Here is a 55,004-nt window from a genome sequence, read left to right on the forward strand (position 1 = left end):
TGGCTCGCGGGCATCACCGGGCGGCTCGTCGAGCTGTTCACCGACGGTGTACCGACGGTCGCCATGTCGTTGTACTTGTCGCCGCACTCGCTCGCGATCGCCGACGCCGTGCGCGTCGCCCGCAGCACCGGCCTGCCCGTCAACGTCGTCACCGTCGCCGAGGCGGTCGGCTCCGACGTCACCAACGTGGTCCGCGCCTGTGTCGAGAACGACCAGTTCGGCGCCGCCGCCCACGTGCTCTCGTCGTACCTGGAGCACGACATCTGCCTGGCCGTCTCCGACTACACGCGTGAGCTGATCATCAGCGAAGCCGCCGCGATCGACGCCAAGCACGGCACGACGTTCGCCGCCCAGTGCCGTGAGCGCGTCACCGTCTCCTACCCCGCGGTCGACGTCGGCTCCTACCTGAACCTCCCGCCCTCGGACGTGCTGACGTCTCGAGGCCTCACCGCCGACGGCTACGTCCTGTTCCTCTCCCGGCTCGCGCACGCCAAGGGGGTCGACGACCTCATCGAGGGCTTCGCCTCCAGCACTGCAGCCGCCTCGCTGCGCCTGGTGATCGCCGGCAACGGTCCGGACGCGGGACGGTTGCGCTCTCTGGCCGCCGCGTCGTCCGCCGCCTCGCGGATCACGTTCCTCGACGACGTCGACGACGCCGAGAAGTCCTATCTCATGGCCGGCGCCGCCGCCTACGTCCTGCCCAGCAAGCCGCGCCCGGAGTTCGTCGAGACGTTCGGCATCGCGCTCGTCGAGAAGATGCTCTCCGGCGGCGGCCCCGTCATCACCACCGACACCGGCGGCATCGGCGAGGCCGTCGGCGACACCGCCCTGATCGTGCCCGTCGAGTCCCCGCCGGCCATCGCCGCCGCCCTCGACCGCGTCCTGACGATGTCCCCGGCCGAACGGTCCGACTGGGAGCAGCGCGCCCGCGCGCACGCCCTCCAGTTCGACCGCGTCGCCGTCCTCGACGGCATCCTCGCCCGCGTCTCGCAGGTCCAGATCCCCTGGGTGCCGGTCCCGGTCGGCTGACCGCGCACGACGATCAGGTGAGGCAGCCGGCGTCCGAGGCCGGCTCGGTGCCGCCTTCGTCGTACCCTGCGCGCGTGAGCCCCCGACTCGAGCTGAGCTTCCTGACGTTCGTCCCGTACGACGACCCGGCCGACGCCGCCCAGTCACTCAACGACGCGATCGACCTCTTCCGGTTCGCCGAGGAGCTCGGCTACGACACCGGCTGGGTGCGGGTCCGGCACCTGGAGCAGTTCCTGTCGTCGCCGTTCCCGCTGTTCGGGGCGATCGCGCAGGCCACCGACCGCATCCGGTTCGGCACGGCGGTGCTGCCCATGCGGTACGCGGACCCGATCACCATCGCGGAGGACGCCGCGACGGTCGACCTGCTGTCCGGCGGGCGGCTCGAGCTCGGTGTCGCGGGCGGGATCAAGCCGTCGGCGGAGATCCTCGACGGCGTCTACGGCACCGCGGAGCGCTCGTTCGACGACGAGTCCCAGCACCGCATCGAACGGCTGCGCGCCGCGATCGCGGGCGAGCCGGTGGCCGTCGCGCCGGAGACCGGCTTCCCGATCGCGCCGCTCGGGACCGAGCTCCTCGTGCGGCCGCACAGCCCGGGGCTGGCCGACCGGGTCTGGTACGGGCCGGGCTCGAGGGCGACCGCGATCCGCACGGGCGAGCAGGGGATGGACCTGCTGGTGTCCACCCTGAACAGCGAGGACGACGGCCGCTCGTTCGAGGAGACGCAGCGCGACCAGATCCTCGCCTACAAGGCCGCGTTCGACGTCCCCGGCCGGACGCCGCGGGCGGTCGCCGGCCGCATCGTGCTGCCCAGCCTCACGCCGCAGGACGACGAGCTCTTCGCCGAGTACATCGCCTGGTACACCGCGCGGTTCGACGCGACCGGCCGCCCACCGAACGGCTTCGGCGTGTTCAGCCTGACCCACCACGGCAGCCCGGAGCAGGTGATCGCGAGCCTGAAGGGCGACGTCGCCCTGCAGGAGGCCACGGGCCTGGACGTCGTCCTGCCCGCCAACGCCACGCACGCGATGAGCCGCCGCATCCTGGAGAACGTCGCGACGAGCATCGCGCCGGCCCTCGGCTGGTCACCGGCCTGAGGCGAGCCGCGCGGGCGGTGCCAGGACGCGGTCCGGCACGACGATGTAGCCCTCGGCGACCGACCCGAAGACGCGCATCCCGGCACGGTCGGTGGCCCAGAGCCAGGCCAGGTACGCGCACAGGACCGCGTCGACCTCGTCCTCGATCCGCTCGAGGTCGACCTGGCGCTGCGCGGTCGCCACCGCGTCCCGCAGGACGGCCCACCGCGGCGACGACGCGAGCCTCAGGGGCGACTCGCAGACGCGTTCCAGCTGCTCGACCAGCACTCCGAAGGCGGCCCGCCGCATCCCGACGTCGCGCCCGCGCTTCGCCTTGTACGGGATCACGGACCCCAGCCCGAAGAGCGCGACCATCGCCGGGTGCGGGTACACCTCGATCGCGACCGAGCCGTCGCCGAAGGGATCGACGGACCACCCGAACCGCCGCGCCAGCGTCTCGCCGCGCGGCGGGTCCAGCCACGGGATCGACCGGTTCGCCGCGTGCGCACCGGCGTTGTAGGCGCGGAACACGTCCCCCAGAGCCCTCTCCGCGGAGCGGTGCCCGGTCGCGTTCGGCACCACCAGCGGCGCATCGATCGCGGCGACCACCGGACCGGCGGCGTGCGTCGCGACGAACGCCGCGATGTCCTCGTCGGAGACCACCGACGTCGACGCCACGAGCCCGCCGTCGTCGTCGAGCACCGCGAGCCCGGTCCGCGCGGTCCGCCCCCAGGCCAGGTCGATGCCGAGGTACGCGGTCACCCCGGCACGGTACGCCGACGCACGCCGGGGCCTCGGCGCTCGCACAGGGACGGCACAGCGGCCGTCGGCTGAACAGGGATCTCACCAACCACCGGGAGGGTTCCCATGTCCCCGTACGCGCTCCTCGCGCTCGATCTCGTCGCCATCTGCGTCCTCGCCTTCGGGGTCTACTTCCCGCGGCACCGGCGGCGCGGGCGGCGGCCGCCGCCCCTGAGGTCCGGCCTCGCCGAACGCGGCAGTCCGTTGTGAACGCGGCAGCACCAGGTGCCGCGCTCGCGACGAAATGCCGCGTTCGCGCGGGTCGTCCCGCCCCACGCTCAGCGACCGGTCACGGTCGCCTTGCCCCTTCCCAGCTCCAGCAGCTTGGGCAGGATCTCGTCTCCGGCCACGCGGAGGCCGTCGTGCAGGTACTCGTTGGTGATCCAGACCTGAGCGTTGCCGAGGTCGGTGGCGAGCGCGAGGTCGAGGTCCACGTACGGGTCGTCGTAGTACTGCACCGCCGCGACGGGGACCTCGTTCGACGCCAACCGGTCCAGGTCGTAGAGCGTGGGCCACTCCCGTGGCGCGAGCAGCTCGTCCATCGCCGCGCGGAACGGTCGCAGCGCGCGGATCTGGTCGAACATCCACGGCAGGATCACCTCGCCGGTGAGCTGGAGCGGCCGGGCCGACACAGCGAACGACGGCCGGCTCGCCTGCTCCGACGCCGCGGCCCAACCGCCCGGCACCGACCCCTGGTGGTAGATCGCCTCGTGCAGGGCCGCGTACAGCGGGTTGCCGTCGAATGCGGTCTGGTGGCCGACCACGGACAGGAACCCTTCGGACAGGGAGCCATCGGCGTCGATCGCCGTGTCGAGCAGCCAGTGCAGCTGGTCGATGCCGGTGCTCATGCCGAACGGCATCCCGAGCATCTGGAGGCGTTCGACGGTCAACGGGTCGCCGTCGGGGAGCGCGACCGACTCCGCGCCGAGCAGGTCGGCGATGGACCCCAACGTCGCGACGTCGTCGGGAAACTGCCGTGCCAGCTCTCGGTTGCGGGCGGCCTGGCGGTCGTAGGTGGCGGCGTAGACCTGCGCGGCGGTGGCGGTCGCCGGCGGGAGGCCGCCCGTGACCAGGCACATCGTCAGTGCGGACGGGTGCCTCGACAGGTACGCCAGCGTCAGGAACCCGCCGTACGACTGGCCCAGCGTCGCCCACGTCCGGCCGCCGTAGACGGTGTTCCGCAGGTGCTCGGCGTCAGCCACGATCGCGTCGCCGCGGAAGCAGGCGAGGTAGTCGGCGGCCGTCGCGGCGTCGTCGAAACGCTGGATCGAACGACCGTCCACGCGCGACGAGCGACCCGTCCCCCGCTGGTCGAGCAGGACCACCCGGTGCGTCTCGAGCAGCGTGTGCACCCATCCGCCGCCGAGCGGGCGCGGACCCTCGTGGCCGGGGCCGCCCTGCAGGTAGGCGATCAGCGGGAGGTCCTCGGACGCCTTCGTCGGGTCCACGAGCTCGCGCGCGAACACCTCGATCGAGCCGAACCGGTCCGGTGCCGACCAGTCGACCGGCACCTCCAGCCGGTGGTCGCGCACGAGAAAGCCGGTCATCGGGTACTCCGTCGCCATGCGATCCACCGTAGGCGCGCCGCCCGAGGTGCGCGGCCGGACGGGCCGGGCGACCATCGAGGGGATGACCTCCGACGACGAACGCGACGCCGCGCACCGGGCCCCCGGGACGCCGGACGACGTCGTGGACGCGGTCGGCGCCGTGACGGCGGCCTTCGAGGTGATCGAGCACGCGCGCGGCATGCTGTACGCGTTCCACCGGCTGACCGGCCGGGCGGACGCCGAGCTCACGGACGCGCTCGACCAGCTCGCCGCCGCAGGTCATCCCGGGATCGCCGACGAGCTGCGCGCCGAGCTCGTCGGCCGCAACGTGCTCGCCGGACGGTGGACGTTCCAGGTCGTCGAGGAGTACGACGACACCTATTACCGCGTGTTCCAGGCGGCCGAGAAGCGCGTCCGCGACGAGCTCACGGGTGGTCGTCGGCACGTCTACGAGGCGCGGCTGAAGGAGGAGAACCGCACGCACGGGCGCTCCGGCCACGAGGCAACGCCGTAGCGCAGGTCCACCAGTCGGTCGGTCGGAATGCGTCGAGCCCGAGCGCGTTGTGATCGTCGACGACGAGGAGAGCACCCTGACCAGCACTGCCACCGCCGCGGGCGTCGGATTCCGCTCCGACCGCGGCCCGATCCTCATCGCGATCATGGTCACCACCGGCCTGGTGGCGATCGACGCGACMATCTTGGCGACGGCTGTTCCGACGATCGTCGGCGAGCTCGGCGGGTTCAGCAGCTTCCCGTGGCTGTTCTCCATCTACCTGCTCACGCAGGCCGTCAGCGTCCCCATCTACTCCAAGCTCGCGGACACGATCGGCCGCAAGCCCGTCGTCCTGCTCGGGATCGCCCTGTTCCTCGTCGGATCGGTCCTCTGCGGGTTCGCGTGGAGCATGCCGGCGCTCATCGCGTTCCGTGCGCTGCAGGGACTCGGCGCCGGGGCCGTGCAGCCGATGGCGATCACCATCGCCGGCGACATCTACACGGTCGCCGAGCGCGCGAAGGCGCAGGGGTACATCGCGAGCGTCTGGGCGATCTCCTCGGTGGTCGGTCCGACGCTCGGCGGTATCTTCTCCGAGTTCGTGAGCTGGCGGTGGATCTTCTTCGTCAACATCCCGCTGTGCATCGCGGCCGCCTGGCTCCTCATCCGGTTCCTGCACGAGACCGTCGAGCGCAAGACCCACCGCATCGACTGGGCCGGCGGCGGGCTGCTGACCGTGTCGATGAGCCTGCTGATCCTGGGGCTGCTCGAGGGCGGCAACGCGTGGGCGTGGAGCTCGCCGCAGAGCATCGGCGCGTTCGTCGTCGGGATCCTGCTGTTCCTGGCCTTCATCCGTGTCGAGCAGACCGCCGACGAACCGGTGCTGCCGCTGTGGGTGTTCACGCGGCGCCTGCTGCTCGCGGCGTCCCTCATCGCCGTGGCCGTCGGCGTGATCCTCATCGGGCTGACGTCGTACGTCCCGTCGTTCCTCGAGGCCCTGCTGCACGTCTCGCCGCTGACCTCCGGCCTCGCGCTCGCCGCCCTGACCATCGGCTGGCCCATCACCGCGTCGCAGTCCGGCCGGCTCTACCTGCGGTACGGCTTCCGCACCACCGCGCTCGTCGGGTCCGTCATCGCCGTCCTCGGCGTCGCGGCCCTTGTCTGGATATCCACCAGCCCCACGGTGATCGGCGTCGGGCTGTCCTGCTTCGTCGTCGGGGCCGGGCTCGGCCTGACCTCGTCGCCCACCCTGATCGCCGCGCAGTCCAGCGTCGGCTGGGGCGACCGGGGCGTCGTGACCGGCGCGAACCTGTTCTCGCGGTCCATGGGCAGCGCGGTCGGCGTCGCCGTGCTCGGAGCCGTGGTCAACGCGCGCATGGGCGGGCTCACCCCCTCGCAGGCCCCGCAGCAGTTCGGTTCGGCTGTGACCGTCGCGTTCGTCGTGGTCCTCGGCGTCGCGCTGGCGATGGTCGTGGCCGCCGCCGCGATGCCGCGCACGACGACCGAGCACGTCCCGGCGGGCGCGACCCCCCAACCCGTCGGAGACTAGGAAGACTCGACGAGGGGAGCACGGCGATGGGGATCGACGACCTGCTCGGTCAGGCGAAGGACGCGCTGTCCGAGCACAGCGACGCGGTCAAGTCCGGCCTGGACAAGGCGGCGGACGCGGCCAAGTCCAAGCTCAGCGACGCCGACGACGGCAAGGTCGACTCCGTCGTCGAGAAGGCCAAGGACTTCCTGGACAGCCAGAAGAAGTAGGCAGACGGGAGGGCGGCGACCGGTGTGGTCGCCGCCCTCCCGCGCGCTCAGTCCTTGCGCTCAGTCCTCGAGCTCAGTCCTGGCGCTCAGTCCTCGATGAGGCAGAGAACCTTGTCCGCGTCGTCGGCCTGCACGACCGCCTGGTCCTCGGTGCACTCGGCGTCCGAGCCGACCTCGGCGACGGCCTTGTACTCGTGCTCGTCCCCGCACGAGACCGCGATCGCCTCGTCGTCCGACGTCACGTGCCAGCACGAGCCGACCGCGGTGTTCAGCGTCTCGTTCGCGACCATCTCGCTCGCGGAGTAGCCGCCGGCACCGAGCGCGACGACCAGACCGACCACGGCCAGCCCCTTGGCCGCGCCCGACAGCGACGGTGCGCCGTCCTTGCGCGAGGCCCGGTACGTGACGAAGGCGCGGATCAGCGACGACGCACCGACGAGCAGACCGCCCCACCAGAGCACGCCGATCGACGACGCGAACATCGTCGCGATCGCGGTCGCGACGAGGACCCCGACGCCGACCCAGAAGGACAGGATCGCCTGGCGGTGGTGGCGCGCCGCGTCCGTCGACTCGCCCGGGAGCGCGACGTCGTCCTCGACCCACAGCTGCCAGCCCGGAGGCGGCGCAGGCAGGCTCGGGTCCGGCACCCAGTCGGGCGCCGGCGTGAAGCCCTCGGGGGACGCCGGCCAGTTCGGGGGCGGGTTGAACTTCATCGTTCTCCGATCGGAGGACCGCGCGGACGCGGAGGCTGTGAGACGCATGTGGCGCGCCTGTGTGCGCAGACCGTATCGGCAGATTGGCCGGGAAGATGAGGGTTCGGGGAATCGGGGCTCTCTGTCAGCCGTTCGGGTGGGCATGCCTCTCTCCGGTGAGTACGCCCCGAGCACGTCCGGCTGGGCCCGCAAGCAGGCCGAGCTCCTCGAAGCCACCGACGGCCGGGAGGGGAACCTCCTGCAGGGCAAGCCCGTGATCGTGCTGACCTCCGTCGGCGCGAGCAGCGGCAAGCTGCGCAAGACCGCCCTCATGCGCGTCGAGCACGCGGGCAGCTACGCCGTCGTCGCATCGAAGGGTGGCGCGGCCCAGCACCCCGCCTGGTACCGGAACCTGGTCGAGCACCCGCACGTCGAGCTCCAGGACGGGGCCGTCAAGAAGGACTACCTCGCCCACGAGGCGTCCGGCGCCGAGCGCGACGAATGGTGGACCCACGCCCTCGCCGTCTGGCCGGCGTACGCGGGCTACCAGAAGAAGACCGACCGCCTCATCCCGGTGTTCGTCCTCACGCCGATGGAGTGACCTCAGGTCGCGACGAGACCCGCGCTCGCACCGAAAGCGGGGGCTCTGGTTCGCGACGAGCGTCGCGCAATGAGCAGCGAGCGAGTCAGCCCGGAGCGCTCACCGCAGAAGTCTCCGAGTCCGCTCGTCGTCGGCGCTGCGCCGCACGCCTGACCAGCAGATCCACCACCGCGGCGACCAGGACACCGGCCGCGTACGCGAGCAGGTCCGGCGCGTTGAAGGTGGTCCCGAGCACGTAGCGCGCCCCGGGAACCTCGTCGACGATCGCCGCGGGCAGACCCGTCAGCTGCAGCAGCTCGATCGCCGCGCAGATCCCGAACGCTGTCGCCGCCGCCGTGCCGGTACGGATCCTCGGCGCGACCCCCACGACGAGCACGAAGACGAGCACCGCATAGAGCGCGTCGCCGACCGGGTTGCTCCCCGCGACCAGCCCGGCGACCACCACGAGCACCGCTGCCGCGGCGACGATCCGACGGTCGCGCCTCAGGAGACGCTCGCTTCGTCGCGGGACGCGAACCTGTCCGCGTCGGACGGGGAACCGTCCTGCGGCCCGGCGCTCCCGGTCTCGCTGCTCTCGCCCCCGACCCGCGCCTCGTAGAGCTCGATCTTGAACTCGATGGCGTCGAGGTGCGCCGCCACCTCGCGCAGCTCGTTGCGCACCCGGTCCCGGTGCGCGCGCAGGAGGTCGAGGCGCTCGGCCTCGTTCCCGTCGCCGGCGCGCACCAGGTCCGCGTACTGCCGGACGTCGCGGATCGACATGCCGGTGGACCGCAGCCGGGTGACCATCCGGATCCAGCCGAGGTCCTGGTCGGTGTAGCGGCGGTGGCCCGACGACGCCCGGTCGACCGACCCGAGCAGCAGCCCGTCCCGCTCGTAGTAACGCAACGTGTGGGCGGTCAGGCCGGTGGCCTCGGCCGCCTCCGCGATGCTCCAGCTTTCCGCGAGCAGGCTCATGGTTCGATCATGCCTCAGCGGTTGACGGAGGACATGTCCGCGTACCGGTCGCCGGTCGGGGCGTCGAGGTCGCCGAGGGTCGCGAGCTCCTCGTCCGTGAGCGCGATCTCCGTGGCGGCCGCGTTCTCCTCGATCCGAGCAGTCCGCCGTGTCCCCGGGATCGGGACCACGTCGGCGCCCTGCGCGAGAACCCAGGCCAGCGCGAGCTGCGCCGGCGTCACGTGCTTGGCCTCTGCGAGCGCCCGGATCTTCTCGACGATGAGCAGGTTGGCGTCCAGCGCGTCGCCGACGAACCGCGGGTTGGCCCGCCGGAAGTCGCTCTCGTCGAGGGTATCCGTCGAGGTGATCGAGCCGGTCAGGAACCCGCGACCGAGCGGCGAGTAGGGCACCAGCCCGATGCCGAGCTCGCGCAGCGTCGGCAGGATCTCCGCCTCGACGTCTCGGGTCCACAGCGAGTACTCGGTCTCGACGGCCGTGATCGGGTGCACGGCGTGCGCCCGCCGGATCGTCTCCGGCCCGGCCTCGGACAGACCGAGGAACCGCACCTTGCCGGCGGCGACCAGCTCCGCCATGGCCCCGACGGTCTCCTCGATGGGCACCGACGGGTCGACGCGGTGCTGGTAGTAGAGGTCGATGTGGTCGATGCCGAGCCGCTGCAGGCTGCCGTCGACGGCCTCACGGACGTACTCCGGCCGACCGTCGACGCCGCGGACGCTCGGGTCCTCCGGGTCCCGCCGGATCCCGAACTTGGTGGCGACCACGACCTCGTCGCGCCGCCCCGCGATCGCCCGACCGACCAGCCTCTCGTTGGTGAACGGCCCGTACATGTCGGCGGTGTCGAGGAACGTCACCCCGAGTTCGAGCGCCCTGCGGATGGTCGCGATCGACTCCTGCTCGTCGCCGCTGCCCTCCTCGGAGCGCGTGCCGTAGAAGTCGGACATGCCCATGCACCCCAGCCCGAGAGCCGAGACCGTGAGCGCAGCCGAACCACTTCCGATGGTGCGTAGAGAAATCGTCATGTCCCCCACCGTCCGCCTTCGAGTGCGCTCTAAGTCAAGCGATCCATGCCATCCCACACCGTGACGCCGCAGTGCCCGTTGGTGCGCCCGGACCGCTGAACCGCCCTACCGACCGAACGTCGGGGCCACGGCACGGCCCGTCCGGTCACCCGGTCGCCCACTCGGGTGGAGGCCTGTCGGACTCGAACAGCGCGAACGACGCCTGCTCGCGAGCAACTCGCCTGGCTTCCCTTACCGAGGCAGCTCGAGTCGCGGTATCCGTCCCGACCTCGGCCCGACCGGATGGCGCGACGGATCCGAACCCGGTCCGGCCCGGCGGCGCGACCGTTTCGCCGGTCCAGGCGGGCGGCGCGTTCGCGACCGAACGGTCGGGGCTCCGGAAGACGTACCGCAGGGGTGCGCCGCCCGGTTCGATGCCTGGTGAGTTCGGGAGCCGGTGGATGCTCAGGTCGTGGCGGTGGATCTCTCCGTGATGGTGTCGACACACCAGGGCGGCGTGTTCCACGTCGGTGGGCCCGTTGTCCCGGTTCCACCAGCGGATGTGGTGGACCTCGCAGCGTGGGGCCGGTGTCTCGCACCCGTTCCACACGCACTGCTGGTCGCGGGCGATCACCGCCTTGCGCTGTGCCGGGGTGTGCAGCCGGCGGGTGCGGCCCACATCGAGGGGCTGCCCGTCGGCCGCCATCACGATCCGGGTGATGTCCGCATCGCACAGGCACCGCGCGAGCTCGGACATCGCCACCGGTGTCCCGTCCTCCAGCGTCGCAGGAGGCACTGGCGACCAGTCCGGCGCCACCCGCCCCCGATCCCGGCCATGACCCGCATCGGCGCCCGGGCCTGAGCCCGAGTCGGAGTCGGAGTCGGAGTCGGAGTCGGAGCCCGAGCCCGAGCCCGAGTCCGGATGAGGGTCGGTCTGGGCGTCCTGGTCGGAATCGGCGCAGTTCGATCCGCTGCCGCGCGTGGCGGCCTTGGGGTGTCGGGCCTGTTCGTGGGCGAGGAGCTCGGCGAACGTGGCGGCCGGCACCAGCAGCGACAGGTGCGGGCGGGAGCCCGTCCCGGATGCCTGCTCGCTCCCACCATCAGGCAGGTCACCGGAGCCGGCTGGCACGCTCAGGCCGCCGCCCATGCGCGCCGCAACGTCACCGGCGTCATGTGCAGCCTCGCCCGGCGCTCGCGCCACGTGGCCGGCGCCCGGCGCTCGCGCCACGCGGCTGGCGCCTGGGGCTGTCCCGGCACCGAGCGGCGCGGCTGTCCCGGCACCGAGCGGGGCGGAAGTCCCGGCGCAGATGCGTTCGGCGAGCATCACCAGTGCGTCCGCGCACGCCTGACCCGGGGTGCGGGTCTCGTCGGGGAACTGAGCCATCGCGTCCAGAGCGACCCGCAGCGACTCCGCCGCCGTCGAGTCCAGCTGACCCTTGAGGAACACGCCGTGAGGTTGGGCCGACAAGACCAGGAACCGCGCCTGGTAGGAGTCCTGGTGCGCGGCCTCCAGCCCGGCCGGGTCCTGCGCGGCCACGAACCTCGCCAGCGCCCTGCCGAAGTCCGGCGCCGACTGCACCCGCACCAACCGCACCATGTCCTGCTGGACCTCCTCGGAGCGCAGCACCGCTGCAACCTCCGGGGACGCGGCCGCCGCGACTCGGGCCAGCACGTCCAGGTGCCCCAACGGGACCGACCCGTCCCGCACCCCGACTGCCACCGTGCCCATCGAGACCAACGCGTCGGCCTGCTGCACCTGCCGGCGCGCATCCCCCACCCCCGCCCGCGTCACCCGCGCTCGTGCCGCCTCATAGGACCGGTCCCCCGGCAGCTGCGAGTCGCCCGCGTCCCGGTCCGCGACCAGCAGATGCGCCCGCGCCTCCGCGACCGCAGCGACAGTCGCGTCCAGAGTCGCGAGTGCGGCGACCCGGTCGGGCGCGGGCCAGTTGGACGCGCCACGTGCGTCGGCGACGACGTCCGAAGCGCACGCGACGAGGGAGGCGAGGCGGTCCGCCACCGCGCTCGTCGTCGACTGCTTTGATTCGAACATACGTTCGACAATACGCCGTCCAGGCGGCGCACACAAGACCAAAACCATCTCTGACCTGGGCAAACATATCCACAGCCTGTGCACCACGACGCGACCACAGCCCCACGTCGCGCCAACCTATGCGTCGCCAACCGCCCACAGCCCCACCCGACAAGACCGACCACGCGGCGGCCGCAGCAGCCCCCGCCAACCTGCGACCGTCGCACCATGAAGCGAGCCTGGCCGTGGGTCCTCGTGCTGATCGTCTGCGTGGCGATCGGCGCGGGCGTCCCTGCCTGGACGCAGGCACGGGTCGCGGCGCGGTACCCGGTGACGCAGGCGGACCTGGTCGCAGGTGGGGAGTCGCTGGACCGGCTCACGGTCCGCGAGCGCGCACCGAGTGCGGGGTACTCGCGCGAGCGGTTCGGGCAGGCGTGGGCGGACGTCGACCGGAACGGCTGCGACACCCGCAACGACGTGCTCGCCCGGGACCTCGTCGAGAAACGCACGGAGACCGACGACTGCACGGTGCTGGCGGGGACCCTGGACGAGCCGTACACGGGCACGACGGAGGCCTTCGTCCGCGGACCCGACTCCGCCGACGTCCAGATCGACCACGTGGTCGCCCTGGCCGACGCCTGGGAGACCGGGGCGCAGGACTGGTCGGCGGGCAAGCGGGAGGCCTTCGCCAACGACCCCGCCAACCTGCTCGCCGTCGACGGCCCCGCCAACCAGGACAAGGGCGCCTCCGACGCCGCGACCTGGCTCCCGCCCAACAAGGGCTACCGCTGCGTCTACGTGCTGCGCCAGATCCGCGTGAAGTCGGCCTACGGCCTGTGGGTCACCGCCGCCGAGCACGACGCGCTCGAGCACGAGCTCCGCCGGTGCGTCGTCGCGAAGGACGCTGGGGCCTACAGGAAACGGCCGGCCGGGCCGGGACCCGATCAGGCGGTGAGCGGCCGACGACCCCGACCGACCGGCCAACCGGAACGGCGCTACCTTCGAGGGCATGTCCGTCCACGTCCCGACGAGGGAGATCGGCCCGACCACCAAGGGCTTCTGGCAGCCGACACCGGTCACGGTCGACGAGTTCACAGCCGCAGGGCACACGCTCACGGACGGTGCGTTGACGTTCCCGGTGCTGACGCTGGACGCCGACTCGCTCGCGCACAACATCGCGGAGCTGGCCGACTGGACCCGCGACCGAGGGTTGGAGTTCGCGCCGCACGGGAAGACGACGATGTCCGCGGAGATCTTCGCCGCGCAGCTCGACGCAGGGGCGTGGGGCATGACGGTCGCCACGGGGAACCAGCTGCTCGCGGCGTACTCGTTCGGGGTCCGACGGATCCTGGTGGCCAACGAGATCGTCGACCCGACGGTTCTGCGCTGGATCGCGGCGTGCGACGACGCGGAGATCCTGTTCTACGTCGACTCGGTCGAGGGTGTCGCCAGGGCCAAGGACGCCGGGGGATCGCTGACCGTGCTCCTCGAGGTCGGCTACGACCGCACCGGCGTGCGCTCACGGGCGGATGCGCTCGCCGTCGCGAAGGCGATCGCGGCGACGGACAACGTGAGCCTCCGGGGCGTCAGCGCGTACGAGGGCGGCTGCTCGAGCATCAACGAGGCCCGCGCGTTCGTCGCCGAGGTGCGCCTGGTCGCCACCGAGCTGCGGCCGTACATCGACGGCGAGATCGTCCTGTCCGCGGGTGGGTCGGCGTTCTTCGACGCTGTTGCCGACGAGCTGCGCGCCTTTCCGGGTGGCCGGACGATCCTGCGGTCAGGGTCCTACGTGACGCACGACCACGGCACGTACGTCTCGTCGACCCCCTTCACGCGGATCGCCGGCAGCCTCCACCCGGCGCTGCGGGTCTGGGCGCAGGTCCTCTCGACGCCCGAACCGGGCCTCGCGCTGGTCGGTGCCGGCAAGCGCGACGTGCCCTACGACTCGGGCCTGCCGGTGGTGCTCAACAGGACGGGCTGGACCGTCACACGCACCAACGACCAGCACGCGTTCCTGGAGGCCGGCACGGACGCGGACCCCCTGAGCCCCGGCGACCTGCTCGAGCTCGGCATCTCGCACCCGTGCACCGCGTTCGACAAGTGGCGGGTGATCCCCGTGCTCGACTCCGAGCAGCGCGTCGTCGACGTCGTGACGACCTGGTTCTAGGCACGTCGCCGACGTCGGCCTAGACGCGCCCGGCGACCACGTCGATCTCGACCTTGATCCCCGCGAGCACCGACCCGACGGTGGTGCGCGCCGGCTTGGGGTCGCCGAAGAACTCGCCGTAGGCGGCGTTGAACTCGGCGAAGTCTGCGAGGTCGGCCAGGTGGACGGTGGTCTTCACGACGTCGTCGAGCGTGAGGTCGGCGGCTGCGAGGGTGGCCGCCACGTTGCGCAGCACCTGCCGCGTCTGGTCGCCCACCGACGGCGCGATCTCGCCGGTCACGGGGTCCTGCGGGCCGAAGCCGGCGGTCCAGACCAGGTTGCCCAGGCGGATGCCCTGGGAGTAGTTGCCGGCGGGCTGCGGGGCGTCGGGGGTGCTGATCTTCTCGCGGGTCATGCGCCCATTCTCACCTGGCAGGAGCCTGAGCCGTCACCTGGGGCGGCCGGGCAGCGCACCCGTGAGCCGGCCGTCGAGCAGCACGGGAACCCCGTTGACGAGCACCGCCTGGACGCCGGTCGCCAGCGTGCGCGGCTCCTCGTAGGTCGCCCGGTCGATGACGTTCGCGGGGTCGAGGAGCACGAGGTCCGCGCGCGCACCCAGTCGCACGGAGCCGCGGTCGGTGAGCCCGAACCGCCGTGCGGCGGTCGTCGACAGGTGCGCGGGCGCCTCCGGCCACGACCAGTCGGCCAGCTCGCGCGTGTGCTCGCCGAGGTACCGCGCGAACGTGCCCCAGCCGCGCGGGTGCGGGTGACCGCCGAGGTAGAGACCGTCGGAGCCGGCGCAGTGGGCGGGGTGCTGCGCGAGCACCCGCATCGAGTGCTCGGTCGCCCCGGGCGGGAACCCGAACACGCACCCGACCTGCAGCTTCGTCTGGACCAGCAGGTGCAGGGCGGCGTCCGACGCAGAGAGGCCGAGCCGGGCAGCGACTCCCAGGAGCGGCATCCCCTCGGCCCACTCGAAGCCCGGGGCCCACGAGATCGTGACGCGCGGCCAGACGTCGTCACGTGGCGGCAGTGACGCGATCACGGCCGGGTCGGCGAGGAGGGCCAGCGTCCGCTCGGCGTCGGCCAGCGGCAGGGACGTCGGCAGGGCGACGAGCGCCAGGATCGACGACCCCCTGAGGTAGGGGTACGAGTCGAACGTGAGGTCGAGCCCCTCGTCGAGGGCGGCGTCGACCATCGGCACGAGCGACTCGGCCGGCCCGTGGAAGTGCGACACGTGCGTGCCGACGCCGGTCGCCCGCGACAGTCCGAGCAGCTCCGCGAGCGCGGTCGGGGCCCGGTCCTCATAGCCGCGCATGTGCGAGACGTGCGGCTTCCCGCGCGACGCCAGGGCCGAGCAGAGCGCGAGCAGCTCGTCACGGGACGCCGACATCGCGGGCGCGTACTCGAGCCCGGTCGACATCCCGACGCCGCCCTCGTCGAGACCCTGCTCGAGGAGCCGCACCATCGCGGCGATCTCGTCCCACGAGGCCGGTCGGTCGTCGGCCCCCATGATCGCGAACCGCACGGTGCCGTGCGGCACGAGGTAGGCCGTGTTGACCGTCGTCGTGCCGTCGTAGGTGGCCAGCAGCTCGGCCACCGAGCCGCCGCGGAAGGACGGGTGCCGCCCGTTGATCGCCGCGAAGTACCGCTCCGCGTACTCGGTGGCACCGGAGCCCGGCGGCGAGGGGGCGAACGACACCCCGTCCTGGCCGAGCACGGCGGTCGTGACCCCCTGGAACGTCATCGCCGCCTGCGCGTCCGGGTCGAGCACGAGGGCGTCGACGTGCACGTGCGTGTCGATGAACCCGGGCATGACGAGCTGCCAGCCGGCGTCGATCACCTCGGCGCCCTCGACCTCCAGGTCCGGACCGATCTCGACGATCCGGTCGCCCGCCAGCCGCACGTCGGCTCGCAGCAGGTCGTCGCTGACCCCGTCGGCCAGCAGGCCACCTCGCACCAGCACCGGTCGCGTYGTCTCGCCGCTCATCCCTGTCCTCACCTCGAACCCGGGACGATCATGCCCCCGCCGACGCCGGACCGCCGGGAGGCGGAGCATCCGAACGCATCGGGATTGACGATGGATCGCACGAGCGGGAACGTGAGCCTCGTGACCCAGGAAGAGGACTTCGCGAGGGAGTTCGAGGACGCGTTCCAGCAGGCCTACCTGCGCTTTCACCGTCGCGACGGCAAGCGCGCGCAGATGTCGGGGGCCTCGCGCGCCGTCCTCCTGCACCTCGCACACACCGGACCGCTGACCGTCGGCGAGGCCGCGCAGCACCTCGACCGGGCGCAGTCCGTGGTCAGCGACATCGTCACGCAGCTCGAGGGCAAGGGGCTGCTGGAACGCGAGGCCGACCCGGACGACCGCCGCCGGACGCTGGTCTGGCTCACCCGTCAGGGGTTCGACACCCTCGAGCGCGAGCGTCAGGTCCTGTCGACCGAGCTGCTCGCCCGAGCCGCGACGAGCATGACGAACGACCAGCGCGCTGGTCTCGTCGGCGGACTGAGAGCACTGATCCAGGCGAACGAGAAGGAGGAACCATGACGGAGATGCACTGCGAGAGCTGCGGGATGCCCGTCGAGTCAGGCCGCTACTGCGCGCACTGCACGGACGCGGACGGCAACCTGCAGGCGTTCGAGGAGCGGTTCGAGCGGATGGTCAGCTGGCAGGCCCGACGCGAGCCGGACGCCAGCCGTGAGCAGCTGGAGGCCGAGACGCTCGACCACATGGCGACGCTGCMGGCGTGGAAGGACCATCCGCGGGTGGTCGCGCGCTAGAGCTGCAGCCCGATCAGCCAAGCGGCCCCGAGCGCCAGCGCGGCGACGCAGAACAGGAACAGGATGCCGACCCACAGACCCCCGGGCATGTGGGTCAGGCGTCCGAGCAGGCCGGCGTCGGACGTGTCCGTGGCACCCCGGCGCCCCCGGCGCTGGGACTGCATCTCGATCACCGCGCGCGGGGCCCCGAGCAGCAGGAACCACGTGACCAGGTAGGCGAACACGAGTTGCACCTGCGACGAACCCCAGAACGTCACCGCCACGACGAGCGCCCCGGTGACCAGCACCGACCACAGGCCGTACCAGTTGCGGATCTGGACGAGCACGAGCACCAGCACGACGAGCAGCAGCCACAGCAGCGCGACCGCGTACCCCCGCGACAGCAGGAACGCGGCGCCGACCCCCAGGATCGCGGGGCCGGTGTACCCGGCGGCGGCCGTCGCGACCATGCCCGGCCCGCGCGGCCTTCCCGACGACACCGTCAGGCCCGAGGTGTCCGAGTGCACCTTGATCCCGGACAGCCGTCTGCCGACGAGGACCGCAACACCGGCGTGGAACGCCTCGTGCACGATCGTCAGGCCGTGCCGCGCGAGGTGCCAGGCGACCGGCACGACGAGCACGGCGAGGACCGCGACTGCTGTTCCGACGACGACGGCCGTGGACGGCACAGGCTGCGGCGTCGTGATGTCCGACCACGCATCGCTGAACCAGCTGCTCACGGAACCTCGGTGGGGATGACGACGTCCGTGCCGGTCGCGGTGATGCGGACGCCGTCGTCGACGACCTGGACCCCGGAGAGCACGAGCCCCTCGGGCAGGCCGGTCTTGACCGGGATCTCGATGTCGTCGAGCTTGTCGCCGATCGAGTTCGGCAAGGAGTCGACGCTGAGGGACGCCCCGCCGATCGCGACGCTCGTCACGTCCACCAGCAGCTTCCCGTCCTCGACCCGCGGGATGAGGCTCGCCGTGAGTCGCACACCGAGCACCTGGCCGGTCGCCTGCAGCGCGTCACCGTCGACGTTGGTCGTGATCGAGAGCGTCGTCTGGTCGGCGATGATCTGGTCGATCGACGCGGTCGGCAGCGTCGCCTCGATGGTCGCCGTGCCCGCGGTGTAGGGCTCGGAGGTCGTGATGTTCGTCGCGTCGAGCGTCACGTCGGTGGCCGGGATGCCCTCGATCGTCACCCCGTCGACCTGCCCGGAGACCTCGTCGAGCGAGCCCTTGAGCACCTGCGTGAGGAACGGGAAGCCGCCGATGTCCACGGTCGGCGTGCCGACGACACCGTCCAGGTTCTGCTGGATCGCCTCGACCGAACGCTTCTCCACCGTGGACGCCACGACGCGGTCCGCGACGAACGCGCCACCGACCAGCAGCACCACGGCGCCGATGGCGACGCCCGCGACGACCGCACCCTTGCTCATGCCTGCCGCCCGCGTGTGATCACGGGTTCACCGTAGTGGCCCGGGGGGTCATGGACCGCGCTCAGGGGCGCTGCTCGCAGCCGATGCCGTCCTTGTCGCGGTCGAGGTGCGGCGCGTAGCCCGGGTCGCCGACGTGCACGGGCGCAGCTCCTGCGGCCCACGCCTCGGTGCAGTTCTTGTAGTAGACGCTCGGGGCCGGCGCCTCGACGGGCGGCGGGGCTGGAGCGGGAGCAGGCGCGGGTGCCGGTGCCACGGGTGCCGGGGCGACCGGAGCGGGCGCGGGCGCGACGGGAGCCGCGACGGGCGGCGCGACGACCGGGGCCGGGGGCGCCGGGACCGCAGGGACTGACGACCCGGCGGGCAGCGGCTCGTCCGGGCATGTCGACAGGACGCGCACGATCGCGTCGCGCTCGGCCTGCGTGACCCAGAGGCCGTAGGTGTACTTCACGCCGACCTGGCGCGCGACGTACGCGCACCGGAAGGACTTGTTCGGCGGCAGCCAGGTCGCGGCGTCCCCGTCGCCCTTCTGCATGTTGAGCGGCCCGTCGACGGCCAGCAGGTTCAGCGGGTCGTTCGCGAACGCCTCGCGGCGGGTCACGTCCCAGGCCTGCGCGCCCTTCTGCCACGAGTCCGAGAGCGCGACGACGTGGTCGATCTGCACGGCCGACGACGTCTCCTGGCCGCGGACGAAGTCGATCGCGCGCGCCGAGTACGGGTCCTGCAGGGTGCCCGTCGCGACGACGCAGTCCTGCGTGTTCGGCTTGAGCACGATCGACGTCAGGTCCCGGCGCAGGATGTCGTTGCGGGTGTCGCAGCCGTTGCGGTCCACGTCCTTCCACGCCTGCCCGTACAGGTCCCGGTCGTAGCCGGTCTTCGGCGCGCGACCCTTGACCTCGAGCAGAAGCACCGCGCCCAGCGCCGTCTGCGGAGCGGCGGTGGCCTCGACCGCTGCGACGTCGGCGACCGGTGCCGGCTCGGGCTCGGGCAGCGCGGCGGCCTGCTCCTCGAGCGTCGGGACGGCCGGGACGGCCGGCGTCGCCTCCGCGGTCGGACTGTGCTCGGCAGCAGCCGTCGGTCCGGCCGTCGCGGTCGCACCCGAGGCGGCCGGCACCGGCTCGGCCGGCGTCGCCGCGGCGCTTCCGACGACGAGCCCGACGAACCCGCACGCGAGCAGGACCACGGCGCCCCGGCGGCGCATCGGACCGAGCCACGACCGCTTGCGGACCAGCGCCCACAGCGCCGTCGCACCCAGGTACAGCGAGGCGAAGAGCACGGCGCCGCCCCAGCCGCCGGCGAGGCCGCTCAACGAGACCAGGCCGAACCCGGCGGCGCCCGCGATGCGCCAGGGCTCCCACCCGGCACCGCGGACAGGGGCAGGGCCGTCGGCCTCGACAGGTGTCACGTCAACTCATCGGCACCCGCACGATCGCGCGTGAGAGCGACCGACGCAGATCACATTCCGTCCCGAGGACTGGACACCTCGGGAAGATGCTTGCGGTCCGCAACCGTTGCACCCCTCATGGCCCGGATCCCCGCGACGCGCGTGAGCGTCGGCTTCGTCCTCCTGCTCTCCGCGCTGACTGCCGTCGGCCCGCTGACCTTCGACACCTACCTCGCCGCGTTCCCCGAGATCGCGGCCGACCTGAACACGTCCGCCGCGGCGGTGCAGCTGACCATCGCCGCGTCCCTGGCCGGGCTCGCGCTCGGGCAGCTGACCATCGGCTCGATCTCCGACGCCTTCGGTCGCCGGCGCCCGCTCCTGGTCGGCCTCTCCGTGTACGTGGTCGTCTCCGTCGCGCTGTCCGTGGCCACCAACATCACGGTCTTCACCGGCCTGCGGTTCGTCCAGGGGTTCAGCGCCGCGACCGGCATGGTCCTGTCGATGGCGATCGTCCGCGACCGGTACGAGGGGCTCGCGGTCTCCAAGGTGATGGCCCGGCTCATGCTCGTGGTCGGCGTCGCACCGATCCTCGCCCCGACCATCGGCGCCCAGCTGCTGCGGTTCGGCTCGTGGCGGCTGATCTTCGTGTTCCTGGCCGTCGTCGGAGCGGTCCTGCTCGTCGTCTCGTCGTTCGCGCTCCGGGAGAGCCTGCCCGAGCACCTGCGCCGCACCGGCGGGACCCTCGGCGCGCTGCGCACCTACCGTGACCTGCTGGCCGACCTGCCGTTCCTCGGCCTGGCCCTCATGTCCGCGTTCTACCTGGGCGCGATGTTCACCTACGTGGCGTCCTCGACGTTCGTGTTCCAGGACGGCTACGGCATGACCGCGCAGCAGTTCGGCTGGGTGTTCGCGGGCGGCGCGGTCGCGATCACCGCCGGCTCGCAGGTCAACGGTGCGCTGGTCGGCCGGTTCACGCCCGAGCAGGTGCTCAGCGGCACCGTCCTGGTCGGTCTCGGTCTCTCGCTGTCCCTCTTCGCGACGACGATCGTCGGCGGGCCGCTCTGGCTCGTCGTGACCCTCCTCGTGCTCACCCTCGGTACCGCGGGCTTCGTCCTGCCGTCGGCGCCGGCCATCGCTCTGGCCAGCAACCCGCACCGCGCCGGGTCCGCCGCCGCCCTGCTCGGTGCCCTGCAGTTCGGGCTCGGCGCTCTCATCGCCCCGCTGACCAGCATCGGCGGTACGCCGACCGCCGAGTCGATGGCCGGGGTCATGGCCGGCACGATCTTCATCTCCGCGGTACTCCTGCTCGCCGTCCGCCGCTCGTGGAACCGGGTCCGTACGACGGCCGCGGAGGAGGTCCACACGGACGTGTCGGCGCAGTCCCGCGTCCTGGTCCCCGCCGTGGTCGCAGCCGTCTCGGCTCGCGCGGACGGCACGCCGTCCGACGTCAACGCGCCGGGCTTCGGCCGACCCTCCGGGGCGCGCGCAAGCGAGCACGCGCGGGCGGCCGGACCGGCCTCGCGGGCCGACGAGCCCGACGCGGTGCCCTGCCCAGGGTGATCCTTCACTTCGGATGAGGATTGATGTGGCGCAGGTCACACTGCGCGACATAACCTGGCGGGAAGCGCGCGATGAAGGACGCTCCGTGACCCTGGTGCTCTTTGTCTTCCTCTTCTTCGTCCCGGCCCTCGCTTTCCGGTTGGCCTGGGGCCTCATCGCCACGCCCGACCAGCCCCCGCGCTGGCAGCGAGCCGTGGCCGGGTGGCTCGAGCACGTCGCCGCGCACCTGCGCCGCGAGCACCCGCCGGTCTACGACCCGTTCATGACGCTGCACGTCCAGTCGCGGCTCACCAAGGTCGCCGACCACATGCGCGAGCTCGAGGACGACCCGCACACGTTCGCCCGGGCCGAGCGGCTCATCGCGTCGCAGCTCGCCTACGACCAGCTGCTCGCGGAAGCGTGCAAGCTCGCCGGCGTCGAGGTCGAGGTGCACCCCAAGGGCGACGGAGCCGAACGCTTCCGCGAAGAGGTCGAGCTCGCCAGCCGCGGCTGGGCCTGGTAGCGGACCGAACCGCGACGCGGCGCCGCTCAGCCGGCCCGGACGCTCAGCGTGCTGGGGCCCTCGGCGGTCGGGCGGATCTCGATGCGGTCGGCGATCGACTGCTTCAGCGTCTCGACGTGGGACACCACCCCGACCACCCGCCCGCCGGCACGCAGCCGGCCCAGCTCGGCGAGCACCTGGTCGAGAGTGTGCGCGTCCAGCGACCCGAACCCCTCGTCGACGAAGAGGGTGCCGAGGTCGATCCCTCCGGCCTCGGCGGTGACCACGTCCGCCATGCCGAGCGCGAGGCAGAGCGAGACGTAGAAGGTCTCGCCGCCGGACAGCTGCCGCGGGTCCTGAGGGCGGCCGGTGCGGTGGTCGAGGACGCGCATCGCCAGACCCGTGTTCCGAGCGCGGACGTCCTCCTTCTCGTCGCTGCGCTCGAGCTCGAACCGGCCGTCCGAGACGAGCAGCAGCCGGTCGTTGGCGGCCGCGACGACGTCCTCGAACCGACGCATGAGCACGAAGGTGGCCAGCGAGAGGCTGCGCGCGTTGTCGCTGCCGCCGCCCGCGACCAGGTCGGCCAGCCGCGAGACCGGCCCGGCCTGCTCGATCCGCTCGGCCAGCACCCGCGCCGCCGCGACGACGTCCGCACCGGCCGACTCGGCGGCGTGCGACCGGTCGGTGGCCACCCGGGCGGCTCCTGCGGCCTCCTCGGCCATCCCGCGCGCGACGGACTCGGCGGACCGGACCGCGTCGAGGTCGACCACGAGGTCCTCGGCCAGCGCGACGATCGCGGGCTCGGCCAGACCCGCCGTGACGCGGTCCAGCTCGGTCGCGTACGCGGTGACGATCGCCTCGAGCTCGGCGAGCACGGCCGCCTCGACGAGCGAGTCGCGGGCCTCGGCGGCCGTCCCGAAGCGCTGCTCGGCCAGCCCGTCGGCCAGCTCGACCTCCCGGCGGCGCACCTCGTCCCGCGCTGTCGCCCGCTCGCCGAGGGCCTCCAGCACGGTGTCCGCGGCGGCGGCGCGCTCCAGCATCTCGGAGTGCCGTGCCGCGACCGTCGGGTGCGCACCGCGAGCGGTCACGACGTCCGCCTCGGCGGTGTCGAGGTCGTGCAGCGTGACGTCGAGGGTCGCGGTGTCGCCTGCCAGCTGGGCGACGGCGGACGCCCGTCGCGCCTCTCGAGTGCGCGTCCCCTCGTCGAACCCGTCCAGCACCGGCCCGAGCCGGGCCACCTCGCGCTCGGCGGCCTGAGCCTCGGCCAGCGCCGCGCGGGACTCGGCCAGCGCCGCCTCGGCCTCTGCGGCGTCGAGCTCCCCGGTGCGCTGCGCCAGTCCTGCGACGCGCTCCGTGAGCCGCCCGACCTGCGCGACCGCGGCGACCAGCACGTCCTCGGCCCGCGACCGCTCGCCCTCCGCCTGGTCCACCTGCGCGGCGGAGACGTGGTTGGCGTCGAGGGGCGCCTTGGCGGGGTGCTCGGCCGAACCGCACACTGGGCAGTCGTCTCCGTCGGCGAGGTCGGCGGCGAGCTCACCGGCGAGCCCGGCGATCCGCGCACGGCGCAGCACGGTCTCGCGCTCGTGCGCCGACACCGCGAGCGCGGCGGCCGCCGCATGCGTCTCGACCGCGACCGCGAGCGCCTCCTGCGCGGACCTCAGCTCGGTGTGTGCGGTGACCACCTCGCCCGCTGCGGTCACCGCGGCCGACCGGTCGCCGCGCTCGGCGGCGAGGGTCCGCGCGGCCTCGAGCGTCGCGTGCAGCACCTCGCGCTCGTCGGGCCGGCCGGCCAGCCAGGTGTCGTCGACCGTGATCGCAGCCTGCAGGTCGTCCAGGGCGGCCCGCGCGGCCCGCATCGCACGCCGCCGCGTCGCTAGGCCGGCCTCGACCTCGACCAGCCGTTGCAGCGTGGCCGCCTCCGACGCTGCGGAGCGGCTGGCGGCGCGCACGTGCGTCCGCAGCGAGCCGTCGGGGGCGTCGGCGATGTCGGGCGGCGCGGCGTCGAGGGCCGCCAGCACGCCCTTCTCGGCGGCGTCGAGCGCGGTCAGCGCCCGGTCGAGCCCGACGAGCAGGGGCCGCACAGCCTGGGCGGAGCGCGCACGAGCCAGCCGGGACACGGCCTGCGAGTTCAGGTCGGCGGACGCCTCGAGCTCGGCCCGACGCACCCGCAGCCGGTCGCGCGTGGCCACCAGGTCGGCGACAACGCGCGCCTCGTCGAGCAGTCGCCGGGCCTCGAGCCACTCCGCCTCGGCCTCACCGGACCGAGAGCGCGCCGAGCCGGCGAGAGCCGAGAGCGTGGCGGTGGTCGCCGACACGACGTCCGAGACGGACGCCACGAGCGCGGTGGAGGCGATCGCGTCCTCGACCGCGGACCGGAGCACGGCGCCGTCCTCGGGCGCCAGCCGCGCGGCGCCGACCAGCTGCGCGGCGCCCGACCTCAGGGCCACCCGGGCCGCGTCGGTTCCGCGGTCGCTCTCGCGACGCATCTCGGCCAGCCGCTTCTGCAGCCGTTCGTAGACCTCGGTGCCGAAGATCTTCTGCAGCAGGTCCTTGCGGTCCTCGGGCTTGGCACGCAGGAAGTGCGCGAACTCGCCCTGCGGCAGGACGATCGTCTGCACGAACTGGGTGCGGTCGAGGCCGACCAGCCGCTGGATCTCCGCGCCGACCTCGTCCAGCCGGTTGCCCAGCGGGATGCCGACATCGTCGGGCCGGGCATCCGCCGACAACCGCCACAGCTTCACCGACGCCTGCGCGGGCGTCGTCCCGGTCCCGCGGCGCTTGGCGCGCTGGTAGGCGGGCGTGCGCCGCACCCGGAACACCCCGGCCGGCACCTCGAACACGAGGTCGACCATGCTCTCCGTGTCGTCAGCGGCATACGCCGAGCGCAGGCGCTCCTCGCTGGCCTCCGCGGACGCGACCTTGCCGTAGAGCGCGAACACGATCGCGTCGATCACCGTGGACTTGCCGGACCCCGTCGGACCCTCGAGCAGGAAGAGCCCACCCTGCGCGAGCGCCCCGAAGTCGATGGTGTGCCGGCCGGCGAACGGGCCGATGGCCTGCAGCGTCAGGGAGCGCAGCTGCATCAGGCGCTCTTCTCGGCGTCGACATCTGCCACGTCCTCGTAGGCACGCCGCAGCACGGCCACCTCGGCCGGCGTCGGCCCGTGGCCGGTGACGTGCGTGAGGAAGTCGGCGGCGACGTCGAGCGGGTCGTGCGCGGCGGTCACCACCGAGGGTCGGGCTCGCCCGGGCAGCGCCACCGGGACGTGCTGGACCACGAGCGCGTGCGGGAAGCGTGCGCGGACGCGGCGGAAGAGGTCCTGCGGGCGGCGGACGTCCGTGACCGTCACGCGGACCCAGTCGTCGACGTGCCTCTCGTCGGCGAGCAGCTCGTCCAGCGGGCCGGACACGTCCGCGAGCCGGCGAGGGACCGGGGCAGCGATCAGCTCGGTCCGCACGACGGGACCCGACAGGTCCACCAGCACAGTCGACTTGGCGTGGTGCTGCTCCGAGAACGAGTACGCGAGCGGCGAGCCGGAGTAGCGCAGCACGGTCCCGTCCGGGCCGTCGAGCCCCTGCGGCCCGTGCAGGTGCCCCAGCGCCACGTAGGAGGCGCCCGCGAACACCCCGGCGGGCACGTGGTCCACGCCACCGACGCGGATGTCCCGCTCGGACTCGGTCGGCTCGCCGCCCATGACGAACGCGTGCGCGGCGACGACGACACGTGCCTGTCCGCGCGACTCGGCGTCGGCGCGGATCCGCCGCATCGCCGCCGTCGTCACGGCCTCGTGCGACCGGACGAGCGGTGCGTCGGGCGCGTCCGCGAGCTCGACCCGCGCGAAGTCCGGGTCGAGGTAGGGGATGCCGTAGACGAGGACCTCGTCGGAGAGCACGACCGGAGACGCCAGCCCCGCGACCCGGGTGCGCAGCCGCACGCTCTCCTTGAAGACGCCGGCGCCGAACCCCAGGCGCGTGGCCGAGTCGTGGTTGCCGGACGTGACGACGACGGTGGTGTGCTCGGCCAGCTGCGCGAGCGTGTCCGACAGGAGCGTCACGGCCTCGACGGGCGGGATCGCCCGGTCGTACACGTCCCCCGCGACGACCACCGCGTCGACCTGCTCGGCGCGCACGACATCGACCAGGTGCGCGAGGTACGCCGCCTGGTGGTCGAGCAGATCGACCCCGTGCAGCGTCCGGCCCAGGTGCCAGTCCGACGTGTGCAACAACCGCATGCGGCGAACGTAACCCGGCCCACCGACAACGACCGTGGGACGTGCCGGGGAGCCGTCAGACGGGCAGCTCGCCACCCAGCCCGATCATGTCCAGCACGTCGAGCAGCACCCGGTGCGGGTCGCGCAAGGAGACGGAGATCCCCGCCTCGGTGGCGGCCAGGTGGAGCTGCAGGACGAACGCGATCCCCGACGAGTCGATGAACGTCGCGAGCGTGGAGTCGATGATCACCGGGGCTCCCGCCACGAGGGACTGCGCCATGCAGGCGCTCGCCTCGGCGCGCAGGGAGGCGTCGATCTCGCCCACCAGGACCACCACCGTGCTGCCGTCCCGGGGCTCGACCCGGATGCTCCCGGCGGTCGGCGGGTCGATCAGCTCCATTGCCACATGAGTCCCAACGCAGTGCGTGACGCCGGGGAGGTGCCGCCGGCGCGATGACGCTACCTAGGAAACGGAGACGTCGCGCGCGGGGTTCCCGAGCCCGCGTTAGCCTCGCTCGATGGCCACCACCGAGCTCCCCGCAAGCCACGCCGACCTCCTCGAGCGACCGACCTTCGCGCACCTCGCGACGGTCGCGCCCGACGGCTCCCCGCACAGCAGCGTCATGTGGTTCGTCTGGGACGGCGACGTCCTGCGGTTCACGCACACGACCACCCGCCAGAAGTTCAAGAACATCGCCCACGAGCCCCGCGTCGCGATCTCCATCGCCGATCCCGAAGACCCCTACCGCTCGCTGGAGGTCCGCGGGGTCGTCGAGAAGACCGAGCCGGACGACGAGGTGGCGAGCTTCTACCAGTCGCTGCAGGAGCGGTACGGCGAGAGCTACGAGATCAAGGACGCCCACAAGCGCGTGATCCTGACGGTCCGCCCGACGACCTACGTCACGAAGTAGCCCGCTACTCCGCGTCCGTCACGTCCGACACCGTCGCGTTCAGCGCCTTCACCAGCTCCGCGCCGTCGACGTTCGCCGCGACGCCGTGCGCGCCGCCACCGATCGACACGGTCCGCAGCGGCACGCGCGAGTCGGCGACGACCGGCCACTCGACCAGCGACCCGAACGGCGTGATCGTGCCGCGCACGTAGCCGGTCACCTCCTTCGCCGTGTCGGCGTCGGGCATCGAGAGCCGCGTCACGCCGAGCAGCGCCCGCAGCTTGGGCCAGGAGATCGTGCGGTCACCGGGCACGAGGACGAACAGGAAGTCGTCGTCGCCTCGTCGGACCACGATCGTCTTGATGATCCCGGCCGGGTCGATGCCGCGGGCCGTGGCGGCCTCCTGCAGCGACGACACGGGCCCGTGGCGGGTGATCTCGTACGTGATGCCTGAGGCCTCGAGGGCGGCTGCCGCCCGGCGCTCACCCTCGCTGGCGGCGTTGTCGGTCATGGTGGTCACTGTAGGACTGTGCCGGCCGAGGTAATGCGCGAGCGAGGTCCGTGCCGCACCTGGGAGGATGGGACGTCGTGAGCACGCCGTCCCCCGCCCCCGCTGGCCCGTCCGGGTCCGGGCGGCGGCGACCCCCGAGACGGCGAGGCGCGCGCAACCCCCAGGCGCCTGCCCAGCGCACGAGCCAGGGTTCCGACGACGGACGCGCAGCCGCGAGGCGCGCGCGGGCCGCCGAGGTCCGTCGCCACGTGGTGGTCCCGCCGATCACGTTCCCCGAGCAGCTGCCCGTCAGTGCTCGTCGCGACGAGATCGCCGCGGCCATCCGCGACCACCAGGTGGTCGTGATCGCGGGCGAGACGGGGTCCGGCAAGACCACGCAGATCCCGAAGATCGCCCTGGAGCTGGGCCGTGGACGCGAGGGTCAGATCGGGCACACGCAGCCGCGGCGGATCGCCGCACGCAGCGTGGCCGAGCGGATCAACGAGGAGATCGCGGGCGACGCACCGCTCGGCGGGATCGTCGGCTACCAGGTGCGGTTCACGGACACGTCGTCCGAGGAGACGCTGGTCAAGGTGATGACCGACGGCATCCTGCTGGCGCAGATCCAGCGGGACCCGATGCTGCGCGCCTACGACACGCTCATCATCGACGAGGCGCACGAGCGGTCGCTGAACATCGACTTCATCCTCGGGTACCTCACGCAGCTGCTGCCCAAGCGCCCGGACCTGAAGGTCGTCATCACGTCGGCGACGATCGACTCCGACCGGTTCGCGACGCACTTCAAGAACGCAGCCGGCACGCCCGCCCCCGTCGTCGAGGTCACCGGCCGCACGTACCCCGTCGAGATCCGCTACCGCCCGCTCGTCGCCGAGGCCGTCGAGGGCCAGCGCAAGAAGCCCGAGGACCGCGACCCGATGACGGCGATCGCGGAGGCGGTCGACGAGCTGATGCTCGAGGGGCCGGGCGACATCCTGGTGTTCCTCTCGGGCGAGCGGGAGATCCGGGATGCGGAGGACGTGCTGCGGGGCTCGCTGGTCACGGACCCCCGCCTCCCGAACGCCGTCGAGCTCCTGCCGCTCTACAGCCGGCTGTCCGCCGCCGAGCAGCACCGCGTGTTCGAGCGGCACCAGAACCGGCGCGTGGTCCTGTCCACCAACGTCGCCGAGACGTCGCTGACCGTGCCGGGCATCCGCTACGTGATCGACCCGGGCACCGCGCGCATCAGCCGGTTCTCCAAGGCCACCAAGGTCCAGCGGCTGCCGATCGAGCCCATCTCGCAGGCGTCGGCCAACCAGCGCTCCGGCCGCTGCGGGCGCGTCGCGGACGGCATCGCGATCCGGCTGTACTCGCAGGACGACTTCGAGGCGCGGCCGGAGTACACCGAGCCCGAGATCCTGCGGACGTCGCTCGCGTCCGTGATCCTGCAGATGATCGCCGTCGGCGTCGCCGCGACCCCCGAGGAGATCGGCGAGTTCCCGTTCGTCGACCCCCCCGACACCCGCGCGGTGCGCGACGGCGTGCAGCTGCTGACCGAGCTGGGAGCGCTGGACGGCGCGCGCCTGACCGAGACCGGCAAGGCACTCGCCCAGCTCCCGATGGACCCGCGGCTCGCGCGGATGATCGTCGAGGGCGGTCGTCGCAACGTCGCACGCGAGGTGATGATCATCGCCGCCGCGCTGTCCATCCAGGACCCGCGTGAGCGCCCGGCCGAGGAGCGCGACAAGGCCGACCTGTCGCACAGCCGGTTCGCCGACCCGACGAGCGACCTGCTCACCTACCTGAACCTCTGGCAGTACCTCAAGGACCAGCAGCGCGACCTGTCGGGCTCCGCCTTCCGCCGCCAGGTGCGCTCCGAGTACCTGAACTACCTGCGCATCCGCGAGTGGCAGGACGTGGTCACGCAGCTGCGCGAGCTGGCCAAGCCGCTGGGGATCGTCATGAATCCTCCGCGCAACGAGACCGCCGCAGAGGCCGACCCGCTCAAGCTCTCCTGGGACGGCGACCGCATCCACGTCGCGATCCTGTCCGGGCTGCTCAGCCAGATCGGCATGCAGGAGGCGACCGAGGTCGCCGCGCCCGCCGCGGGCAAGCGGCCGCCCAGCAAGCGCCCGCGCAACGAGTACCTCGGCGCCCGCGGCGCGCGGTTCGCGATCTTCCCCGGCTCCGGCCTGGCGCGGAAGCCCCCGGCGTGGGTCATGGCCGCCGAGCTCGTCGAGACGAGCAGGCTGTGGGGTCGCGACGTCGCGCGGATCCAGCCGGAGTGGGCCGAGGAGGTCGGCGCGCACCTGGTCCGGCGCACGTACTCCGAGCCGGCCTGGTCCACCAAGCAGGGCGCCGCGACCGCGTTCGAGCGCGTCCTGCTCTACGGCGTCCCGATCGTCACCAACCGGCGCGTGCTCTACGCCAAGGTCGACCCCGAGCACGCCCGTGAGCTGTTCGTGCGGCACGCCCTCGTGCAGGGCGAGTGGACCACGCACCACCAGTTCTTCCACGAGAACCGGCGCCTGCTCGCCGAGGCGGAGGGCCTGGAGGCACGGGCCCGACGACGAGACCTCGTGGTCGACGACGACACGCTCTTCGCGTTCTACGACGAGCGCGTCCCGGACGACGTCGTCTCCGCCCGGCACTTCGACCAGTGGTGGAAGACCGCGCGCCGCGACGACCCCGACCTCCTGTCGTTCACCCGCGAGCTGCTCGTGGGTGAGGCGGGTGCGATCGACGAGTCGTCGTTCCCGTCGCGCTGGCCGCAGGGCGACCTGCGCCTGCCGCTGACCTACCAGTTCGAGCCTGGTACAGAAGCCGACGGCGTGACTGTACATATCCCGCTGACCACGCTCGCGCGCCTGGTTCCCGACGGCTTCGGCTGGATGGTGCCCGGCCTGCGCGAGGAGCTCGTCACCGCGACGATCCGCGCGCTGCCCAAGCCCGTGCGCGTCCAGCTGGTACCCGCACCCGACGTCGCGCGCGCTGTCGACGCCTGGATGACCGAGCACACCGCGGACTGGGAGGACACCGTCCGCGCCGGAGACGCCGCACCGTCCTTCCGGGACGTGTTCCGACGAGCGGTCCTGGCCCTGCGCGACGTCGACGTGCCCGAGGACGCGTTCGGCGACGACCGCCTGCCGGCGCACCTGCGGATGACGTTCCGGGTGGTCGGCGACCGTGGGGGAGTGGTCGACGAGGGCAAGGACCTGCTCGTCCTGCAGCGCCGGCTGGCGACGCAGACGCAGTCCGCGGTCGACGACGCCGTCCGCACGGCCGTCCGCGCCGCGATGGAGGAGGCGCGCGCCTCCGGCACCGCACCCGTCCCGGTGCCCACGGCGGTCGCCGGCACCCCAGCGACCGTCGTCGCGAAGCCTCTGGTCTCCCTCGACCGCACCGGTCTGCGCACCTGGCCCGCGGACCTGCCCGAGCTGCCCGAGGTCCTGGAGGCGGGGCCGGTCCGCGCATACCCGACCCTCGTCGAGGAGAAGGGCGGCACGGTCGCGGTCCGTTCGCTGGCCGACGAGTCGCAGCGCCCGGCCGCCGCGCACCGCGGGCTGCGACGACTCCTGCTGCTGGACGTCGGCCTCGCGACCGCCCGCATCACCAGCCGCTGGAACGGCACGCAGGCGCTCACGCTGGCGTCGAGCCCGTACCGGACCACGGACGCGCTGGTCGCCGACGTGCAGCTCGCAGCGATCGACCGGCTGATCGGCCTGACGCGCGAGGTCCGCGACGCCGGCACCTACGACGCGCTGCGCGCGACGGTCCGCGCCGGCCTCGAGGACACCGTCCACGCGATCGTCGGCGACCTCGTCGCGGTGCTCACGGCCGAGCGCGAGCTCGACGCCGAGATCCGCGGCAGGTCCAGCCTCGCCCTGCTGGCCACCGCGCAGGACATCCGCTCGCAGGCGCAGCGGCTCGTGCACGACGGGTTCGTCAGCGAGGTCGGCGCGGACCGGCTCCCCCACCTCACGCGCTACCTGCGGGCCGCGCGTCACCGGCTGGTCAAGGCGGCCGAGAACCCGCAGCGCGACGCCGACCTTGCGTGGCAGGTGCAGGACGTCGAGGCGGCCTACGACGACGCCGTCGAGAAGGGTCTGCCGGTCGACGACGTCCGCTGGCAGCTCGAGGAGCTGCGCGTCAGCCTGTTCGCGCAGCAGCTCGGCACGCCCGCTCCCGTCTCGACCACCCGCATCAAGAAGGCGCTGGCGGCCGCCGGCTGACCGCTACTGCGGCTCGACCGGGCCGTCGGCCGGGTTGCCCGCGACGAGCTCGCCGCACGAGACCTCCTGCGCGGTCGTCACGACCGCCTCGTCAGCCGCCGCACCTGTGGCGACGTCCTCCGGCGAGCCGTTCGTGGCGTTGCGGGCGTCGGCGTCCAGCGTCACGAACGTCCGCGTGACCGTGAACGTGCCGTCGGCCGCCGCGACGGCGTTCAGCCCGGCGAGGTCCAGGTCGGCGCCCGAGCACCCAACGCCCGTGCCGGCGCCCGCGAACCCGAGGTCGAACGTGTACGGCTGCCCCTGCGCGTTGGCCACCGGCTGCACCTCGCACTGCGCGAGCGAGTAGAGGAGGGCCTCACGACCGGTGCTCACCAGCGCGATCGGCAGCTTGTCCTTCTGCACCAGGTTCACCACCGCCGACGCGGGCTCCGGGCTGGCCGACTCGATCGGGATCGAGAACGTCGCACCCGACGCGGTCGTGATGCCGAACTGGCGGTCGGCGCCCGGGCTGATCCAGGCCTTGTCCGGCTTGCCGTCCCCGTCGACGTCCACGACGGTGACCTCGTTCGCGCCGGGGGGAGCGGCGACGCCGTTGGGGGCGCAGCCCGCCGCGGCCGGCGGGCTCTCCGGCTCGGTGGTGGTCGTCTGCTCCGGCGCGGTCGACGACGTCGACTCCGACGGCGACGCGGCGGGCCCGTCGGACGCGTCGTCCCGCACCAGGAGGAACACGATGACGCCGATCGCGACGACGAGCAGGACCGCGAGCGCGATGATCCAGCCGCGTCGCGACGAAGACGGCGGCGGCGGCTCCGGCGACACACCCGGCACCGGTGGGAACAGCGGACCGTCCGGCGGAGGCGTCGTCATGCTCCGTGTCTAGCGAACATCGCCCGGGTGCGCGAGGGGTGCCCCGCGGCCGGGAGGCCACGGGGCACCTCGTCGGCAGGCGACTAGCGGGACCGGCGGAACAGCAGCCCGGCCGCGACGCGACCCACCACGAAGATGCCGAGGCACCACAGGACGGCAGCGGGCCAGGTGGACCCGACCGGCTGGCCCAGCAGCAGCCCGCGGAGCGTGTCCGAGAGCGGCGTGATCGGGTTGTAGGTGGCGATGTTCTCCAGCACCGACGGCATCGACTCCGGCGGCACGAACGCGGACGACACGTACGGGATGAACAGGATGATGAACGTGAAGCCGCTGGCGGCCTCGGGGCCCGACGCGACGACGCCGATGGCCACCGCGATCCACGTGAGCGCGAGGACGAACAGGGCGATGAGCCCGAGCGCGGCGACCCAGTCGAGCACGGACGCGTGCGCGTCGAACCCGATGAGGAACGCGATCCCGACCACGAGCGCGGTCGACACCGCGTTGCGCGCCATCGACGCGACCACGTGCCCGGTGAGCACGCCCGTCGGGCGGATCGGCAGGGACCGGAAGCGGTCGATGATGCCGCCGGTCATGTCGCTGGCGACGTCGACCGCGGTGTTCGCGGACCCGTACCCGGCGGTGAGGAGGATGATCCCGGGCACGACCCAGTCGACGTAGTCCATGCCGGCATCGAGCGCCCCGCCGAACACGTAGACGAACATCAGCAGGAGCATCACCGGCAGCAGCACCGCCAGCAGGATCGTGTCGAGCTGCCGCACGGAGCGGCGGACGGAGCGCCAGACGAGCGACGCGGTGTCGTGGACGCCCCAGCCCAGGGCTGGCGGCGTGGTGATCGTGGTCATCAGGACTCCTTGCTCGTCGACGAGGCAGCGAGGACGAGCTCCGGGTCCGCGTCGTCGGCCGGGCGGCCGGTGAGCGTCAGGAAGACGTCGTCGAGGGTGGGGGAGCGGACCTCCCAGGTGTCCACGGCGATGCCGCGGCGCTCGATGTCGGCGAGGATCCGGCGGACGTCGGGCACGGAACCGTCGGTCTGGATCCGCTCCTCCGCGCCGTCTCGGAGACGGAGCTCGACGTGCGCGGAACCGACCGCCCGCTTGAGCTCGGACGCCGTGCCGTCGGCGATCATCCGGCCGTGGTCGATGACCGCGATCCGGTCGGCCAGCTGGTCGGCCTCCTCGAGGTACTGCGTGGTGAGCAGCACCGTCGTCCCGGTCGCGACGACGTCGCGGATGACCTCCCACAGACCGTTGCGGCTGCGCGGGTCGAGGCCTGTGGTCGGCTCGTCGAGGAACACCACCTGCGGGCGAGCGAGCAGCCCGACGGCCAGGTCGAGCCGGCGCCGCATGCCGCCGGAGTAGGACTTCACCACGCGGCGGCCGGCGTCGGTGAGGTCGAACAGCTCCAGCAGCTCGTCGCTGCGGGTTCGTACCTCCTGCTTGCCCAGGTGTGCGAGGCGTGCCATGAGCCGCAGGTTCTCGACGCCGGTCAGGAGCTCGTCGACGGCCGCGAACTGCCCGGTGAGGCTGATCGACGCGCGGACGTCCGCGGCCTGCTTCACCACGTCCTTGCCGGCGACGTACGCGGTGCCCGCGTCCGGCTTCAGCAGCGTGGACAGGATGCGGATGGTGGTGGTCTTGCCGGCCCCGTTGGGACCGAGCAGGGCGAGGACCTCGCCCTGTGCGACGTCGAGGTCGACGCCGTCGAGCACGGTGAGGTCGCCGTAGGACTTGCGCAGTCCTCGGGCGACGACGACGGGTGCGCTCATCGGGATCCCCTTTTCTGTGTATGGCGTAAACTGTGTGTGTACTTCATACACACTTGTAGGATCGGCAGTCAAGGAGGTGTCGTGAGCGAGGAATCGAACGACCCACAGGCAGCACGCGAGGCCGAGGACGCCCGCCGTGAGGCCGAGGCGCTGCGCAAGGACCGCGAACGCGCCGAGCGCGCGGAGGCCAAGGAGGCCGAGCGGGCGCGGCGCGACCTGGACAAGGCCGAGCGCGACGCTGCGCGGGACGTCGAGCGTCGCCGGCGCGAGGCCGACAAGCGCGTCAAGGACAGGGAGAAGGCCGAGCGCGACGAGCGCGAGCGCCAGGAGAAGGCCGCCCGCGACGCCGCTCGTGAGGCCGCCACGCGGCTGCGCGAGGCGGAGCGCGCCGAGCGCACCGCCTCGCTCGCGCAGCAGCGGGCCGCCCGGGACGCCGAGAAGGCCCGGCGGCAGGCCGTCCKGGTCGCCGCGTCGACCGCTCCCGCGGACGAACTGCCGCTGCCCGCCGACCTTCCGCCCGGCATCGCGGTGCTGTGGCGAGCGCCGGCGGTCGGGCGGCCGGGTCCGCGCCCGGGCCTGTCGCTGGAGCAGATCGCCGACGCGGGCATCGCGCTGGCCGACGCCGAGGGCCTGGACGCCGTCTCGATGTCGCGTCTGGCCGAGTCGCTCGGCTTCACGACGATGTCCCTCTACCGCTACGTCACGTCCAAGGACGAGGTGCTGAGCCTCATGTCCGACCGCGCCGCGGGCACGCCTCCCGTCACCGACGCCTCGCTGGGGGGCTGGCGCGAGCGGCTCGAGCTCATCCTCGCGATCCAGCAGCCGATCCTGCGCGCGCACCCGTGGCTGGCCCGCACGACGACGGTCCTGCACGCCATCGGCCCGGGGCGGCTCTCCTGGATGGAGGGCATGCTCGCGGCGCTCGAGGACACCCCGCTGACCGAGTCGCAGAAGGTCGGCGCCATCGGCGTGCTCTCCACGCATGCGCTCGACCAGCTGCGGGTCAGCGAGCAGCTGTCGGCGCAGGCACGCACCGCGGCGGTCGGCCCCACGGAGGGCGACGCACCCGACCTGGGCACGCTCATCGGCATCCTCGCGACGCCCGCCTCGCACCCCGCGCTGCTGCGCGCCGTCGACGCCGGCGGCTTCGTCTGGGACCCGCTCGACGAGGACACCCTCGACTTCGGCACGCAGCTGATCCTCGACGGCATCGAGCGGCTGATCGTCGTCGCGTCGAGCCGACCCCAGCCCTCGCTCGACCGAGCGGCTCCGCATCCGGCCGGTCCGGTGTCGGACGGAGGAGACAGACTCGGGGCATGACGCTCCCCGACGCACTTCCCGAGCCTCGGCCGGACTCGAACATCGGCCGCTGCTTCGGCGACGGCAACCCGCTCTACGAGAAGTACCACGACGAGGAGTGGGGCAAGCCGGTCCACGGCGAGAACGCGCTCTTCGAGCGGTTCGCGCTCGAGGGCTTCCAGTCCGGGCTCGCCTGGATCACGGTCCTGCGCAAGCGGCCCGCGTTCCGGGCGGCGTTCGCCGACTTCGACCCGGAGGTCGTGGCCGAGTTCGGCGACGACGACGTCGCGCGGCTGATGGCCGACGCGTCGATCGTGCGCAACCTCGCCAAGATCGAGGCCACCATCGCGAACGGCCGGGCGCTGCGCGCGCTGCACGCGGACGGCGGCTCCCTCGACGCGGTCCTGTGGTCGCACGCCCCCGACCGCTCCGGCTGGACGCGTCCCGCCACGTGGACGGACGTCCCGGCCATCACCCCCGAGTCCAAGGCCCTCGCCAAGGAGCTCAAGTCGCTCGGTTTCCGGTTCGTCGGACCCACCACCGCGTACGCCGCCATGCAGGCCTGCGGGGTGGTGGACGACCACCTGGCCACGTGTCCGAGCGCCCAGGGCGCCTAGCCGAGGCTCCGGACCCCCCGCGCCCCTAGAGATGGACGCCTGACCAGGCAGAACGCACTGGTACGCCCGGGTGAAGCACTGGACGACGGGGTCCTGGGCGTGCTGTGGCGCCGGGTGAGATCGATACTCCTGCCGGGTGACGCTCCCGAACCCATCTCGGCAGGTGAGAACCAGCCGACTATCGTGCCGAGAGTGGCAGACGTCTTCGAACCCGACGGGCGGCACGACGACGTGCGCGCCGCGGCCGATGCGTTGACGGGAACCCCGGCACCGGACGTGGACATCCTCGCCGCGGTGCAGGACGGGCTGCGGCTCGTCCCGGCCGGCTCGCCCACCTCGTGGTTCGACGTCCCGCAGCAGCGCCGCGGGCGCGACGACAACACCCTCGGGGGACGCCGCGGGGTCTGATCGCTCCCCGGGACAGTCTCGTCTCACCCATCGAGCATGGTTGCCCACCATGTGGTCGGCGGTCTACGATCGCGCCTACCATCCAGAGCGGCCGAGAGACCTGGCTCGACGACGCCGCAGCAACCCCCCTCTTGCGAGGGTGTGGGTGCTTCCGCCAGGGACGATGGAGTGAACCCAGATGTCCCCGAACGACCGTTGCCCCACCCCGCAGGCGTGCCCGTGAGCGCCGCGACGCTGGAACCGCGCACGCCCGGGCTGCACGTCGCCCCGGCCGCGCGCCCCCACGCCGCCAACGACCGGCCGACCATCTCCTTCGAGCTCTTCCCGCCGCGCAACCCCGACGCCGCGCCGCGCCTGTGGGCGACCATCCAGGCGCTCGAGTCGGTGCACCCGGACTTCGTCTCGGTCACCTACGGCGCCTCGGGCAAGACGCGCGTCACCACCCGGCAGCTGGTCCGCCGGCTGCTGCGGGAGACGACGCTCAACCCGATCGCCCACCTGACCTGCGTCGGCACCTCCCGCGAGGAGATCACGACGATCGTCGAGGAGTTCCTCGACGAGGGCGTCCGCTCGTTCCTGGCGCTGCGCGGCGACCCGCCCGTCGACCAGCAGGACTGGGTGGCCCACCCGGACGGCCTGCAGACCGCCGGCGAGCTGGTGGAGCTGCTGCGCCAGATCGAGGCGCAGCGCTGCGCGGACAGCCCGTCGCAGGCGGTGCGCGCGCGCGTCCGACCGCTGTCGGTCGCGGTCGCGGCCTTCCCGCGCGGCAACCACGCCACCGGCGGCACCCGCGCCCAGGACGTCGCCTCGCTGCTGGCCAAGCAGGAGGCGGGTGCCGACTTCGCCATCACGCAGGTGTTCTTCGACGCCGACGACTACCTCGGGATCGTCGCCGACGCGCGCGACGCCGGGGTCACCATCCCGATCATCCCGGGCATCATCCCGACCACCGACCCCGCCCGCCTGCACCGCGTGCAGGAGCTCACCGGGGTCCCGGTGCCTGAGAGACTGTTCGACCTGCTCGGCTCCGCCGACGACGAGCTCGACCGCCACCGCCGGGGCATCCGCGCGAGCGTCGACCTGGTCAACGGCGTCCTGGACGGCGGGGCTCCCGGCGTCCACCTCTACACGTTCAACCAGCACCATGCCGTACTTGACCTGCTCGAGGGTGCACACCTCGACGGCGGAGCTCGGACAGCTCCCGACCTGGCCAGCGGGCCGCAGGTCACGGCAACCGCCCGACCCTCGAGGGACTGAAATACCATGACCAAGATCCAGTTTCCGGCACAGTTCCCCGCCGGCTCCGTGCTCGGCTACCCCCGGATCGGCCCGCGCCGCGAGCTGAAGAAGGCCATCGAGTCCTTCTGGGCGGGCAAGTCGTCCGCCGACGAGGTCGAGGCCGTCGCCGCCGACCTGCGCCGCCGGACCCGGACGCGTCTGGCTGAGCTCGGCCTGGCGACCGACGTGCCCGCGATCCCGAGCGCGTTCTCGTTCTACGACCACGTGCTCGACGCGACGGCCGTCGTGGGCGCCGTGCCCGCACGCTTCGCCGACCTGGTGGCCGCCGACGGCACGCTCGACCTGGCCGGCTACTCGACCGTGGCGCGCGGTCGCGGCGACGACCTGCCGCTCGAGATGACCAAGTGGTTCGACACCAACTACCACTACCTGGTCCCCGAGATCGGCCCCGAGACCACGTTCCGCTACGCGAGCGACCGCCCCGTGCGGGAGTTCAAGGAGGCCCTGGCCGACGGCGTCCTGACGCGTCCGGTCATCGTCGGTCCCGTCACGTACCTCGCGCTGGCCAAGTCCACCGAGGGCGCGCCCGACGACTTCGCGCCGATCGACCGCCTCGAGGACCTGCTGCCCGTCTACGCGGCACTCCTGCAGGACCTCGCCGCCGCGGGTGCCACCTGGGTGCAGATCGAGGAGCCCGCGCTGGTCTCCGACTCGATCGAGGTGCCGGCCGAGCAGCTGCTCGCCGCTGTCATCGAGGCCTACCGTGCCCTGGCCACGGACCTCACCGACCGCCCGGCGATCCTCGTCGCCGCCCCGTACGGCGACCTGGGTGCGGCGTTCCCGGTGCTCGCCGCCACCGACGTCGAGGCCATCGGCATCGACCTGGTCCGCGGCAGCGCGCCGACCGAGAAAGTCGCCGGCCTGGAGACCAAGACGCTGGTCGCCGGCGTGATCGACGGCCACAACATCTGGCGCGCGGACCTGGACGCCAAGCTGGCGATCCTCGAGCAGCTCGAGGGCCTCGGCGCCGCCGCGGTCACCGTCGGCACCTCGACGTCGCTGTTCCACGTCCCGCACACCACGACCGACGAGCCGGGTCTCGACGACACCCTGAAGAGCTGGCTCGCGTTCGCCGACGAGAAGGTCGTCGAGGTCGTCACGCTGGCCGAGGGTCTGACGGAGGGTCGCGAGGCCATCCACGAGCAGCTGCTCGCGGCCACCGACGCCGTGAACAGCCGTCGCACCGCGCCCGGCGTCGTCGTCCCCGCGGTCCGCGAGCGTGCGGCCGCCCTCACCGAGGACGCGTTCAACCGTGGCCCGTTCGACGAGCGCAAGGTCGCCCAGGCCGCCCGCCTGAACCTCCCGCCGCTGCCGACGACCACGATCGGCTCGTTCCCGCAGACCGGCGAGATCCGCAAGGCGCGCGCCGCCTTCGGCAAGGGCGAGCTGACGGAGGCGCAGTACGACGACGAGATGAAGGCGGAGATCCGTCGCGTCGTCGAGCTGCAGGAGCAGATCGGCTTCGACGTGCTGGTGCACGGCGAGCCCGAGCGCAACGACATGGTCCAGTACTTCGCGGAGAACCTTGACGGGTTCGCCGTGACGCAGAACGGCTGGGTCCAGTCCTACGGCTCGCGCTGCACGCGTCCGTCGATCCTGTGGGGCGACGTCTCGCGGCCGAAGCCGATCACGGTGGACTGGACGGCGTACACGCAGTCGCTGACCACCAAGCCGGTCAAGGGCATGCTCACCGGCCCGGTGACGATCCTCGCGTGGTCGTTCGTGCGCGACGACCAGCCGCTCGGCGACACCGCCAACCAGGTCGGCCTCGCGCTGCGCGACGAGATCCAGGACCTCGAGGCCGCGGGCATCGCGGTGATCCAGGTGGACGAGCCCGCCCTGCGCGAGCTGCTGCCCCTGCGTGTCGAGGACCACGCCGCGTACCTCAACTGGTCGGTGCGCTCGTTCCGCCTGTCGACCGCGGGCGTCCGCGCCGACACTCAGATCCACACGCACCTGTGCTACTCCGAGTTCGGCCAGATCATGGGCGCGATCGACGGCCTCGACGCCGACGTCACGTCCATCGAGGCGGCCCGCTCGAAGATGGAGATCCTCGCGGACATCGCGGCGGCCGGCTACCCGCGCGCCGTGGGCCCGGGCGTCTACGACATCCACTCGCCGCGCGTCCCCAGCGAGGGCGAGGTCGAGGAGCTGCTCACCGAGGCCGTCAAGGCCATCGCCGTGGACCAGCTCTGGGTCAACCCGGACTGCGGCCTCAAGACCCGTCGCTACGAGGAGGTCGCCCCGTCGCTGGAGCACATCCTCGCCGCGACGCGGGCGGTGCGGGCGACGCTCTGACACCAGCGCAGGCAACGACGGCCCCGTCCGGTGGACGGGGCCGTCGTGCGTCTACGGTCGGTCACGTGACGACGATCTTCGACACGCTGACCCTCGACCAGCTCCGCACCCGCACCAGCGAGAAGTGGCGGCACTACCCGGCCGACGTGCTCCCGCTGTTCGTCGCCGAGATGGACGTGCCGCAGGCCGAGCCGGTGGTCCGCGCGGTGCACGACGCGATGCTCCGCGGCGACACGGGCTACCCCGCCGGCCGGGGCCTCGCCGAGGCGATGGCGGGGTTCGCCTCGACCCGGTGGGACTGGGACGTCGACCCCGGGCGGACCCGCACGGCCGCGGACGTCATGGTCGGCGTCGTCGAGGTCCTGCGGCTGCTTACCGACCCGGGCGAGGCCGTCGTCATCAACCCGCCGGTCTACCCGCCGTTCACCACGTTCCTGCGGCATGCCAACCGGCACATCGTGCACGCACCCCTGGGTGCCGATCGTCGGCTCGACCTCGACGCCCTGGACTACGCGTTCGGCCGCGCGGCGCTGCACGGTCGTCGGGCCGCCTTCCTGCTCTGCAACCCGCACAACCCGACCGGGACCCTGCACACGGCCGACGAGCTGGCCGCGGTCGGCGCGCTCGGGGCGAAGCACGGCGTCCGGGTGGTGTCCGACGAGATCCACGCCCCCCTCGTCCCGACGCCGGGAGCCCGGTTCGTCCCGGCGACCACGGTCATCCCCGACGCGATCGCCCTGCACTCCGCGTCCAAGGCGTTCAACCTGGCCGCGCTCCGGGTCGCGGTCGCCGTCCCCGGCCCGGACGCCCACGAGCTCGACGGCATGGCCGACCCCGTCGCCGACGGCGTGATGCACCTGGGCGTCGTCGCGCAGACGGCCGCCTACGCGGACGGAGGCGCGTTCCTCGACGAGGTCCTGGTGGGCCTGGACCGCAACGGCAGCCTGTTGCGGGAGCTCCTGGCGCCGCTGGTGGACTGGACGCCCCCCGTGGCCACCTACTTCGCCTGGCTCGACCTCAGCAGGTACTCGGACAACCCGGCGCGCGCGCTGCTCGACGGCGGTCTCGCGGTCAACCCGGGCCCGACGTTCGGCGTGGAGGGCGCGGGCCACGTGCGACTGAACTTCGCCACCTCGTCGGCCATCCTCACGGACGCCGCCGCGAGGCTCACGACGACGCTCGGGGGAACGCGGCGCGCCTGAGGAGCCCTCAGCGGTGCGCAGCCCTGCTGAGGTGCTCCTGCAGTGCGTCGACGATGCGGACGTCCGCATCCAGCCACGGGACGTCGTGCCACTGGCTGATCGGCAGCCACCTGAGCTCGTCGTGCTCCTCGAGCGGCTCCGGGGTCCCCTCGACCACCTCGGCCAGCCAGATGCGCATCACGTACTCGTCGGAGAGGCGCCAGAGGCCATCGTCGGGTCCGACGAGCTCGTCGCCCAGGCCGATCCGTGCGCCGAGCTCCTCACGGATCTCGCGGTGCAGGGCGTCCTCGGGCTGCTCGCCGGCGTCCACCTTGCCGCCGGGGAACTCCCAGCGGCCGGCCAGACGGGCCGGGACTGCACGTCGCGCGGCCAGCAGCTCACGCGGGTCGTCGAGGTCGTCCACGATGGCGGCGGCGACGACGAGTACGGGTGAGGTCATGCGGTGAGTCTGCCAGGCCCCTGTGTCAGGGGTGTGGCTTCGGTGCGACGGCCGCGTTCCTCGAGCCGGCGCACCAGGAGAGTCAGCGGATGCCGTGCGCCACTGCCCAGGCGACGGCCTCGGCGCGGGTGGAGACTCCGATCTTGCGGTACACGCTGCGCACCTGGGACTTCACGGTGTTGCGCGTGACGAAGAGTCGCGTGGCGATCTCCTCGAGAGTGACGTCTTCGGCCAGCTCGGCCAGGACGACCCGCTCGCGGCGCGTCAGTGCGTCGTTCGAGACTCCGACGGTCCTGCTCGTCTCCACCATGCTCATGATGTCCTCCGGTGTGCTGCGTCGCCCGGGACGTCCGGGTCACGCTCTTGGCTGCGTACCGGATGAGAGAGGGCAATCAGTGAGCCATGACGCCACTTCTGCCAACTCTTCATGTACGGGTTCCCCCCCGACATGCCGATCTCGCTAGCCACCCACAATGAACGTCGCATCGGCACCTTGATACGCCGTACGTGTGGCTGGTTCTCAGGTTTCACCCGATCGGGCGAGTGCAATGTCCACGAAATGGGACTACCTGGCACCAGCCGGTGTGTCCTGCGGGTCAGCCGGCGCTCTGCGCGGCGTACTCGTCGGACGTCAGGAGCGGACCGGTCGACGTCACGTCGACCTTCAGGAGCCAGCCCGCACCATAGGGGTCGGAGTTGACGACGGAGGGGTCGTCCACAGCCGACTGGTTGATCTCGATCACGGTCCCCGACACCGGGGAGTACAGCTCGGACACCGACTTGGTCGACTCGATCTCACCCACCACAGCGCCCGCCACGAGCTCCTCGCCGACTGCCGGCAGCTCGAGGTAGACGATGTCGCCCAGGGCGTCGGCGGCTGTAGCCGTGATCCCGATGGTCGACGGGGAACCGTCCTGCAGCCACTCGTGCTCGACGGTGTAGTGCAGGTTGGTGGGCAGATCCGTGCTCATAGGTGCTCCTGTCAGGGGGGACGGACCCTAGTGCTGGTTTACCGGGCCCGGCGGTAGAAGGGAAGAGGGACGACCCGAACAGGTTCGAGGCGTCCTCGCACGTCAACGGCGAGTTCGGTACCGGGCGCGCTGTTCTCGGGCGTCACGTAGGCCATCGCGACCGGGTGGCCGAGCGTCGGCGACGGCGCCCCGGACGTGACCACGCCGATCTGCGAGCCGTCCGGCAGGGTCACGGGGTAGCCGTGACGGGCGGCCCGGCGGCCCAGACCCTGCAGCCCGACGAGCGTCCTGGTGGCCTCCGCGGCGTCCCGCTCCTCGAGGGCGGCACGGCCGACGAAGTCGACCGGCTCGCCGTCGGCCGTCGCCTTGTCGAGCTTCACCACGCGGCCCAGCCCCGCGTCGTGCGGCGTGGTGGTGCGGTCCAGCTCGTTGCCGTACAGGGGCATGCCCGCCTCGAGGCGGAGGCTGTCGCGTGCGGACAGCCCGGCCGGGACGAGGCCCTTGTCGCTGCCCGCCGCGAGGAACGCCTGCCACAGGGCGGGGGCCAGGGGAGCGTCGAGGAAGAACTCGAAGCCGTCCTCGCCCGTGTAGCCGGTGCGGGCGACCAGGACGGGCTCGCCGGCGAAGGTGGCCGGCAGGCACGCGTAGTACTTCGATGCGCCGATGTCGCCGCCCGTCTCGTCCAGGCCCTGCGTGGCGCGCACGATCTCGAGGGCGTTCGGGCCCTGGACCGCGATGAGGGCGGTCTGCGGGGAGCGGTCCTCGACCGTTGCCTGGAATCCCGCCGCGCGCTCGCGCAGGGCGTCGAGCACGACCTCGTGGTTCGAGGCGTTGGCGACGACGAGGAAGGCGTCCTCGCGGTCCCGGTAGACGATCAGGTCGTCGACGACGCCGCCGTCCGGCGCGCAGATCATCGTGTAGCGCGCGCCCTGGAAGCGCAGGGCGGAGAGGTTCCCGACGAGGGCGTAGTCGAGGAACGCGGCGGCGTCGGGGCCGGTGACGCGGATCTCGCCCATGTGCGAGAGGTCGAACAGCCCGGCGGCGGAGCGCACCGCGGTGTGCTCCGCGATGTCGGACGTGTACCGCAGCGGCATCTGCCAGCCGGCGAAGCTGGTGAGGGCTGCGCCCAGGGCGACGTGCTCGTCGTGGAGCGGGCTCGGTGTGTCGGTCACGGGTTCGTCCTTCACTCGGCGTACGCCTCGATGGGCGGGCAGCTGCAGACCAGGTTGCGGTCCCCGTGCGCGCCGTCGATCCGGCGGACCGGCGGCCAGTACTTGCCCTCGCGCAGTGCGGCCACCGGGAAGCCGGCGAGCTCGCGCGGGTAGGCCTGCGTCCACTCGTCCGCGGTGAGGCTCGCCGCCGTGTGCGGTGCGTTGCGCAGGGGCGACTCGGCGACCGTCCAGCGGCCCGCGGCCACCGCGTCGATCTCGCCGCGGATGGCGATCATCGCCTCGACGAACCGGTCGATCTCCGCCAGGTCCTCGCTCTCGGTCGGCTCGACCATGAGCGTGCCGGCCACCGGGAACGAGAGCGTCGGCGCGTGGAACCCGTAGTCCATGAGCCGCTTGGCCACGTCCTCGGCGGTCACGCCGGTCTCCTTGGTGATGTCGCGCAGGTCGAGGATGCACTCGTGCGCGACGAGCCCGTTGGGGCCCGTGTAGAGGACGGGGTAGTGCGCCGACAGGCGCGTGGCCAGGTAGTTCGCGGCCAGCACCGCCGTCTCCGTGGCCTCGCGAAGCCCGTCGGGACCCATCAGCGCGACGTAGGCCCAGCTGATCGGCAGGATGCCCGCCGACCCCCACGGCGCGGCGCTGACCGGTGCCGTGGCCTCGTTGCTGGTACCGGGGGTCGGGTTGCCCGGCAGGTACGGCGCGAGGTGCGCCGCGACCGCGACCGGGCCGACCCCGGGACCGCCGCCGCCGTGCGGGATGCAGAACGTCTTGTGCAGGTTGAGGTGGGACACGTCGCCGCCGAGCTCGCCCGGCCGCGCCAGTCCGACCAGCGCGTTGAGGTTCGCACCGTCGATGTATACCTGGCCGCCGGCCTCGTGTACGAGGTCGCAGACCGTGCGCACACCCTCCTCGTAGACGCCGTGCGTCGAGGGGTAGGTGATCATGATCGCGGCCACCTGCGGCCCGTGCTGGTCCAGCTTGGCGCGCAGGTCGTCGAGGTCGATGGACCCGTCGGACGCCGTCGCGACGACGACGACGCGCATGCCCGCGAGCGCCGCCGACGCCGCGTTCGTGCCGTGCGCGGACGCGGGGATCAGGCAGACGTCGCGCGTGTCGCCGCGCGCCGCGTGGTAGCCGTGAATGGCCAGCAGACCGGCCAGCTCACCCTGCGAACCCGCATTCGGCTGCACGGACACCGCGGCGTAGCCCGTGATCTCGGCCAGCCAGTCCTGCAGCTGCGTCACCAGCTCCGCGTAGCCGAGGGTCTGGTCGAGGGGCGCGTACGGGTGGATGCTCGCGAACTCCGGCCAGCTGATGGGCTCCATCTCGGCCGTGGCGTTGAGCTTCATCGTGCAGGAGCCCAGCGGGATCATCGTGCGGTCGAGGGCCAGGTCCTTGTCCGAGAGCCGGCGCAGGTAGCGCAGCATCGCGGTCTCGGAGCGGTGCAGGTGGAAGACGGGGTGCGTCAGGTAGGCGTCCGTGCGCCGCAGGCCGGCGGGCAGGGCCGTGGTCTCGACGACGAACCCCTGCGGGCCGCCGACACCGACGAAGCCGAACGAGTGGGTGCCGTCCTCGTCCGCCTCGAGCGTCGTGGTGCCCGCGGCCGCGAAGGCCAGCACGATGCGCAGCAGGTGGTCAGCGTTGGTGCGCTCGTCGCAGGCGATCTGCACGTGGTCGTCGTCGGCGGCCCAGAGGTTGACACCGGCGTCGGCGGCCTTCGCGACGACCGCGCGGGCCTTGCCCGGGACGACCGTGCGGATCGTGTCGAAGTACGTGTCGTGCTCGACCGTGACGCCGATGCCGGTGAGCAGCTCGGCGAGGCCGGACGCGTGCGCGTGGACGGTCTCGGCGATCGCCCGCAGTCCGTCGGGCCCGTGGTAGACCGCGTACATCGACGCGACGATCGCGAGCAGCGCCTGCGCGGTGCAGATGTTGCTCGTCGCCTTCTCGCGGCGGATGTGCTGCTCGCGCGTCTGCAGGGCGAGCCGGTAGGCCCGCGCTCCGTCGGCGTCGATCGAGACACCCACGAGCCGCCCGGGCAGCGACCGCTCCAGGCCGTTGCGCACCGCCATGAACGCGGCGTGCGGCCCACCGCCGAACAGCGGGACGCCGAAGCGCTGCGCCGAGCCGACCGAGATGTCGGCGCCGAGCGTGCCAGGGCTGGTGACGAGCGTCAGGGCGAGCAGGTCGGCCGCGACCGTGACGAGGCCTCCCCGCTCCTTGGTCTGTGCGATGACGTCCGTCAGGTCGCGCACGCGGCCGGAGGCGCCGACCTGCTGCAGCACGACCCCGACGAGGTCGCCCTCGATCTCGGGGAGCCCGTCGGTCAGGTCCGCGACGAGGACCGGCAGGCCGATCGCCTCGGCGCGGCCGATCGTGACGGCCAGCGACTGGCTGAACAGGTCTGCGTCGAGCACCACGGTGCCGGCCTTGCCCCGGGCGCCGCGCCACATGAGCGCGACCGCCTCGGCGACGGCCGTGGCCTCGTCGAGGAGCGAGGCGTTGGCGATGTCCAGGCCGGTGAGGTCGGTGACCATCGTCTGGAAGTTGAGCAGCGCCTCGAGCCGGCCCTGGGCGATCTCCGGCTGGTAGGGCGTGTAGGCGGTGTACCAGGCGGGTGACTCGAGCACGTTGCGGCGGATGACCGCCGGCGTGATCGTGTCGGAGTACCCCTGCCCGATCATCGGCGTGAGCACCTGGTTGCGGCCGGCGATGGTCTTCAGCGCGGCGAGCACGTCCTCCTCGGACCGTGCGGCGGGCAGGTCGAGCGGCCGGTCCGTGCGGATGCTCGCGGGGACGGCCGCGTCGATCAGCGCGTCGAGGCTGTCGTAGCCGACGACCGAGAGCATGTGCGCCGTCTCCGTGCCACGCGGGCCGATGTGCCGGTCGGCGAAGTCCTCGGCGGCGGGCGTGTGCTCGACGCGCGTCGAGGCGACGATGTCGCCGGAGGCGTCCAGGTGCAGGACGGGGCCGCTGATCACGGCTGAGTGCAAGTCGGTCACGGGCTGCTCCGCAGGGTCGTCCGGTGGGGGCACCGGGACGGTGGGTGGGCTCCCCGCTCTGTCACCTGCGTTCGTGCGCGTGCACGCGTGCAGACCTGAGAGTTTTGCCTGCCCGAGGACAGACTTGCACCGTCGGTGGGACCTTGCCGGTCCGCTTTCCAGAGTTGCCTCGCCGTGGCGGTACAGGGGCCTGAGAGATTCCCGGGGAGGATTGCTCCTTCGGCGCCCCGCCGTCGTGCGCGGGAGCTCTCCCGCCGCGGTTCGAGCAGCGTGTGAAGTTGTGGGCTCAGCGTACCTGCCGGGGGTGTCGAACGGGCCTACCGTCCCAGCGCCCGGACCCGCAGCTCCTCGAGCCGCGCGACGAGCACCCGCAGGTCGCGGGCGGCCAGCACGCGGCCGCCGTTCGTGCGCCGGCGCGGCACCAGCAGCAGGTTCTGCCCGATCGCCGTCACGAGCATGATCGCGGGACGTGTGCCGTCGTTGGTGATCGAGCCGCGGGACTCGTCGATCGCGACAACCGACGACCAGGGGATCGCGACCAGGACTGCCGCCGTCGACCGCCGCCCGGTCCACAGCTCGATGCCCTGGTCGGACGGCACCACGGACAGGGACGTCGCAGCGGTCTTGCGCACCCTGGTCGGCGTGATCCCCGCGGCCGACAGCGCCGCATGCAGACCGCGAGCACCCCACGCCTCGACGACCTCCAGGCCCGGCCGGGCGGCCATGACCGCGCGGTGACGACCACCGGTCATCGACCTCGAGACCAACCCGCCGACGACGAACGCGACGAGGACGACCGCCAGCATCCCGCAGACGGCCGCCACGCCGGACAGGCCCTGCCGGTACGTCCGGAAGAAGAGGAAGGCCAGCAGCGCGGCACCGATGCCCCAGCGGATCAGCACGGCCTGGCGGTCGGCGGAGCGGTGCATCGCGTCGAGCTGCGCGAGGTGCTGCGCGTGCTGCGCGGCCGCGTAGCTACCCGGGTCGGGCTGCCCGTGGGCCTGCGGCGGGGAGTACGACGTGGGGTGCTGGACGTGCGGCTGCGGTTGGCCGTACGGCTGCGGCTGCGCGTGTGGCTGCTCATAGGGCAGCGGCCGGCCGTGGGTCGGCTGCGGCTGGCCGTAGGGCGGCTCGGCCGGGCGCTGGTTCGGGTCGCCCCAGTTGGACATGTGCGCGTTCCCCCCTGCAGGAGCCCGCCCCCGCGGGGGGCGGAGGGGGCGGACCGTGCCCGCGCCGAGCAGGATAGGGGCGACGATCGCCACGGCCGGCGACCGAGGGCGGGATTCATCAGGACGGCTCTCTCCTCGCCGCTCGTTAGGCTGGCGTGATGAGCCACCCGTCGACCGACCGCGTCCCGGCGGTCGTCGTCGTGGTCTCCGACCGGTCCGCCGCCGGCACGCGGGCCGACCGGTCCGGGCCGCTCGCCGCGGGCCGGCTGCAGGCGAGCGGGTACACGGTGGCGCCGGTGGTCGTCGTCCCGGACGGCGCCGCGTCGGTCGAGGCAGCCGTGCGCGCCGCCGTCGACGCGGGCGCGCGGGTGGTGATCACCTCCGGCGGCACCGGCGTCGGTCCTCGCGACCGCACGCCCGAGGGCACGCGACCGCTGCTCGCCCACGAGCTCCCGGGCATCCCCGAGGCGATCCGACGGGTCGGCGCCGCGACCGTCCCGACGGCCGTCCTGTCGCGCGGGCTCGCGGGGGTCACCGCGGACGGAGCCGTCGTCGTCAACCTGCCGGGCTCGCCCGGTGGGGTCTCGGAGGGGCTCGACGTGCTGCTGCCGCTGCTCCCGCACCTGCTCGACCAGCTGCGCGGCGGTGACCACGGATGATCGCCCGCGTCGTCGACGAGCCCCTCGACCTGCTGTTTCACGTGGAACACGTCAGTGGTCCGCGGGCGGGTGCGGTCGCGACGTTCGTGGGGCTCGTGCGTGACCACGACCCGTCGGTCACCGGACGGGTTATAGGGCTCGACTACTCCGCGCATCCCGATGCACCGGCCGTGCTGGCGCAGATCGCGTCGTCGTTCGCGGCCGACGACGACGTGCTCGGCGTCGCGGTCTCTCACCGGATCGGCCACCTGGCGGTCGGGGAGGCCGCGATCGTCGCGGCGGTCGCCACCTCGCACCGGGCGGAGGCGTTCGACGTCTGCCGCGCCCTCGTCGAGAAGGTCAAGGCAGAGCTGCCGGTGTGGAAACGTGAGGTACTGGAGGACGGATCACACGTCTGGGTGGGGATGACATGACCTTGGTCGACCGGTTCGGGCGCGAGCACCGCGACCTGCGCATCTCGCTGACCGACCGCTGCTCGCTGCGCTGCACCTACTGCATGCCCGCCGACGGCGTCCCGTGGTTGGCGCGCTCGACCATGCTGAGCACAGACGAGATCGTGCACGTCGCCCGCGTGGGCGTGGAGCTCGGCATCACGGAGATCCGGCTGACGGGCGGCGAGCCGCTGCTGCGCGTCGACATCGTGGACGTGGTCCGTCGGCTCACCGCGCTGCACGGTCCGTCGGGCAGCCCCGAGGTCTCGCTGACGACGAACGCGCTGCGCCTGCCCGGGCTCGCCTCGCAGCTCAGGGACGCCGGACTGTCGCGCGTGAACATCAGCCTGGACACGCTGGACCGCCAGAAGTTCCTGCAGCTGACCCGCCGCGACAAGCTCGTCGAGACCCTGGCCGGGATCGCGGCGGCGGACGCCGCCGGACTGCACCCCGTGAAGATCAACGCGGTCGCGATGCGCGGGGTCAACGACGACGAGGTGGTGGCCCTGACCCGGTTCGCTGTGGACCGCGGGTACCAGATGCGGTTCATCGAGCAGATGCCGCTGGACGCGGGGCACACCTGGGACCGCGCCGAGATGGTGACGCAGGCCGAGATCCTGGGCCGCCTGCGTGAGGCGTTCACGCTCACCGAGGTGCCGGGCCGCGGCGCCGCACCCGCCGAGCTGTGGACCGTCGACGGCGGACCCGAGACCGTCGGCGTCATCGCCTCGGTGACCGCGCCCTTCTGCGGCGCGTGCGACCGCCTGCGGCTCACGGCCGACGGGCAGCTGCGCGCGTGCCTGTTCTCGCAGACGGAGACGGACGTCCGCGAGCTGCTGCGGGGTGCGGAGCCCACCGACGGCTCGGCGATCGGCGTCGGTGCGGCGCAGGCGCTGCGCATCGGCACGAGCGCGGCCCCGCGGCCCGCGCCGATCCCGTCCGACGTCGACGAGGCGCTGGCCGAGGCCTACCGCCGCTGCCTGGCCGGCAAGAAGGCCGGCCACGACATCGACGACCCGTCGTTCCTGCAGCCCGACCGCCCGATGAGCGCGATCGGCGGCTAGCCGCCGGCGAACGGGGGGAGCACGTCGAGCGTCGCGCCGGCTCGCACCGGGTCGGGCCCGTCGACCCGGACGCCGTCGGCCAGCAGCGCGCAGCGGCCCAGCACCGCCGCGAGCGCGGGATGCGCGTCGACCATCGCCGCCCGCACCTGGTCGGCCGACCCCGCCTCGAGCTGCTCCGTGTCGACACCGGCGGCCTCCGCCGCGGCCGCGAAGTAGCGCACGCTGATCACTCCCACGCAGCGGCCCGCTCGTCGATCGCGGCGAGCAGGTGCTCGACGGCGGCCGGGTCCGTGCCGGCGGCCGCGAGGCCAGCGACGAACATGGTCACCGGGACCGCGGGTCGCGCGACCTGGTGCGCGACCCCGCTGGACACCTCGAGGATGCGGTCGATGTCGACGAGCTCACGGTCCACGCCGAGCGCCACGCAGAGCTGGTCGATCCAGACGGGCAGGTCGGCGCCCGGGGCGCGGCGCGGGTCGTCGGTCATGGGTCGATCCTCTCAGCCGTCAGTTCCGCGTCCAGTCGTGCGACGTCGGGCCAGGTGTCGGCGTCGGCGGCCGAGTCGTCGGTGTCGGGGACGTCCACCAGTGTCAGGCCGGTCGTCAGCGCGCGCATCGAGGCCCCGTGCACGGTCGGGAGCCGAAGCAGCGCCGCTGTCAGGGCGCTGGAGCGGTAGACCGCGACGAGGTGCTGCGGGTGTCCGTCCGGGCTGACCAGGCGCGCACCGTCCACGCCGTCGGCCGACGTCGCCGCGCGGAGGGCCGGGAGCGCGGCTCCGGCGCGGGGGATGTCGCAGGCCAGGACGACGACGTACTCGCTGGTCGACGAGAGGGAGGCCAGCGCCGCCAGCCCCGCTGCCAGCCCCGCGACCGGGCCGCCGTCGGGCGGGTCCTCGAGCACGGTCGGGATGCCGGGACGCGCCACCGACGGTGGTCCGACGACCACCACCCGGGAGGCATCGCTCACCGCCGCCAGGGCGTGGTCCAGCAGCGCCCGGCCGCCGACCACGACCTCCGGCTTGGACGGCCCGCCGAGGCGCGAACCCCGGCCGCCGGCGAGGACGACAGCGTCGAACGCGGCCTCAGGCATCGTCCGGCCGCACCCAGTCGCCCGATTTCCCGCCGGACTTCGCCTCGAGCCGCACGTCCGCGATCCGCACCGACTTGTCGATCCCCTTGACCATGTCGACGACGGCGAGCGCGGCCACGGACACGGCGGTCAGCGCCTCCATCTCGACGCCCGTGCGGTCGGCGGTCCGGACGGTGGCGGTGATGTCGACGCCGTCGTCGGTGATCGTCAGGTCCACGACCACGCCGTGCACGCCGATCACGTGCGCGAGCGGGAGCAGCTCGGCCGTGCGCTTGGCGGCCGAGATGCCCGCGATCCGCGCGACCGCGAGCACGTCGCCCTTGGGCACCCCGCCGGAGCGCAGGGCCGCGACGACCTCCGGCCCGCAGACGACCCGACCCGACGCCGTCGCCGCGCGGACGGTCGGCTGCTTGGCGGTGACGTCGACCATCCGGGCGTGCCCGGCGCTGTCGAGGTGTGTGAACGGCTGGTCGCTCATGGCCTGACCCTCATCACTCGTACCCGATCGCCCACGGACACAGCCTCCACCGACGCGGGGATCACGGCGAGCCCCTCCGCCAGCGCGAGCCGCGCGACGAGGTGCGAGCCGGAGCCGCGTCCGGTGGCGCGCACGACGTGCGGGTGGCCGCCGTCCGACACGTACCGCACGGGCATAATCTGGGCGCGGTCGGGGGGCGTGGTCCAGGCGTCGTCGCTGATCGCGGTCACGGTGGGCCGCTCGACGTCCGCGTGCCCGGCCATCCGGCGCAGCGCGGGCCGGACGAACATCTCGAACGAGGCGAACGAGCTGACCGGGTTGCCCGGCAGCGTGACGATCGGGATGCCGTTCGCCAGGCGCCCCAACCCCTGCGGCTTGCCCGGCTGCACGGCGACGCGGACGAACTCGACGTCGGGCTCGTCGGCGAGCGCGGCCTTGACCACGTCGTACGCGCCCATGCTCACGCCACCCGAGGTGACGACGAGGTCGACGTCCTCGATGCCCAGCAGCAGCGCGTGCAGCGCGTCCGGGTCGTCGGCGACCGGCCCGAGCCGCACCGGGATGCCGCCGGCCTCCCGGACCGCGGCCGCGAGCAGCCACGAGTTCGAGTCGGGGAGCTGACCGCGCAGCAGCGGGGTCCCGGGCGCGACGAGCTCGTCGCCGGTCGACACGACCGCGACCCGCGGACGACGGTGCACGAGCGCCGACGCGCGGCCGACGGACGCGATCGCCGCGATGTGCGCCGGGCCGAGGGCCGTCCCCGCGGCGACGACGAGGTCGCCGGGGACGGCGTCCTCGCCGGCTCGACGGATGTGCGCGCCCTCCTCCGGCACGAGCGCGACGGACACCCACGACGTCCCGCCGTCGGTGTCCTCGACCGGCACGACCGCGTCCGCGCCGGCGGGCAGCGGCGCTCCCGTCATGATGCGGGCGGCCGTCCCGGCGGTGACCTCAGGCTCCTCGTCGGAACCCGCCGCGAGCTCCGCGACCACCCGCAGCGTGACGCCGGGGTAGATGTCGGCCGCGCGCACGGCGTAGCCGTCCATCGCCGAGTTGTCCCACCGGGGCAGGTACTCGTCGCTGCGGACGTCCTGTGCCAGGACCATCCCGTCCAGCTCGTCGAGCGCGCGCTCCTGCGCCGCGAGCGGCTCGGCGAGCGCCAGGGCTGCGGCGCGGTGGTCGTCGAGTGGTCGCACGGTCAGCTGGCTGCGTACCAGGCGAGGATGCCGCCGTCGAGGTTGCTCGCGTCGTACCCGAGCCCGCGCAGCACGCGCGCGGCGGTCAGGGAGCGCCCGCCGACCTGGCACTGCACGACGATCTCCTGGTCGCGCGGCAGGCCGTCCAGCGCCGAGCCGTCGAGCACGCTGCCGAGCGGGATCAGGACCGCCCCGGGGATCGCCCCGGCGGCGAACTCCTCCGGCTCGCGCACGTCGATGAGCAGGAAGTCGTCGGCGCCGGCCTCGCGGGCGGCCAGTCGGGCCACGAGCTCGGGCGCGGTGGTGATCGGGACGTCGTCGGGCATGGTGCTCTCCTTGCGCGGGGGGGCGATGTGCTGCGTGCCGATGAGCGGGACCTCGGACCAGCGGCCGCGCAGCGCGTCGATCACGAGCACGCGGCCGAGCAGCGATTCTCCGGTGCCGGTGACCAGCTTGACCACCTCGGTCGCCATGACGGAGCCGACCTGACCGCACAGCGCGCCGAGCACGCCGGCCTCCGCGCAGGACGGGACCTCGTCGGCGGCGGGCGGTTCGGGGAAGAGGTCGCGCAGCTGCGGGCCGTGGCGCCCCCAGAACACGGTCGTCTGCGCGTCGAACCGCAGCACCGACCCCCAGACCTCGGGGAGCCCGAGCCGCACGCACGCGTCGTTGACCAGGTAGCGGGTGGCGAAGTTGTCCGTGCCGTCGACGACGACGTCGTACCCGCTCAGGATCGCGTCGACGTTCTGGCTGGTCAGCCGCTCGCCGTGCGTCGTCACGACGATGTCCGGGTCGAGCGCCGCGATCGACTCGGCCGCGCTGTCGACCTTCGCCCGGCCCACGTCCGCCGTCCCGTGGATCACCTGACGCTGGAGGTTGCTAACGTCCACGACGTCGTCGTCGACGATCCCGATCGTGCCGACCCCCGCCGCCGCGAGGTACTGCAGGACCGGCGCCCCGAGCCCACCGGCGCCGATCACGCACACCTTCGCGTTCCGCAGCCGTCGCTGTCCGTCGACCCCGAGCTCCGCGAGCAGCAGGTGCCGCGACCCGCGCGCGAGCTGCTCACGGGTCAGGGGCGGCCCGAGGGGGACCAGCGCGGGAAGCGGCACGACGACAAACCTACGTCGTGCGGTCGCGTCCCGGGGCCGCCGCTGGGAGCCTGCGGGGATGAGGCCGTTCGTGCTGCTCGCCACGCGCTCGCAGGACGACGCCGCCGACGGCGAGTACGCGGCGTTCCTGCGGTTCGGCGGGCTGGCCTCGGACGATCTGCTCCGGGTCCGGCTGGAGTCGACCACCATGCCCGACCTCGATCTGGACGGCCTGTCGGGCGTCTTCGTCGGGGGAAGCCCGTTCGACGCGAGTGCGTCGAGCAAGTCCGACGCACAGACCCGGGTCGAGGCCGAGATGTCCGTGCTGCTCGACGAGGTGGTCACTCGGGACTTCCCGTTCCTCGGCGCCTGCTACGGCGTCGGGACGCTCGGCGTGCACCAGGGCGGGGTGATCGACACGACGTACGGCGAGCCGATCGGCGCCGTGCCGATCACCCTCACCGACGAGGGCGTGGCCGACCCGCTGCTCGCCGGGCTCCCACTCCGCTTCGACGCGTACGTCGGGCACAAGGAGGCGTGCCGTGTGCTCCCCAGCACCGCGACGCTCCTCGCCTCGTCGCCCGCGTGCCCGGTGCAGATGTTCCGGGTCCGAACCAACCTCTACGCCACCCAGTTCCACCCCGAGCTCGACGTCGACGGCATCGTCGGGCGCATCCGCACGTACTCCGGGTACGGCTACTTCCCGCCGGCGGAGCTCGAGGAGGTCGTCGCGCGGGTCCGCGCCACGGACGTCTCCGTGCCGCCACGGATCCTCGCGGCGTTCGTCCGGCGCTACGCCCGCGCCTGAGCTAGAGCGTCGCCTGCCAGGCCACGATGCGCTCGATCGCCTCGCCGACCACCTCGACCGACGACGCGAACGACAGCCGGACCCACCGGCGCCCGTCGA

Annotated in this window: 56 protein-coding genes, 1 pseudogene and 2 riboswitches (2 of these 59 cut by a window edge); of the genes and pseudogenes, 25 read left to right on the forward strand and 32 right to left on the reverse strand. The window is 72.8% G+C overall.

Annotation, left to right across the window (positions count from 1 at the left end; translation table 11 throughout):
• Window positions 1-1,029, forward strand: partial view of a glycosyltransferase gene (locus AC1DZC_RS16830; protein ID WP_477044068.1) — the 3' portion only. Its footprint begins 261 nt before the window's first position; 1,029 of the gene's 1,290 nt are visible here — the last part of the coding sequence; its start codon lies off the left edge, out of view; it ends in the stop codon at window positions 1,027-1,029.
• Between the two features lie 74 nt (window positions 1,030-1,103).
• Window positions 1,104-2,123 (forward strand): LLM class flavin-dependent oxidoreductase, encoded by a 1,020-nt coding sequence (locus tag AC1DZC_RS16835; protein WP_477044069.1) that lies wholly within the window; start codon window positions 1,104-1,106, stop codon window positions 2,121-2,123.
• On the opposite strand, the gene AC1DZC_RS16840 is transcribed toward AC1DZC_RS16835, so the two are convergent.
• Window positions 2,112-2,864 (reverse strand): DUF429 domain-containing protein, encoded by a 753-nt coding sequence (locus AC1DZC_RS16840; protein ID WP_477044070.1) that lies wholly within the window; start codon window positions 2,862-2,864, stop codon window positions 2,112-2,114. The genes AC1DZC_RS16835 and AC1DZC_RS16840 overlap by 12 nt on opposite strands.
• A 105-nt stretch (window positions 2,865-2,969) precedes the next feature.
• Here AC1DZC_RS16840 and AC1DZC_RS16845 point away from each other — a divergent pair, with 105 nt between their 5' ends.
• The gene (locus AC1DZC_RS16845) at window positions 2,970-3,113 is read left to right on the forward strand and encodes a hypothetical protein (protein WP_477044071.1); all 144 of its coding nucleotides are present in this window, start codon (window positions 2,970-2,972) and stop codon (window positions 3,111-3,113) included.
• 68 nt (window positions 3,114-3,181) lie between these two features.
• Here the strand turns inward: AC1DZC_RS16845 and AC1DZC_RS16850 are convergent, their stop codons facing one another.
• Window positions 3,182-4,468 (reverse strand): alpha/beta fold hydrolase, encoded by a 1,287-nt coding sequence (locus AC1DZC_RS16850; protein WP_477044072.1) that lies wholly within the window; start codon window positions 4,466-4,468, stop codon window positions 3,182-3,184.
• Window positions 4,469-4,532: 64 nt separating this feature from the next.
• Here AC1DZC_RS16850 and AC1DZC_RS16855 point away from each other — a divergent pair, with 64 nt between their 5' ends.
• The 3 genes from AC1DZC_RS16855 (at window position 4,533) to AC1DZC_RS16865 (ending at window position 6,698) form a co-directional block, all read left to right on the forward strand.
• Entirely contained in the window at window positions 4,533-4,964 is a 432-nt protein-coding gene (locus tag AC1DZC_RS16855; RefSeq protein ID WP_477037873.1) for a hypothetical protein, read from the forward strand.
• A 145-nt stretch (window positions 4,965-5,109) separates the two neighbouring features.
• Window positions 5,110-6,489, forward strand: a complete 1,380-nt coding sequence (locus AC1DZC_RS16860) for an MFS transporter (RefSeq protein ID WP_477044122.1) — start codon at window positions 5,110-5,112, stop codon at window positions 6,487-6,489.
• A 26-nt stretch (window positions 6,490-6,515) separates the two neighbouring features.
• Window positions 6,516-6,698, forward strand: a complete 183-nt coding sequence (locus AC1DZC_RS16865) for an antitoxin (RefSeq protein WP_477037793.1) — start codon at window positions 6,516-6,518, stop codon at window positions 6,696-6,698.
• An 86-nt stretch (window positions 6,699-6,784) separates the two neighbouring features.
• On the opposite strand, the gene AC1DZC_RS16870 is transcribed toward AC1DZC_RS16865, so the two are convergent.
• On the reverse strand, window positions 6,785-7,411 hold the full coding sequence (locus AC1DZC_RS16870) for a hypothetical protein (protein WP_477044073.1): 627 nt from the start codon (window positions 7,409-7,411) through the stop codon (window positions 6,785-6,787).
• A 142-nt stretch (window positions 7,412-7,553) separates the two neighbouring features.
• Between AC1DZC_RS16870 and AC1DZC_RS16875 the strand changes: the two genes are divergently transcribed.
• Window positions 7,554-7,991, forward strand: a complete 438-nt coding sequence (locus tag AC1DZC_RS16875) for a nitroreductase family deazaflavin-dependent oxidoreductase (protein ID WP_477044074.1) — start codon at window positions 7,554-7,556, stop codon at window positions 7,989-7,991.
• 85 nt (window positions 7,992-8,076) lie between these two features.
• Here the strand turns inward: AC1DZC_RS16875 and AC1DZC_RS16880 are convergent, their stop codons facing one another.
• The 4 genes from AC1DZC_RS16880 to AC1DZC_RS16895 all read right to left on the reverse strand — a co-directional run bounded on the left by AC1DZC_RS16880 (window position 8,077) and on the right by AC1DZC_RS16895 (window position 11,993).
• A complete protein-coding gene (locus tag AC1DZC_RS16880) occupies window positions 8,077-8,442 on the reverse strand; it encodes a DUF2809 domain-containing protein (RefSeq protein ID WP_477044075.1) in 366 nt (121 codons plus the stop codon).
• 32 nt (window positions 8,443-8,474) lie between these two features.
• Complete coding sequence (locus AC1DZC_RS16885; RefSeq protein WP_477044076.1) at window positions 8,475-8,945, reverse strand: MerR family transcriptional regulator; 471 nt, start codon at window positions 8,943-8,945, stop codon at window positions 8,475-8,477.
• Between the two features lie 14 nt (window positions 8,946-8,959).
• Complete coding sequence (locus tag AC1DZC_RS16890; protein ID WP_477044077.1) at window positions 8,960-9,964, reverse strand: aldo/keto reductase; 1,005 nt, start codon at window positions 9,962-9,964, stop codon at window positions 8,960-8,962.
• A 145-nt stretch (window positions 9,965-10,109) separates the two neighbouring features.
• Window positions 10,110-11,993, reverse strand: coding sequence for an HNH endonuclease signature motif containing protein (locus AC1DZC_RS16895; RefSeq protein WP_477044078.1), 1,884 nt, complete (start codon window positions 11,991-11,993; stop codon window positions 10,110-10,112).
• Window positions 11,994-12,200: 207 nt separating this feature from the next.
• Here AC1DZC_RS16895 and AC1DZC_RS16900 point away from each other — a divergent pair.
• Together AC1DZC_RS16900 and AC1DZC_RS16905 are read left to right on the forward strand one after the other, a co-directional pair.
• Window positions 12,201-12,827 (forward strand): annotated as a pseudogene (locus AC1DZC_RS16900) (HNH endonuclease family protein); the annotation flags it as partial.
• Window positions 12,828-12,981: 154 nt separating this feature from the next.
• Window positions 12,982-14,139: an alanine racemase gene (locus tag AC1DZC_RS16905; RefSeq protein ID WP_477044079.1), complete on the forward strand. Its 1,158-nt coding sequence runs from the start codon at window positions 12,982-12,984 to the stop codon at window positions 14,137-14,139.
• A 19-nt stretch (window positions 14,140-14,158) separates the two neighbouring features.
• Here the strand turns inward: AC1DZC_RS16905 and AC1DZC_RS16910 are convergent, their stop codons facing one another.
• Both AC1DZC_RS16910 and AC1DZC_RS16915 read right to left on the reverse strand, forming a co-directional pair.
• Window positions 14,159-14,533 carry a RidA family protein gene (locus tag AC1DZC_RS16910; protein ID WP_477044080.1) on the reverse strand — a complete coding sequence of 125 codons (375 nt, stop codon included), beginning with the start codon at window positions 14,531-14,533 and terminating at the stop codon, window positions 14,159-14,161.
• Window positions 14,534-14,566: 33 nt separating this feature from the next.
• Window positions 14,567-16,108, reverse strand: coding sequence for an N-acyl-D-amino-acid deacylase family protein (locus AC1DZC_RS16915; RefSeq protein WP_477044081.1), 1,542 nt, complete (start codon window positions 16,106-16,108; stop codon window positions 14,567-14,569).
• Window positions 16,109-16,219: 111 nt separating this feature from the next.
• Between AC1DZC_RS16915 and AC1DZC_RS16920 the strand changes: the two genes are divergently transcribed.
• On the forward strand, window positions 16,220-16,666 hold the full coding sequence (locus AC1DZC_RS16920) for a MarR family winged helix-turn-helix transcriptional regulator (protein WP_477044082.1): 447 nt from the start codon (window positions 16,220-16,222) through the stop codon (window positions 16,664-16,666).
• Window positions 16,663-16,899 (forward strand): hypothetical protein, encoded by a 237-nt coding sequence (locus AC1DZC_RS16925; RefSeq protein ID WP_477044083.1) that lies wholly within the window; start codon window positions 16,663-16,665, stop codon window positions 16,897-16,899. The genes AC1DZC_RS16920 and AC1DZC_RS16925 overlap by 4 nt, the downstream gene beginning before the upstream one ends.
• On the opposite strand, the gene AC1DZC_RS16930 is transcribed toward AC1DZC_RS16925, so the two are convergent.
• From AC1DZC_RS16930 to AC1DZC_RS16940, 3 genes are all read right to left on the reverse strand, one after another.
• Window positions 16,896-17,618, reverse strand: coding sequence for a M50 family metallopeptidase (locus AC1DZC_RS16930; protein WP_477044084.1), 723 nt, complete (start codon window positions 17,616-17,618; stop codon window positions 16,896-16,898). The two genes, AC1DZC_RS16925 and AC1DZC_RS16930, sit on opposite strands and share 4 nt — an antisense overlap.
• Complete coding sequence (locus tag AC1DZC_RS16935) at window positions 17,615-18,319, reverse strand: LmeA family phospholipid-binding protein (protein ID WP_477044085.1); 705 nt, start codon at window positions 18,317-18,319, stop codon at window positions 17,615-17,617. The genes AC1DZC_RS16930 and AC1DZC_RS16935 overlap by 4 nt, the downstream gene beginning before the upstream one ends.
• A 61-nt stretch (window positions 18,320-18,380) precedes the next feature.
• Window positions 18,381-19,721 (reverse strand): GmrSD restriction endonuclease domain-containing protein, encoded by a 1,341-nt coding sequence (locus tag AC1DZC_RS16940; RefSeq protein ID WP_477044086.1) that lies wholly within the window; start codon window positions 19,719-19,721, stop codon window positions 18,381-18,383.
• Window positions 19,722-19,838: 117 nt separating this feature from the next.
• On the opposite strand from AC1DZC_RS16940, the gene AC1DZC_RS16945 reads away from it, so the two are divergent.
• Together AC1DZC_RS16945 and AC1DZC_RS16950 are read left to right on the forward strand one after the other, a co-directional pair.
• Window positions 19,839-21,260, forward strand: a complete 1,422-nt coding sequence (locus AC1DZC_RS16945; RefSeq protein ID WP_477037778.1) for a multidrug effflux MFS transporter — start codon at window positions 19,839-19,841, stop codon at window positions 21,258-21,260.
• An 85-nt stretch (window positions 21,261-21,345) separates the two neighbouring features.
• Window positions 21,346-21,762 (forward strand): hypothetical protein, encoded by a 417-nt coding sequence (locus tag AC1DZC_RS16950; RefSeq protein ID WP_477037777.1) that lies wholly within the window; start codon window positions 21,346-21,348, stop codon window positions 21,760-21,762.
• Between the two features lie 26 nt (window positions 21,763-21,788).
• Here the strand turns inward: AC1DZC_RS16950 and AC1DZC_RS16955 are convergent, their stop codons facing one another.
• Genes AC1DZC_RS16955 through AC1DZC_RS16965 form a run of 3 tightly spaced genes read right to left on the reverse strand, consistent with a single transcriptional unit; the run spans window position 21,789 to window position 26,351 of the window.
• Window positions 21,789-24,824 carry an AAA family ATPase gene (locus tag AC1DZC_RS16955; protein WP_477044087.1) on the reverse strand — a complete coding sequence of 1,012 codons (3,036 nt, stop codon included), beginning with the start codon at window positions 24,822-24,824 and terminating at the stop codon, window positions 21,789-21,791.
• A complete protein-coding gene (locus AC1DZC_RS16960; RefSeq protein ID WP_477044088.1) occupies window positions 24,824-25,972 on the reverse strand; it encodes an exonuclease SbcCD subunit D in 1,149 nt (382 codons plus the stop codon). The genes AC1DZC_RS16955 and AC1DZC_RS16960 overlap by 1 nt, the downstream gene beginning before the upstream one ends.
• Window positions 25,973-26,027: 55 nt before the next feature.
• Window positions 26,028-26,351: an STAS domain-containing protein gene (locus tag AC1DZC_RS16965; protein ID WP_477044089.1), complete on the reverse strand. Its 324-nt coding sequence runs from the start codon at window positions 26,349-26,351 to the stop codon at window positions 26,028-26,030.
• 118 nt (window positions 26,352-26,469) lie between these two features.
• On the opposite strand from AC1DZC_RS16965, the gene AC1DZC_RS16970 reads away from it, so the two are divergent.
• Window positions 26,470-26,862, forward strand: a complete 393-nt coding sequence (locus tag AC1DZC_RS16970) for a PPOX class F420-dependent oxidoreductase (protein ID WP_477044090.1) — start codon at window positions 26,470-26,472, stop codon at window positions 26,860-26,862.
• Between the two features lie 4 nt (window positions 26,863-26,866).
• Here the strand turns inward: AC1DZC_RS16970 and AC1DZC_RS16975 are convergent, their stop codons facing one another.
• Window positions 26,867-27,352, reverse strand: coding sequence for an aminoacyl-tRNA deacylase (locus AC1DZC_RS16975; RefSeq protein ID WP_477044091.1), 486 nt, complete (start codon window positions 27,350-27,352; stop codon window positions 26,867-26,869).
• A 77-nt stretch (window positions 27,353-27,429) separates the two neighbouring features.
• Here AC1DZC_RS16975 and hrpA point away from each other — a divergent pair, with 77 nt between their 5' ends.
• The gene (gene hrpA / locus AC1DZC_RS16980; protein WP_477044092.1) at window positions 27,430-31,560 is read left to right on the forward strand and encodes an ATP-dependent RNA helicase HrpA; all 4,131 of its coding nucleotides are present in this window, start codon (window positions 27,430-27,432) and stop codon (window positions 31,558-31,560) included.
• A gap of 3 nt (window positions 31,561-31,563) precedes the next feature.
• Here the strand turns inward: hrpA and AC1DZC_RS16985 are convergent, their stop codons facing one another.
• From AC1DZC_RS16985 to AC1DZC_RS16995, 3 genes are all read right to left on the reverse strand, one after another.
• On the reverse strand, window positions 31,564-32,427 hold the full coding sequence (locus tag AC1DZC_RS16985; protein ID WP_477044093.1) for a hypothetical protein: 864 nt from the start codon (window positions 32,425-32,427) through the stop codon (window positions 31,564-31,566).
• Window positions 32,428-32,510: 83 nt separating this feature from the next.
• Window positions 32,511-33,290, reverse strand: coding sequence for an ABC transporter permease (locus AC1DZC_RS16990; protein ID WP_477037769.1), 780 nt, complete (start codon window positions 33,288-33,290; stop codon window positions 32,511-32,513).
• Complete coding sequence (locus tag AC1DZC_RS16995; RefSeq protein WP_477044094.1) at window positions 33,290-34,213, reverse strand: ATP-binding cassette domain-containing protein; 924 nt, start codon at window positions 34,211-34,213, stop codon at window positions 33,290-33,292. Before AC1DZC_RS16995 ends, AC1DZC_RS16990 begins: the two co-directional genes overlap by 1 nt.
• Window positions 34,214-34,294: 81 nt before the next feature.
• On the opposite strand from AC1DZC_RS16995, the gene AC1DZC_RS17000 reads away from it, so the two are divergent.
• The 6 genes from AC1DZC_RS17000 (at window position 34,295) to AC1DZC_RS17025 (ending at window position 41,336) form a co-directional block, all read left to right on the forward strand.
• Entirely contained in the window at window positions 34,295-35,533 is a 1,239-nt protein-coding gene (locus tag AC1DZC_RS17000; RefSeq protein WP_477044095.1) for a TetR/AcrR family transcriptional regulator, read from the forward strand.
• Window positions 35,530-36,129 (forward strand): DNA-3-methyladenine glycosylase I, encoded by a 600-nt coding sequence (locus tag AC1DZC_RS17005; protein ID WP_477044096.1) that lies wholly within the window; start codon window positions 35,530-35,532, stop codon window positions 36,127-36,129. The genes AC1DZC_RS17000 and AC1DZC_RS17005 overlap by 4 nt, the downstream gene beginning before the upstream one ends.
• Window positions 36,130-36,321: 192 nt before the next feature.
• A complete protein-coding gene (locus tag AC1DZC_RS17010) occupies window positions 36,322-36,537 on the forward strand; it encodes a hypothetical protein (protein WP_477037765.1) in 216 nt (71 codons plus the stop codon).
• Between the two features lie 75 nt (window positions 36,538-36,612).
• Window positions 36,613-36,707: riboswitch (SAM riboswitch) on the forward strand.
• A 49-nt stretch (window positions 36,708-36,756) separates the two neighbouring features.
• Complete coding sequence (locus AC1DZC_RS17015) at window positions 36,757-37,794, forward strand: methylenetetrahydrofolate reductase (RefSeq protein ID WP_477044097.1); 1,038 nt, start codon at window positions 36,757-36,759, stop codon at window positions 37,792-37,794.
• 6 nt (window positions 37,795-37,800) lie between these two features.
• Complete coding sequence (gene metE, locus AC1DZC_RS17020; RefSeq protein WP_477044098.1) at window positions 37,801-40,134, forward strand: 5-methyltetrahydropteroyltriglutamate--homocysteine S-methyltransferase; 2,334 nt, start codon at window positions 37,801-37,803, stop codon at window positions 40,132-40,134.
• A gap of 65 nt (window positions 40,135-40,199) precedes the next feature.
• Window positions 40,200-41,336, forward strand: a complete 1,137-nt coding sequence (locus AC1DZC_RS17025; protein ID WP_477044099.1) for a MalY/PatB family protein — start codon at window positions 40,200-40,202, stop codon at window positions 41,334-41,336.
• Window positions 41,337-41,343: 7 nt separating this feature from the next.
• Here AC1DZC_RS17025 and AC1DZC_RS17030 read toward each other — a convergent pair whose 3' ends face one another.
• The 6 genes from AC1DZC_RS17030 to AC1DZC_RS17055 form a co-directional block, all read right to left on the reverse strand.
• Complete coding sequence (locus AC1DZC_RS17030; RefSeq protein WP_477037761.1) at window positions 41,344-41,775, reverse strand: (deoxy)nucleoside triphosphate pyrophosphohydrolase; 432 nt, start codon at window positions 41,773-41,775, stop codon at window positions 41,344-41,346.
• Window positions 41,776-41,857: 82 nt separating this feature from the next.
• Window positions 41,858-42,091 (reverse strand): helix-turn-helix domain-containing protein, encoded by a 234-nt coding sequence (locus AC1DZC_RS17035; protein WP_028051171.1) that lies wholly within the window; start codon window positions 42,089-42,091, stop codon window positions 41,858-41,860.
• 280 nt (window positions 42,092-42,371) lie between these two features.
• Entirely contained in the window at window positions 42,372-42,746 is a 375-nt protein-coding gene (gene gcvH / locus AC1DZC_RS17040; RefSeq protein ID WP_477037760.1) for a glycine cleavage system protein GcvH, read from the reverse strand.
• A gap of 38 nt (window positions 42,747-42,784) precedes the next feature.
• Window positions 42,785-43,918, reverse strand: coding sequence for a glycine cleavage system aminomethyltransferase GcvT (gene gcvT, locus AC1DZC_RS17045; protein ID WP_477044100.1), 1,134 nt, complete (start codon window positions 43,916-43,918; stop codon window positions 42,785-42,787).
• Between the two features lie 11 nt (window positions 43,919-43,929).
• On the reverse strand, window positions 43,930-46,767 hold the full coding sequence (gcvP, locus tag AC1DZC_RS17050) for an aminomethyl-transferring glycine dehydrogenase (protein WP_477044123.1): 2,838 nt from the start codon (window positions 46,765-46,767) through the stop codon (window positions 43,930-43,932).
• Window positions 46,768-47,088: 321 nt separating this feature from the next.
• A riboswitch (glycine riboswitch) is annotated at window positions 47,089-47,184 on the reverse strand.
• A gap of 53 nt (window positions 47,185-47,237) precedes the next feature.
• The gene (locus AC1DZC_RS17055) at window positions 47,238-48,089 is read right to left on the reverse strand and encodes a hypothetical protein (RefSeq protein WP_477044101.1); all 852 of its coding nucleotides are present in this window, start codon (window positions 48,087-48,089) and stop codon (window positions 47,238-47,240) included.
• A 158-nt stretch (window positions 48,090-48,247) separates the two neighbouring features.
• Between AC1DZC_RS17055 and AC1DZC_RS17060 the strand changes: the two genes are divergently transcribed.
• From AC1DZC_RS17060 to moaA, 3 genes are read left to right on the forward strand one after another with little or no spacing between them, the layout of a single operon-like run.
• Complete coding sequence (locus AC1DZC_RS17060; RefSeq protein ID WP_477044102.1) at window positions 48,248-48,748, forward strand: MogA/MoaB family molybdenum cofactor biosynthesis protein; 501 nt, start codon at window positions 48,248-48,250, stop codon at window positions 48,746-48,748.
• On the forward strand, window positions 48,745-49,161 hold the full coding sequence (locus tag AC1DZC_RS17065; protein WP_477044103.1) for a molybdenum cofactor biosynthesis protein MoaE: 417 nt from the start codon (window positions 48,745-48,747) through the stop codon (window positions 49,159-49,161). Before AC1DZC_RS17060 ends, AC1DZC_RS17065 begins: the two co-directional genes overlap by 4 nt.
• Window positions 49,158-50,243, forward strand: coding sequence for a GTP 3',8-cyclase MoaA (gene moaA, locus AC1DZC_RS17070; protein ID WP_477037755.1), 1,086 nt, complete (start codon window positions 49,158-49,160; stop codon window positions 50,241-50,243). Before AC1DZC_RS17065 ends, moaA begins: the two co-directional genes overlap by 4 nt.
• Here moaA and AC1DZC_RS17075 read toward each other — a convergent pair.
• Genes AC1DZC_RS17075 through moeB form a run of 6 tightly spaced genes read right to left on the reverse strand, consistent with a single transcriptional unit; the run spans window position 50,240 to window position 54,118 of the window.
• Complete coding sequence (locus AC1DZC_RS17075) at window positions 50,240-50,473, reverse strand: MoaD/ThiS family protein (RefSeq protein WP_477044124.1); 234 nt, start codon at window positions 50,471-50,473, stop codon at window positions 50,240-50,242. The genes moaA and AC1DZC_RS17075 overlap by 4 nt on opposite strands.
• A complete protein-coding gene (locus tag AC1DZC_RS17080) occupies window positions 50,470-50,730 on the reverse strand; it encodes a DUF6457 domain-containing protein (RefSeq protein WP_477037754.1) in 261 nt (86 codons plus the stop codon). Before AC1DZC_RS17080 ends, AC1DZC_RS17075 begins: the two co-directional genes overlap by 4 nt.
• Window positions 50,727-51,332: a molybdenum cofactor guanylyltransferase gene (gene mobA / locus AC1DZC_RS17085; RefSeq protein ID WP_477037753.1), complete on the reverse strand. Its 606-nt coding sequence runs from the start codon at window positions 51,330-51,332 to the stop codon at window positions 50,727-50,729. Before mobA ends, AC1DZC_RS17080 begins: the two co-directional genes overlap by 4 nt.
• Window positions 51,325-51,810 (reverse strand): cyclic pyranopterin monophosphate synthase MoaC, encoded by a 486-nt coding sequence (gene moaC, locus AC1DZC_RS17090; protein WP_477037752.1) that lies wholly within the window; start codon window positions 51,808-51,810, stop codon window positions 51,325-51,327. Before moaC ends, mobA begins: the two co-directional genes overlap by 8 nt.
• Window positions 51,807-53,006: a molybdopterin molybdotransferase MoeA gene (locus tag AC1DZC_RS17095; protein ID WP_477044104.1), complete on the reverse strand. Its 1,200-nt coding sequence runs from the start codon at window positions 53,004-53,006 to the stop codon at window positions 51,807-51,809. The genes moaC and AC1DZC_RS17095 overlap by 4 nt, the downstream gene beginning before the upstream one ends.
• Window positions 53,007-53,008: 2 nt before the next feature.
• Window positions 53,009-54,118, reverse strand: a complete 1,110-nt coding sequence (gene moeB / locus AC1DZC_RS17100) for a molybdopterin-synthase adenylyltransferase MoeB (RefSeq protein ID WP_477044105.1) — start codon at window positions 54,116-54,118, stop codon at window positions 53,009-53,011.
• A 58-nt stretch (window positions 54,119-54,176) separates the two neighbouring features.
• On the opposite strand from moeB, the gene AC1DZC_RS17105 reads away from it, so the two are divergent.
• The gene (locus AC1DZC_RS17105) at window positions 54,177-54,905 is read left to right on the forward strand and encodes a glutamine amidotransferase (RefSeq protein ID WP_477044106.1); all 729 of its coding nucleotides are present in this window, start codon (window positions 54,177-54,179) and stop codon (window positions 54,903-54,905) included.
• A gap of 1 nt (window position 54,906) precedes the next feature.
• On the opposite strand, the gene AC1DZC_RS17110 is transcribed toward AC1DZC_RS17105, so the two are convergent.
• On the reverse strand, window positions 54,907-55,004 hold the end of the coding sequence (locus tag AC1DZC_RS17110) for a pyridoxal phosphate-dependent aminotransferase (protein WP_477037747.1). Its footprint extends 1,063 nt past the window's final position; only the last 98 of its 1,161 coding nucleotides appear in the window; its start codon lies beyond the right edge, outside the window — the gene reads right to left on this strand; it ends in the stop codon at window positions 54,907-54,909.

Source organism: Cellulomonas sp. P2_B4 (genome assembly GCF_056404795.1).

Coding starts and splice junctions, on each gene's coding strand:
- AC1DZC_RS16845 (WP_477044071.1), top strand. CDS start 2,970: ATGTCCCCGTACGCGCTCCTCGCGCTCGATCTCGTCGCCATCTGCGTC.
- AC1DZC_RS16850 (WP_477044072.1), bottom strand. CDS start 4,468: ATGGCGACGGAGTACCCGATGACCGGCTTTCTCGTGCGCGACCACCGG.
- AC1DZC_RS16855 (WP_477037873.1), top strand. CDS start 4,533: ATGACCTCCGACGACGAACGCGACGCCGCGCACCGGGCCCCCGGGACG.
- AC1DZC_RS16865 (WP_477037793.1), top strand. CDS start 6,516: ATGGGGATCGACGACCTGCTCGGTCAGGCGAAGGACGCGCTGTCCGAG.
- AC1DZC_RS16870 (WP_477044073.1), bottom strand. CDS start 7,411: ATGAAGTTCAACCCGCCCCCGAACTGGCCGGCGTCCCCCGAGGGCTTC.
- AC1DZC_RS16875 (WP_477044074.1), top strand. CDS start 7,554: ATGCCTCTCTCCGGTGAGTACGCCCCGAGCACGTCCGGCTGGGCCCGC.
- AC1DZC_RS16885 (WP_477044076.1), bottom strand. CDS start 8,945: ATGAGCCTGCTCGCGGAAAGCTGGAGCATCGCGGAGGCGGCCGAGGCC.
- AC1DZC_RS16890 (WP_477044077.1), bottom strand. CDS start 9,964: ATGACGATTTCTCTACGCACCATCGGAAGTGGTTCGGCTGCGCTCACG.
- AC1DZC_RS16895 (WP_477044078.1), bottom strand. CDS start 11,993: ATGTTCGAATCAAAGCAGTCGACGACGAGCGCGGTGGCGGACCGCCTC.
- AC1DZC_RS16905 (WP_477044079.1), top strand. CDS start 12,982: ATGTCCGTCCACGTCCCGACGAGGGAGATCGGCCCGACCACCAAGGGC.
- AC1DZC_RS16910 (WP_477044080.1), bottom strand. CDS start 14,533: ATGACCCGCGAGAAGATCAGCACCCCCGACGCCCCGCAGCCCGCCGGC.
- AC1DZC_RS16935 (WP_477044085.1), bottom strand. CDS start 18,319: ATGAGCAAGGGTGCGGTCGTCGCGGGCGTCGCCATCGGCGCCGTGGTG.
- AC1DZC_RS16945 (WP_477037778.1), top strand. CDS start 19,839: ATGGCCCGGATCCCCGCGACGCGCGTGAGCGTCGGCTTCGTCCTCCTG.
- AC1DZC_RS16955 (WP_477044087.1), bottom strand. CDS start 24,824: ATGCAGCTGCGCTCCCTGACGCTGCAGGCCATCGGCCCGTTCGCCGGC.
- AC1DZC_RS16960 (WP_477044088.1), bottom strand. CDS start 25,972: ATGCGGTTGTTGCACACGTCGGACTGGCACCTGGGCCGGACGCTGCAC.
- AC1DZC_RS16965 (WP_477044089.1), bottom strand. CDS start 26,351: ATGGAGCTGATCGACCCGCCGACCGCCGGGAGCATCCGGGTCGAGCCC.
- AC1DZC_RS16970 (WP_477044090.1), top strand. CDS start 26,470: ATGGCCACCACCGAGCTCCCCGCAAGCCACGCCGACCTCCTCGAGCGA.
- AC1DZC_RS16975 (WP_477044091.1), bottom strand. CDS start 27,352: ATGACCGACAACGCCGCCAGCGAGGGTGAGCGCCGGGCGGCAGCCGCC.
- AC1DZC_RS16985 (WP_477044093.1), bottom strand. CDS start 32,427: ATGACGACGCCTCCGCCGGACGGTCCGCTGTTCCCACCGGTGCCGGGT.
- AC1DZC_RS16990 (WP_477037769.1), bottom strand. CDS start 33,290: ATGACCACGATCACCACGCCGCCAGCCCTGGGCTGGGGCGTCCACGAC.
- AC1DZC_RS16995 (WP_477044094.1), bottom strand. CDS start 34,213: ATGAGCGCACCCGTCGTCGTCGCCCGAGGACTGCGCAAGTCCTACGGC.
- AC1DZC_RS17005 (WP_477044096.1), top strand. CDS start 35,530: ATGACGCTCCCCGACGCACTTCCCGAGCCTCGGCCGGACTCGAACATC.
- metE (WP_477044098.1), top strand. CDS start 37,801: ATGACCAAGATCCAGTTTCCGGCACAGTTCCCCGCCGGCTCCGTGCTC.
- AC1DZC_RS17030 (WP_477037761.1), bottom strand. CDS start 41,775: ATGACCTCACCCGTACTCGTCGTCGCCGCCGCCATCGTGGACGACCTC.
- AC1DZC_RS17035 (WP_028051171.1), bottom strand. CDS start 42,091: ATGAGCATGGTGGAGACGAGCAGGACCGTCGGAGTCTCGAACGACGCA.
- gcvH (WP_477037760.1), bottom strand. CDS start 42,746: ATGAGCACGGATCTGCCCACCAACCTGCACTACACCGTCGAGCACGAG.
- gcvP (WP_477044123.1), bottom strand. CDS start 46,767: ATGCTCTCGGTCGTCGGCTACGACAGCCTCGACGCGCTGATCGACGCG.
- AC1DZC_RS17055 (WP_477044101.1), bottom strand. CDS start 48,089: ATGTCCAACTGGGGCGACCCGAACCAGCGCCCGGCCGAGCCGCCCTAC.
- AC1DZC_RS17060 (WP_477044102.1), top strand. CDS start 48,248: ATGAGCCACCCGTCGACCGACCGCGTCCCGGCGGTCGTCGTCGTGGTC.
- AC1DZC_RS17065 (WP_477044103.1), top strand. CDS start 48,745: ATGATCGCCCGCGTCGTCGACGAGCCCCTCGACCTGCTGTTTCACGTG.
- moaA (WP_477037755.1), top strand. CDS start 49,158: ATGACCTTGGTCGACCGGTTCGGGCGCGAGCACCGCGACCTGCGCATC.
- AC1DZC_RS17080 (WP_477037754.1), bottom strand. CDS start 50,730: ATGACCGACGACCCGCGCCGCGCCCCGGGCGCCGACCTGCCCGTCTGG.
- mobA (WP_477037753.1), bottom strand. CDS start 51,332: ATGCCTGAGGCCGCGTTCGACGCTGTCGTCCTCGCCGGCGGCCGGGGT.
- moaC (WP_477037752.1), bottom strand. CDS start 51,810: ATGAGCGACCAGCCGTTCACACACCTCGACAGCGCCGGGCACGCCCGG.
- AC1DZC_RS17105 (WP_477044106.1), top strand. CDS start 54,177: ATGAGGCCGTTCGTGCTGCTCGCCACGCGCTCGCAGGACGACGCCGCC.